49 protein-coding genes and 3 pseudogenes (2 of these 52 running past the window's edge) are annotated in these 57,671 nt (G+C 50.0%); 14 read left to right on the top strand and 38 right to left on the bottom strand.

Annotated features, from left to right (window positions below):
• Both Q9J32_RS02005 and lgt read left to right on the top strand, forming a co-directional pair.
• Nucleotides 1–959, top strand: the 3' portion of a protein-coding gene (locus Q9J32_RS02005; protein WP_301885404.1) for a M14 family metallopeptidase. The gene continues 172 nt to the left of window position 1, outside the view; 959 of the gene's 1,131 nt are visible here — the last part of the coding sequence; the start codon falls outside the window, past its left edge; the stop codon is at nucleotides 957–959.
• A 71-nt stretch (nucleotides 960–1,030) separates the two neighbouring features.
• Complete coding sequence (gene lgt, locus Q9J32_RS02000) at nucleotides 1,031–1,879, top strand: prolipoprotein diacylglyceryl transferase (RefSeq protein WP_301885405.1); 849 nt, start codon at nucleotides 1,031–1,033, stop codon at nucleotides 1,877–1,879.
• Between the two features lie 83 nt (nucleotides 1,880–1,962).
• On the opposite strand, the gene Q9J32_RS01995 is transcribed toward lgt, so the two are convergent.
• A complete protein-coding gene (locus Q9J32_RS01995; RefSeq protein ID WP_301885406.1) occupies nucleotides 1,963–2,625 on the bottom strand; it encodes a YecA family protein in 663 nt (220 codons plus the stop codon).
• Between the two features lie 94 nt (nucleotides 2,626–2,719).
• Entirely contained in the window at nucleotides 2,720–4,513 is a 1,794-nt protein-coding gene (locus tag Q9J32_RS01990; RefSeq protein WP_301885407.1) for a 2-isopropylmalate synthase, read from the bottom strand.
• 238 nt (nucleotides 4,514–4,751) lie between these two features.
• Here Q9J32_RS01990 and proB point away from each other — a divergent pair, with 238 nt between their 5' ends.
• Both proB and Q9J32_RS01980 read left to right on the top strand, forming a co-directional pair.
• Nucleotides 4,752–5,861: a glutamate 5-kinase gene (gene proB / locus Q9J32_RS01985; protein ID WP_301885408.1), complete on the top strand. Its 1,110-nt coding sequence runs from the start codon at nucleotides 4,752–4,754 to the stop codon at nucleotides 5,859–5,861.
• Nucleotides 5,862–5,873: 12 nt separating this feature from the next.
• On the top strand, nucleotides 5,874–7,136 hold the full coding sequence (locus tag Q9J32_RS01980; RefSeq protein WP_301885409.1) for a glutamate-5-semialdehyde dehydrogenase: 1,263 nt from the start codon (nucleotides 5,874–5,876) through the stop codon (nucleotides 7,134–7,136).
• A 222-nt stretch (nucleotides 7,137–7,358) separates the two neighbouring features.
• Here the strand turns inward: Q9J32_RS01980 and Q9J32_RS01975 are convergent, their stop codons facing one another.
• The gene (locus tag Q9J32_RS01975) at nucleotides 7,359–10,421 is read right to left on the bottom strand and encodes a DNA translocase FtsK (RefSeq protein ID WP_301885410.1); all 3,063 of its coding nucleotides are present in this window, start codon (nucleotides 10,419–10,421) and stop codon (nucleotides 7,359–7,361) included.
• A gap of 164 nt (nucleotides 10,422–10,585) precedes the next feature.
• Here Q9J32_RS01975 and Q9J32_RS01970 point away from each other — a divergent pair, with 164 nt between their 5' ends.
• Together Q9J32_RS01970 and Q9J32_RS01965 are read left to right on the top strand one after the other, a co-directional pair.
• A complete protein-coding gene (locus Q9J32_RS01970; protein WP_107819268.1) occupies nucleotides 10,586–11,266 on the top strand; it encodes an energy-coupling factor ABC transporter permease in 681 nt (226 codons plus the stop codon).
• A 28-nt stretch (nucleotides 11,267–11,294) separates the two neighbouring features.
• Nucleotides 11,295–11,654, top strand: a complete 360-nt coding sequence (locus Q9J32_RS01965; RefSeq protein ID WP_301885411.1) for a fluoride efflux transporter CrcB — start codon at nucleotides 11,295–11,297, stop codon at nucleotides 11,652–11,654.
• 504 nt (nucleotides 11,655–12,158) lie between these two features.
• On the opposite strand, the gene Q9J32_RS01960 is transcribed toward Q9J32_RS01965, so the two are convergent.
• Both Q9J32_RS01960 and folB read right to left on the bottom strand, forming a co-directional pair.
• Nucleotides 12,159–12,695 (bottom strand): NUDIX hydrolase, encoded by a 537-nt coding sequence (locus Q9J32_RS01960; RefSeq protein ID WP_301885412.1) that lies wholly within the window; start codon nucleotides 12,693–12,695, stop codon nucleotides 12,159–12,161.
• Between the two features lie 33 nt (nucleotides 12,696–12,728).
• Nucleotides 12,729–13,085 carry a dihydroneopterin aldolase gene (gene folB, locus Q9J32_RS01955; protein WP_002221051.1) on the bottom strand — a complete coding sequence of 119 codons (357 nt, stop codon included), beginning with the start codon at nucleotides 13,083–13,085 and terminating at the stop codon, nucleotides 12,729–12,731.
• Between the two features lie 55 nt (nucleotides 13,086–13,140).
• Here folB and plsY point away from each other — a divergent pair, with 55 nt between their 5' ends.
• The 3 genes from plsY (at nucleotide 13,141) to Q9J32_RS01940 (ending at nucleotide 16,000) form a co-directional block, all read left to right on the top strand.
• The gene (gene plsY, locus Q9J32_RS01950; RefSeq protein ID WP_301885413.1) at nucleotides 13,141–13,743 is read left to right on the top strand and encodes a glycerol-3-phosphate 1-O-acyltransferase PlsY; all 603 of its coding nucleotides are present in this window, start codon (nucleotides 13,141–13,143) and stop codon (nucleotides 13,741–13,743) included.
• Nucleotides 13,744–13,830: 87 nt separating this feature from the next.
• A complete protein-coding gene (locus Q9J32_RS01945) occupies nucleotides 13,831–14,676 on the top strand; it encodes a 23S rRNA (adenine(2030)-N(6))-methyltransferase RlmJ (RefSeq protein ID WP_301885414.1) in 846 nt (281 codons plus the stop codon).
• Nucleotides 14,677–15,025: 349 nt separating this feature from the next.
• Nucleotides 15,026–16,000, top strand: a complete 975-nt coding sequence (locus Q9J32_RS01940) for a class 1 fructose-bisphosphatase (protein WP_118820176.1) — start codon at nucleotides 15,026–15,028, stop codon at nucleotides 15,998–16,000.
• Nucleotides 16,001–16,158: 158 nt separating this feature from the next.
• On the opposite strand, the gene Q9J32_RS01935 is transcribed toward Q9J32_RS01940, so the two are convergent.
• Nucleotides 16,159–16,377, bottom strand: coding sequence for an HP1242/YdcH family protein (locus Q9J32_RS01935; protein ID WP_003754814.1), 219 nt, complete (start codon nucleotides 16,375–16,377; stop codon nucleotides 16,159–16,161).
• Between the two features lie 210 nt (nucleotides 16,378–16,587).
• On the opposite strand from Q9J32_RS01935, the gene glyA reads away from it, so the two are divergent.
• Complete coding sequence (gene glyA / locus Q9J32_RS01930; protein WP_301885415.1) at nucleotides 16,588–17,838, top strand: serine hydroxymethyltransferase; 1,251 nt, start codon at nucleotides 16,588–16,590, stop codon at nucleotides 17,836–17,838.
• Nucleotides 17,839–18,138: 300 nt separating this feature from the next.
• Here the strand turns inward: glyA and Q9J32_RS01925 are convergent, their stop codons facing one another.
• From Q9J32_RS01925 to Q9J32_RS01855, 15 genes and pseudogenes are all read right to left on the bottom strand, one after another.
• Entirely contained in the window at nucleotides 18,139–18,624 is a 486-nt protein-coding gene (locus Q9J32_RS01925; RefSeq protein ID WP_304666728.1) for an immunity 42 family protein, read from the bottom strand.
• Nucleotides 18,600–19,568 (bottom strand): annotated as a pseudogene (locus Q9J32_RS01920) (two-partner secretion domain-containing protein); the annotation flags it as partial. The gene Q9J32_RS01925 and the pseudogene Q9J32_RS01920, both read right to left, overlap by 25 nt.
• Before the next feature lie 253 nt (nucleotides 19,569–19,821).
• A complete protein-coding gene (locus tag Q9J32_RS01915) occupies nucleotides 19,822–20,772 on the bottom strand; it encodes an IS110 family RNA-guided transposase (protein WP_301885418.1) in 951 nt (316 codons plus the stop codon).
• A 636-nt stretch (nucleotides 20,773–21,408) separates the two neighbouring features.
• On the bottom strand, nucleotides 21,409–22,488 hold the full coding sequence (locus Q9J32_RS01910) for a zonular occludens toxin family protein (protein WP_301885419.1): 1,080 nt from the start codon (nucleotides 22,486–22,488) through the stop codon (nucleotides 21,409–21,411).
• 12 nt (nucleotides 22,489–22,500) lie between these two features.
• Nucleotides 22,501–22,782 (bottom strand): DUF2523 family protein, encoded by a 282-nt coding sequence (locus tag Q9J32_RS01905; RefSeq protein ID WP_118802023.1) that lies wholly within the window; start codon nucleotides 22,780–22,782, stop codon nucleotides 22,501–22,503.
• A gap of 1 nt (nucleotide 22,783) precedes the next feature.
• The gene (locus Q9J32_RS01900) at nucleotides 22,784–24,526 is read right to left on the bottom strand and encodes a virulence factor TspB C-terminal domain-related protein (RefSeq protein ID WP_301885420.1); all 1,743 of its coding nucleotides are present in this window, start codon (nucleotides 24,524–24,526) and stop codon (nucleotides 22,784–22,786) included.
• The gene (locus Q9J32_RS01895; RefSeq protein ID WP_301885421.1) at nucleotides 24,516–24,830 is read right to left on the bottom strand and encodes a hypothetical protein; all 315 of its coding nucleotides are present in this window, start codon (nucleotides 24,828–24,830) and stop codon (nucleotides 24,516–24,518) included. The genes Q9J32_RS01900 and Q9J32_RS01895 overlap by 11 nt, the downstream gene beginning before the upstream one ends.
• Nucleotides 24,831–24,839: 9 nt before the next feature.
• Nucleotides 24,840–25,064: a major capsid protein gene (locus Q9J32_RS01890; protein WP_301885422.1), complete on the bottom strand. Its 225-nt coding sequence runs from the start codon at nucleotides 25,062–25,064 to the stop codon at nucleotides 24,840–24,842.
• Nucleotides 25,065–25,159: 95 nt separating this feature from the next.
• Nucleotides 25,160–25,429 carry a hypothetical protein gene (locus Q9J32_RS01885; protein ID WP_301885423.1) on the bottom strand — a complete coding sequence of 90 codons (270 nt, stop codon included), beginning with the start codon at nucleotides 25,427–25,429 and terminating at the stop codon, nucleotides 25,160–25,162.
• A 5-nt stretch (nucleotides 25,430–25,434) separates the two neighbouring features.
• A complete protein-coding gene (locus tag Q9J32_RS01880; protein ID WP_301885424.1) occupies nucleotides 25,435–26,352 on the bottom strand; it encodes a rolling circle replication-associated protein in 918 nt (305 codons plus the stop codon).
• 371 nt (nucleotides 26,353–26,723) lie between these two features.
• Nucleotides 26,724–27,032 carry a hypothetical protein gene (locus tag Q9J32_RS01875; protein ID WP_002222091.1) on the bottom strand — a complete coding sequence of 103 codons (309 nt, stop codon included), beginning with the start codon at nucleotides 27,030–27,032 and terminating at the stop codon, nucleotides 26,724–26,726.
• A 453-nt stretch (nucleotides 27,033–27,485) separates the two neighbouring features.
• Nucleotides 27,486–27,809, bottom strand: a complete 324-nt coding sequence (locus Q9J32_RS01870) for a DUF6572 domain-containing protein (protein ID WP_002222093.1) — start codon at nucleotides 27,807–27,809, stop codon at nucleotides 27,486–27,488.
• 285 nt (nucleotides 27,810–28,094) lie between these two features.
• Nucleotides 28,095–28,390, bottom strand: a pseudogene (locus Q9J32_RS01865) (hypothetical protein); the annotation flags it as partial.
• A 159-nt stretch (nucleotides 28,391–28,549) separates the two neighbouring features.
• Nucleotides 28,550–29,578 carry an anthranilate phosphoribosyltransferase gene (gene trpD / locus Q9J32_RS01860; protein WP_301885426.1) on the bottom strand — a complete coding sequence of 343 codons (1,029 nt, stop codon included), beginning with the start codon at nucleotides 29,576–29,578 and terminating at the stop codon, nucleotides 28,550–28,552.
• A gap of 63 nt (nucleotides 29,579–29,641) precedes the next feature.
• Nucleotides 29,642–30,232 carry an aminodeoxychorismate/anthranilate synthase component II gene (locus tag Q9J32_RS01855; RefSeq protein WP_301885427.1) on the bottom strand — a complete coding sequence of 197 codons (591 nt, stop codon included), beginning with the start codon at nucleotides 30,230–30,232 and terminating at the stop codon, nucleotides 29,642–29,644.
• 424 nt (nucleotides 30,233–30,656) lie between these two features.
• Between Q9J32_RS01855 and znuD the strand changes: the two genes are divergently transcribed.
• Entirely contained in the window at nucleotides 30,657–32,945 is a 2,289-nt protein-coding gene (gene znuD / locus Q9J32_RS01850; RefSeq protein WP_301885428.1) for a TonB-dependent zinc receptor ZnuD, read from the top strand.
• 976 nt (nucleotides 32,946–33,921) lie between these two features.
• On the opposite strand, the gene Q9J32_RS01845 is transcribed toward znuD, so the two are convergent.
• Nucleotides 33,922–34,752 (bottom strand): phosphatidylserine decarboxylase, encoded by an 831-nt coding sequence (locus Q9J32_RS01845; protein WP_301885429.1) that lies wholly within the window; start codon nucleotides 34,750–34,752, stop codon nucleotides 33,922–33,924.
• A gap of 154 nt (nucleotides 34,753–34,906) precedes the next feature.
• On the opposite strand from Q9J32_RS01845, the gene uvrA reads away from it, so the two are divergent.
• From uvrA to Q9J32_RS01830, 3 genes are all read left to right on the top strand, one after another.
• Complete coding sequence (gene uvrA, locus Q9J32_RS01840; RefSeq protein ID WP_301885430.1) at nucleotides 34,907–37,762, top strand: excinuclease ABC subunit UvrA; 2,856 nt, start codon at nucleotides 34,907–34,909, stop codon at nucleotides 37,760–37,762.
• 1 nt (nucleotide 37,763) lies between these two features.
• The gene (locus Q9J32_RS01835; protein WP_301885431.1) at nucleotides 37,764–38,591 is read left to right on the top strand and encodes a putative phage abortive infection protein; all 828 of its coding nucleotides are present in this window, start codon (nucleotides 37,764–37,766) and stop codon (nucleotides 38,589–38,591) included.
• Nucleotides 38,592–38,956: 365 nt separating this feature from the next.
• Nucleotides 38,957–39,424, top strand: coding sequence for an REP-associated tyrosine transposase (locus Q9J32_RS01830; protein ID WP_373321656.1), 468 nt, complete (start codon nucleotides 38,957–38,959; stop codon nucleotides 39,422–39,424).
• On the opposite strand, the pseudogene Q9J32_RS01825 reads toward Q9J32_RS01830, so the two are convergent.
• The 16 genes and pseudogenes from Q9J32_RS01825 to metE form a co-directional block, all read right to left on the bottom strand.
• Nucleotides 39,425–39,562, bottom strand: a pseudogene (locus Q9J32_RS01825) (IS630 family transposase); the annotation flags it as partial.
• Between the two features lie 171 nt (nucleotides 39,563–39,733).
• A complete protein-coding gene (gene sucD, locus Q9J32_RS01820; RefSeq protein ID WP_002221113.1) occupies nucleotides 39,734–40,624 on the bottom strand; it encodes a succinate--CoA ligase subunit alpha in 891 nt (296 codons plus the stop codon).
• A 10-nt stretch (nucleotides 40,625–40,634) separates the two neighbouring features.
• Nucleotides 40,635–41,801, bottom strand: coding sequence for an ADP-forming succinate--CoA ligase subunit beta (sucC, locus tag Q9J32_RS01815; RefSeq protein WP_439652137.1), 1,167 nt, complete (start codon nucleotides 41,799–41,801; stop codon nucleotides 40,635–40,637).
• 71 nt (nucleotides 41,802–41,872) lie between these two features.
• The gene (locus tag Q9J32_RS01810) at nucleotides 41,873–42,160 is read right to left on the bottom strand and encodes a hypothetical protein (RefSeq protein WP_002242554.1); all 288 of its coding nucleotides are present in this window, start codon (nucleotides 42,158–42,160) and stop codon (nucleotides 41,873–41,875) included.
• 124 nt (nucleotides 42,161–42,284) lie between these two features.
• Nucleotides 42,285–43,718: a dihydrolipoyl dehydrogenase gene (gene lpdA, locus Q9J32_RS01805; protein ID WP_118820011.1), complete on the bottom strand. Its 1,434-nt coding sequence runs from the start codon at nucleotides 43,716–43,718 to the stop codon at nucleotides 42,285–42,287.
• Nucleotides 43,719–43,976: 258 nt separating this feature from the next.
• Complete coding sequence (gene odhB, locus Q9J32_RS01800; protein ID WP_002217383.1) at nucleotides 43,977–45,158, bottom strand: 2-oxoglutarate dehydrogenase complex dihydrolipoyllysine-residue succinyltransferase; 1,182 nt, start codon at nucleotides 45,156–45,158, stop codon at nucleotides 43,977–43,979.
• Nucleotides 45,159–45,257: 99 nt separating this feature from the next.
• On the bottom strand, nucleotides 45,258–48,086 hold the full coding sequence (locus Q9J32_RS01795) for a 2-oxoglutarate dehydrogenase E1 component (RefSeq protein ID WP_301885433.1): 2,829 nt from the start codon (nucleotides 48,084–48,086) through the stop codon (nucleotides 45,258–45,260).
• 204 nt (nucleotides 48,087–48,290) lie between these two features.
• A complete protein-coding gene (gltA, locus tag Q9J32_RS01790; protein ID WP_301667776.1) occupies nucleotides 48,291–49,574 on the bottom strand; it encodes a citrate synthase in 1,284 nt (427 codons plus the stop codon).
• A gap of 111 nt (nucleotides 49,575–49,685) precedes the next feature.
• Entirely contained in the window at nucleotides 49,686–49,934 is a 249-nt protein-coding gene (locus Q9J32_RS01785; RefSeq protein WP_301885434.1) for an FAD assembly factor SdhE, read from the bottom strand.
• A gap of 3 nt (nucleotides 49,935–49,937) precedes the next feature.
• Nucleotides 49,938–50,645, bottom strand: a complete 708-nt coding sequence (locus Q9J32_RS01780) for a succinate dehydrogenase iron-sulfur subunit (protein ID WP_003678833.1) — start codon at nucleotides 50,643–50,645, stop codon at nucleotides 49,938–49,940.
• A 124-nt stretch (nucleotides 50,646–50,769) separates the two neighbouring features.
• Entirely contained in the window at nucleotides 50,770–52,533 is a 1,764-nt protein-coding gene (gene sdhA / locus Q9J32_RS01775) for a succinate dehydrogenase flavoprotein subunit (RefSeq protein WP_301667778.1), read from the bottom strand.
• A gap of 2 nt (nucleotides 52,534–52,535) precedes the next feature.
• The gene (gene sdhD / locus Q9J32_RS01770; protein WP_002219397.1) at nucleotides 52,536–52,877 is read right to left on the bottom strand and encodes a succinate dehydrogenase, hydrophobic membrane anchor protein; all 342 of its coding nucleotides are present in this window, start codon (nucleotides 52,875–52,877) and stop codon (nucleotides 52,536–52,538) included.
• Complete coding sequence (gene sdhC, locus Q9J32_RS01765) at nucleotides 52,871–53,248, bottom strand: succinate dehydrogenase, cytochrome b556 subunit (RefSeq protein WP_118792680.1); 378 nt, start codon at nucleotides 53,246–53,248, stop codon at nucleotides 52,871–52,873. Before sdhC ends, sdhD begins: the two co-directional genes overlap by 7 nt.
• Nucleotides 53,249–53,532: 284 nt before the next feature.
• Nucleotides 53,533–54,936 carry a dihydrolipoyl dehydrogenase gene (locus Q9J32_RS01760; RefSeq protein ID WP_301885518.1) on the bottom strand — a complete coding sequence of 468 codons (1,404 nt, stop codon included), beginning with the start codon at nucleotides 54,934–54,936 and terminating at the stop codon, nucleotides 53,533–53,535.
• A gap of 248 nt (nucleotides 54,937–55,184) precedes the next feature.
• Nucleotides 55,185–55,922 (bottom strand): redoxin family protein, encoded by a 738-nt coding sequence (locus tag Q9J32_RS01755; RefSeq protein ID WP_002221128.1) that lies wholly within the window; start codon nucleotides 55,920–55,922, stop codon nucleotides 55,185–55,187.
• A gap of 276 nt (nucleotides 55,923–56,198) precedes the next feature.
• Nucleotides 56,199–57,671: the 3' portion of a 5-methyltetrahydropteroyltriglutamate--homocysteine S-methyltransferase gene (gene metE, locus Q9J32_RS01750; protein ID WP_301885435.1), read on the bottom strand. The gene runs 804 nt beyond the window's last position; 1,473 of the gene's 2,277 nt are visible here — the last part of the coding sequence; its start codon lies beyond the right edge, outside the window — the gene reads right to left on this strand; the stop codon is at nucleotides 56,199–56,201.

Raw genomic sequence — 57,671 nt, 5'->3', positions numbered from 1 at the left:
ACGCGGCAGAAGCCGCCTACCCGAAAGGTTGGGAAGGCTATCAGGCATGTGCCTCATACGACCGCCGCAACTGGTTCCGCGTACCGACTTCCTACGAAAACGGCGTACTGACCATCAACCATACCCCGCTATCCAATAGCGTGTACTACGCCTATTTCGAACCCTATTCCGAAGAGCAGCATCTGAACCTCCTCGGCGACGCGCAAGGCAGCGGCCTGTGCCGCATCGACGACTTGGGCAGCACCGTGCAAGGGCGCGACATCAATCTGCTGACCATCGGCAATCAGGTAGAAAGTGATTTGAAAATCTGGATTACCGCCCGCCAGCATCCGGGTGAAACGATGGCGGAATGGTTTGTCGAGGGGCTGCTCGGCAGACTGCTCGACCCGCAAGACCCGACAGCGCGCACCCTGCTCGACCGCGCCACGTTCTACATCGTGCCAAACATGAACCCCGACGGTTCGGCACTGGGCAACCTGCGTACCAACGCCGCCGGTGCGAACCTCAACCGTGAATGGGAAAACCCGACTTTGGAAAAAAGCCCCGAAGTGTTCTTCGTGCGCGAAAAAATGCTGGAAACCGGCGTGGATTTGTTTTTGGACATCCACGGCGATGAAGGTTTGCCCTTTGTCTTTGTTGCAGGAACTGAAGGTGTGCAGAACTACAATCCGCGCATTTCCGCGTTGGAAGCGCAGTTCAAAACCGCCCTTTTGAACGCCAGCCCTGATTTCCAAGACGAATACGGTTACGAAAAAGACGCGCCGGGCAAAGCGAATATGACCTTGGCGACCAACTGGGTCGGCAATCGTTTCAACTGCCTTGCCTACACGCTGGAAATGCCGTTCAAAGACAATGCCAACCTGCCCGACGACGACTTCGGCTGGAACGGCCAGCGTTCTTTGCGGCTTGGGGAAGCGGTGCTTTCCGCCATTTTGAACGTCGCCGGCGATTTCCGCTGACATTTCCCCTCCCCGAAAATGCCGTCTGAAGCCTTCCGCCTTTCAGACGGCATTTGAAATCAAGGAACATCATGATTACCCATCCCCAATTCGACCCCGTCCTCATCAGTATCGGCCCGCTTGCCGTCCGCTGGTATGCCTTAAGCTACATCCTCGGATTTATTCTTTTTACCTTTCTCGGCAGAAGGCGCATCGCGCAAGGCTTGTCCGTTTTTACCAAAGAATCGCTCGACGACTTCCTCACTTGGGGCATTTTGGGCGTGATTTTAGGCGGGCGTTTGGGTTACGTCCTGTTTTACAAGTTTTCCGACTACCTCGCCCATCCGCTTGATATTTTCAAGGTATGGGAAGGCGGAATGTCGTTTCACGGCGGCTTTTTGGGTGTAGTTATTGCCATGTGGTTGTTCAGCCGCAAGCACGGCATCGGCTTCCTCAAACTGACCGACACGGTCACCCCGCTCGTTCCCTTGGGACTTGCTTCGGGACGCATCGGCAACTTCATCAACGGAGAACTGTGGGGGCGCGTTACCGACATCAGCGCATTCTGGGCAATGGGTTTCCCGCAGGCGCATTACGAAGACCTCGAAGCCGCCGCGCACAATCCGCTTTGGGCAGAATGGCTGCAACAATACGGTATGCTGCCGCGTCATCCCTCGCAGCTTTATCAGTTTGCCCTTGAAGGCATCTGCCTGTTTATCGCCGTGTGGCTGTTCTCGAAAAAACCGCGCCCGGCCGGGCAGACCGCCGCGCTCTTCCTCGGCGGCTACGGCGTGTTCCGCTTCATTGCCGAATTTGCGCGCCAACCCGACGACTATCTCGGGCTGCTGACCTTTGGTCTGTCGATGGGGCAATGGCTGAGCGTCCCGATGATTGTTTTGGGTGCGGCAGGCTTCGTCTTCTTCGGCAGCAGGAAGCATTAAACCTTTCCGGCAAAATGCCGTCTGAAACGCAAACTGCTTTTCAGACGGCATTTTTACGTTTGGTTCAGATGGAAACAAACGCTTCAGTTCTTACCGCAACACGCCTTGTATTTTTTGCCGCTGCCGCACGGGCAGGGATCGTTCCTGCCGGTTTTTTCCCCTTCCCTGCGGACGGTTTGCGGTTTATTGATGACTACCTGCCAGTAGCGGTAGATATCCGCCAATGCATAAGGCAACTCGGATTCCAGCTCCGCCAGCTCGCCTTCTGTGAATTGCAGACGGATAGAGCCGTTTTCCTCTTCATCGTAAATACCGCCCAATGCCATGATGGGATAAAACAACTCTTCAAATTCTTCATCATCGGCGGCTTCAAACCAATCGGTCGGCACAATGTCCAAGCCGTAAAGATAAGCATTGCACCAAGTGTAAAAATCGCTGCCGCCCTCGCCGTCTTCATAAAGCCACAAATCGGGCAGCTTTTTATCCGACATCGCGGCGGTCGTGTCCATCGCCATTGCCAAAACCAGCCGTTCGATTTCGGAACGTTCGGCGGCGGTAAATTGCGATTCGTCGCCCAACACTTCCGGCAGCCAGTCGAACGGTGTCAGTTTGTCCGGCCCGCTCAACAACGCCATCATAAAGCCCTGCACTTCATCGCAGCGCATGGTATTGCCCTGCTCGCTTTTCGCATCCAACAGCTCGCTCAACCGCCGTTTGGACGCTTCGGTAAATTTTTGGGAATCCATTATTTGCCTTTTCAAATGGGTTTTGCACCCCGTTATCGCCGCAATGCCGTCTGAAGCCTTTTTTTGCTTCAGACGGCATCGTCTGTTTTCACGCTCAAATCGTACCGCTGCCCTGCGCCTTCGGTTTGGCGGCACTAAATTCCAGTTTGCTCAAGGCGGAAAGGTAGGCTTTGGCGGTGGCGACCAAAACGTCGGTATCCGCGCCCTGACCGTTGACGACGCGGTTGCCGCGCGCCAGACGGACGCTGGTTTCGCCTTGGCTTTCCGTGCCTTGCGTGACGGCGTTGACGGAATAAATCTGCAAAGCCGCGCCGCTTTGCGCCACGCTCTCAATCGCTTTGAAAATCGCATCGACGGGACCGGAACCGCTGGCCGAAGCGCGTTTTTCTTCGCCTTTGATGCTGAATACGATGTCAGCGCGCGGTTCTTCGCCGGTTTCGGTGCTGATTTTTTGGGAGATGAATTTGTAGCTTTCGGCGTTCATGCTGCCCATTTCGTCGGACACCAACGCGTGCAGGTCTTCATCGAAGATTTCACGTTTTTTGTCGGCAAGTTCTTTGAAGCGTGCAAATGCCGCGTTCAGTGCCTCTTCACTTTCCAACTCGATGCCCAAATCCGCCAGTTTGCTGCGGAACGCGCTGCGACCGGAGAGTTTGCCCAAAGTCAGGCGGTTGGTTGACCAGCCGACCGATTCGGCAGTCATGATTTCATAGGTTTCGGGGTGTTTCAATACGCCGTCCTGATGGATGCCTGATTCGTGTGCAAAGGCGTTTGCGCCGACCACCGCCTTGTTGGGCTGAATCGGATAGCCGGTAATGGTGGAGACCAATTTGGATACCGGCACGATTTGTGTGGTGTCGATGCCGGTTTCCAAGCCGAAAAGGTCATGGCGCACTTTCAACGCCATCACGATTTCTTCAAGGCTGGCATTACCTGCACGTTCGCCCAAACCGTTGATGGTGCATTCCACTTGGCGCACGCCTGCCTGAACGGCGGCCAGCGAGTTGGCAACCGCCATACCCAAGTCGTTGTGGCAGTGGGTCGACCAGACTACTTTGTCGCCGTTGGGTACGCTTTTAATGATGTTGCTGATACGCTCGTACCACACGGAAGGGATGGAGTAGCCGACAGTATCGGGAATGTTGATAGTAGTCGCACCTGCTTCGATAACCGCCGTAAAGATTTTGGCGAGGAAGTCCAAATCCGAACGCACGGCGTCTTCGGCGGAAAATTCCACATCGTCGGTGTATTCTTTGGCGATTTTCACTGCTTTGACCGCCGCATCGATGACCTGCTGCGGCTTCATTTTCAGTTTGTGCTCCATGTGGATGGGGCTGGTGGCGATGAAAGTATGGATGCGTTTTTTCGGAGCGGGGGAAACGGCTTCGCCTGCTTTACGCACATCGTTTTCAACGGCACGCGCCAACGAGCAGACCGTGGATTTGGTGATGATTTTGGCAATCGCATTGACCGATTCGAAATCGCCCGGGCTGGCGGCGGCGAAACCCGCCTCAATCACATCCACGCCCATTTTCTCCAACTGGCGGGCAATGCGGATTTTTTCCTCTTTGGTCATGGATGCACCGGGCGACTGCTCGCCGTCGCGCATGGTGGTGTCGAAAATAATTACGCGGTTGGTCTGTGTCATTTCTGTTCTCTCCAGAGATTCGTTTTTTTGTAAAAAAGCATTCAAATCCAGCGGCCTGCCTTGCGCTTCCGCCAGCGCGGTCAGCTTTTGCAGTTGCGCCAAAGGCAGCGACCCGCGCGTGCGCCATTTATAGATGGCAGCAGTTGTTGCGGCATTTTCGGGGTCGTGCTGTTTCAACGCTTCGGCAAGTGCATTCACGCCGCCGAAATAAGCGACCAGACGGTCTATATCTAATTGCATGGTAGTCCTTGTCTAAAATCAATCTGCCCGCAGCAGAAATATGGACAGGATTATACGCATTTTGGACAAAACGGCAATATCAATTTGAAAAAATCTCAATAACCCATCATAGATTTTATTAATTTTATACATTTTGTCTATTTTATTGCAGGCGCAGCGCAATTGTTGACAATTTCGGCAGAACAGGGCAAATTCGACAGCAACAAACCAAACGCTACAAACGCAAAGAACAGAAACAATGAAATACAAAAGAATCGTATTTAAAGTCGGCACATCTTCGATTACCCATTCGGACGGCAGCCTCTCGCGCGGCAAAATCCAAACCATCGCCCGCCAGCTTGCCGCATTGCATCATGCGGGACACGAGCTGGTCTTGGTGTCTTCCGGCGCGGTTGCGGCAGGGTTCGGTGTGCTGGGTTTCAAAAAACGTCCGGTCAAAATCGCCGACAAACAGGCTTCCGCCGCCGTCGGGCAGGGGCTTCTGATGGAAGAATATACGGCAAACCTGTCTTCAGACGGCATCGTGTCCGCGCAAATCCTGCTCAACCGTACCGACTTTGCCGACAAACGCCGCTACCAAAATGCCGGCGGCGCGCTTTCCGTGCTGCTGCAACGCCGCGCGATTCCTATTATCAATGAAAACGACACGGTTTCGGTTGAGGAGTTGAAAATCGGCGACAACGACACATTGAGTGCGCAAGTGGCGGCGATGATACAGGCAGACCTCTTGGTGCTGCTGACCGACATAGACGGGCTTTACACCGGCAACCCGGACAGCAATCCCGATGCCGTACGGCTGGACAGAATCGAACACATCAACCATGAAATCATCGAAATGGCAGGCGGCGCGGGCTCGTCAAACGGCACGGGCGGAATGCTGACCAAAATCAAAGCGGCGACGATTGCGACCGAGTCCGGCGTACCGGTGTATATCTGTTCCTCGCTCAAACCCGATGCACTTGCCGAAGCGGCAGATAATCAGGCGGAAGGCTCGTTTTTCGTCCCCCGTACCAAAGGTTTGCGGACGCAGAAGCAATGGCTGGCGTTCTATTCCGAAAGCCTGGGCGACGTTTATGTGGACGAAGGTGCGGAACACGCTTTGTCCGAACAGGGAAAAAGCCTGCTGATGTCGGGCATTGCCGGAATCGAAGGGCATTTCTCCCGTATGGACACCGTAACCGTGTACAGCAGCGCAAGCAAACAGCCTTTGGGCAAAGGGCGCGTCCTGTTCGGCTCTGCCGCCGCCGAAGACCTGCTCAAATCGCGCAAAGTGAAAGGCGTGTTCATCCATCGGGACGATTGGATTTCCATCACGCCCGAAATACGCCTGCTTCTGACCGAATTTTAGAAAAGGAAACCCATGTCAAACACACAAAAACAGCTTGCCCTTGCCAAAGCGGCAAAAAAATCCGCCAACACGGCGGATACGGCAGAAAAAAACCGCGCGCTGCTTGCTATGGCGGACAGCTTGGAAGCGGCGGCGGAAGATATTTTGGCGGCAAACCGTTTGGATTTGGAAGCGGCGGCAGGCAAAATTCCCGAAAGCATGACCGACCGCCTTTTGTTGGACGGCAAACGCATTTGCGCGATGGCGGACGGCATCAGGGCGGTTGCCGCGCTGCCCGACCCCGTGGGCGAAATACTGGAAACCTCGACTCTGCCCAACGGCTTGGAAATCGTCAAAAAGCGCGTGGCGATGGGCGTTATCGGCATTATTTACGAAAGCCGCCCGAACGTTACTTCCGATGCGGCGGCTTTGGCACTGAAAAGCGGCAGCGCGGTCGTACTCCGCAGCGGCAAAGATGCATTCCAATCCGCACGCGCCATCGTTGCCGCACTCAAAGCCGGTTTGGCGCAAACCCGCATCGACCCCGACGCGCTCCAGTTGATTGAAGACACAGGGCGTGAGGGCAGTTACGAAATGATGAGGGCGAAAGATTATCTAGACCTGCTGATTCCGCGCGGTGGGGCGGGGCTGATACGGGCGGTGGTTGAAAATGCCGTCGTGCCGGTCATTGAAACGGGAACGGGCATCGTCCACATTTATATCGACAAGGACGCGGATTGGGACAAGGCGCTCCGTATCGTGTACAACGCCAAAACCGGCCGCCCGTCCGTGTGCAACTCGATGGAAGTGCTGCTGGTGCATGAAGACATTGCTGCCGACTTCCTGCCCAAGCTCGAACGGCTGTTGGTTCGCGACCGTATAGAAGCCGGACTGCCGCCCGTCCGCTTCCGTTTAGATCCGCAGGCGGCGCGGCATATCGGCGGCGAAGCGGCGGGTGCAGACGATTTCGATACCGAGTTTTTAGACTACATCCTCGCCGTGAAAACCGTCGCTTCGGTCGAAGAGGCGGTTGGGCACATCGAAACGCACGGCACGCACCATTCAGACGGCATCGTTACCGAAAACCGCCACGCTGCGGACTATTTTACCTCGCACGTCGATTCTGCCGCCGTGTATGTCAACGCGTCCACGCGCTTTACCGACGGCGGCGAATTCGGCTTGGGTTGCGAAATGGGCATCTCCACGCAAAAACTCCACGCCCGGGGCCCGATGGGTTTGAAAGAGCTGACGAGTTACAAATACATCGTACAAGGCACGGGACAGGTTAGGGAATAATCCGAATTCAAACGTCTGTATAGTGGATTAACAAAAACCAGTACGGCGTTGCCTCGCCTTAGCTCAAAGAGAACGATTCTCTAAGATGCTGAAGCACCAAGTGAATCGGTTCCGTACTATTTGTACTGTCTGCGGCTTCGTCGCCTTGTCCTGATTCTTGTTAATCCACTATAAAAATGCCGTCTGAAACAGTCTTCAGACGGCATTTCCATTTGCAAAAAATCAAGCATTGTCCAAGGGGACGAGAATCGTACGGTTGCCGTTGTGTTCCGGTGCGGACACAATGCCTTCCGCCTCCATCTGGTCAATCAGACGCGCGGCACGGTTGTAGCCGATACGCAAGGCGCGCTGTACGCCCGAAATGCTGGCTTTGCGCGTTTTCAGGACAACAGATACGGCCTCGTCGTACATCGGATCGGCTTCGCCGTCGCCGCTGCGCCCGATGCCGGGCAGCTCTTCGCTGCCGCCTCCGCTCAAAATATCGTCAACATAGTCCGGCTCGCCAAACTGCTTCAAATATTCGACCACGCGGTGCACCTCTTCATCCGAGGCAAACGCGCTGTGAACGCGTTGCGGATAGGCCGTACCCGGCGGCAGGAACAGCATATCGCCCTGACCGAGCAGGTTTTCCGCGCCCATTTGGTCGAGAATCGTGCGGCTGTCGATTTTGCTGGACACTTGGAACGCGATGCGCGTCGGGATGTTGGCTTTAATCAGACCTGTGATGACATCGACGCTGGGGCGTTGTGTGGCAAGAATCAAATGGATGCCTGCTGCGCGGGCTTTCTGGGCGAGTCGGGCAATCAGTTCTTCGATTTTCTTGCCTGCCGTCATCATCAAATCGGCAAACTCGTCAACCACGACTACGATAAACGGCAGTTTTTCCAAAGGTTCGGGATCGTCGGGCGTGAGGCTGAACGGGTTGCCGATTTTTTCTCCCCTTGCTGCGGCTTCGACGATTTTTTGGTTGAAGCCCGCGAGATTGCGCACGCCCATAAAGCTCATCAGGCGGTAGCGTTTTTCCATTTCGTTAACACACCAGTTCAGCGCGTTTGCCGCCAGCTTCATATCGGTAACGACAGGGGCGAGCAGGTGCGGGATGCCTTCGTAAATGCTCAATTCCAGCATTTTCGGATCGATCATAATCATACGCACGTCTTCCGGCGCGGCTTTGAAAAGCATAGACAGAATCATCGCGTTGACACCCACCGATTTGCCCGAACCGGTCGTACCGGCAACCAGCAAATGCGGTGCTTTGCCCAAGTCGGTTACGACGGGCTGTCCGGTGATGTCCTGACCGAGCGCGAGCGTCAGCTTGGATTTGGATTCGGCAAACTCGGGCGAATTGAAGATTTCGCTCAGGCGTATCATTTGGCGTTTCGGGTTCGGAAGTTCCAAACCCATGCAGGTTTTGCCGGGGATGGTTTCGACAACGCGGATAGAAGCCACGCCGAGCGAACGCGCCAAATCTTTTTCCAGATTCAGAACCGAATTGCCGCGAACGCCGACATCCGGTTCGATTTCATAACGCGTAATCACGGGGCCGGAATAAGAATCGACAACCTTGACCTTGACTTTGAACTCCGCCAATTTCTCTTCGATGGTGATGCTGTTTTCCAACAGCTCTTCTTCGGTTTGCGTCGCCTCGGGATTGAACAGCGGAGGCAGAAGCAGGTCGGTTGTCGGCAGGTGTTCGGATGCCGCACCGGTTTCTTCCGATTGGAACGCCTCTTCATCCGCTTCCGTATCCGATGCCCGGCGGGACGGGCGTTCAGACGGCACATCTTCAAACGGACAAACCGCCCGACTGTCATGCCCGAACGCTCCGTCATCGGACAAATATTGCCCGCTTGACCGCTCTGCCACACCCTCACTGCCGTCATCCGCAATAGCGTCGGTTTCCTCTTGCCAACCTCCATTCAAAACATCATCGGCAAGATGGTCGGTTTCAGCAATGCGGCTGCGTTGTGCCTGCTCGAATCCTGCCGGCGGTTCATAGGTACGGTTGTAGATTTCCGATACGGGCGGCGGCGGCAGAATATCGATTTCGGGCGTGAAAACTTTCGGCATTTCGGGCGGCTCGACCACCCACGCATCCGGCGCGGCGGGCTCTTCAATATAGATATCGGCAGCTTCATCATAAACCGGTCCCCCGTATCCCACGGACAAAACAGTTTCCGTGAAAACATTTTCGGTTTCAGACGGCATTTCGACATCCCTTTTCCCGACAACCGTCTGACTTTCCGGAATCAGGCGTGAAATCCGCGCCTCCGCAGAAACCGTTGCTTTGTTCGGTTCTTTCAAATTGACGGAAACGCGGCGGCGGGCATCGCGGACGGCCGTGCCGTCTGAAACGGACTGCCCTTGGGAAACATCCGGGGATTTTGCCTCCGCCTGCCCTTTTCCCTGCCCTGCATGACGGCGGAACGGCGCATTCCGTGCATTTTCGGCTTTGACTGCAGAAAAGGCAGACGGATGCTGCTTCTCAAAATACGGCTCAAATCCGTAATCCGCAGACTCGGAAAACGCTTCTTTGTCCGCATCGAACATACGGGAATACGTGCGTTGAAGCACAGGGTCGTCCAAACCGATAATCTGCAGCCCTTCCATCGGGGTATCGGACACGCGGACTTTGGGGACCGCTGTTTCGTTTTTCTCAAATGTATCGATATAGCGTTTTTTCGTTTCCCTTAAAGCCGCGCCGTTTAAGGCACGCGTTGCTTCTTCCAAAGTGATTTCTTTAAAAACCGGACGGACGGGCGAAATTTCGCTTTCAGACGGCATCAACCCTTCAGCAATACTCCGGTCGAATGGGATGCGGCGGTTGTCGATTACGGCAGTTGCAATGTCTTCCGTATCGGCAGCCTCTTCCTCCACAGTTTCTGCTTCTGCTTCTGCCTCTGCTGCTTCCGTTTCCGCTTCTTCCGTCCCGTTTCCACTGTCTGAATACCCGTCGGATGCGGTCGAAACATCCTCACGGTTTGCAGAAGCAGGCGGAACGGGCCTGTCCGGTTCGGATTCGTGCGCCAGATAGTTTCGGCAGAAACGGACGATACTGACAAACAGCCAATACACTGCCGCTTTGACCGCATGAAAAATCATCAGGCCAAGCTCGAGAAAATTAGGCATCCTGTCTTGGATTTCAGGTAATTCCGCCTGTTGTCCCCCTTTATTTTCCTGCCATTCAGAAACTTCACGCACCCATTCCCGTTCGGACTGTGCTCGGATAAAAAACAAACCCGCAATAGCAAGCAACAAAATAATGATCAGAACTATCCAAAACATATGCAGTTTCCCGCAAAGCAAACGATTAAATGGGTATATTTTAACGTGTTTCCATTACAAACAAAACAACCTGACCGACAATTCGGTCAAAATCATTACAGCTTTCTGTTTGCCGCAGGCAGCACTATAATAGATAACCTCTTATTCATCTTTACGGTATTGGCATGATTTTCCAAACAGTCTGGTTTTCAGATATGCTGCTGGGAGCTTCATGGATTGCACTCATCCTCCTATTGGCAGCTTCCGGACCGTCCGCATACCGTTCGCTTGTCCGCTACCGTTCCGCCGTACCGCTCTGTATCGTTATTTTTTCTGCGGCATGGAGTTTGAACACCGCTGCCGGAGGCGGACAACTTGCCCAAATGAGCTATCACCTGCTCGCCGTCAACCTGGTCGCTCTGATGGTGGATACCTCTGCCGCCCTTTGGCTTGCCTCGATTCTAATGCTTCCATACTGCCTGCTGTTTGCCGGCTCTTCCGGTGCGTATCCTGCAAACGTATTGGTTCTGATTTTGCCCGCACTTGCCGTCAACCGCCTGTCGCGTGTGCTGGTCGACCGCCTGCCGCCCAATATTTTCATCTTTATTTTCGTCAACGGCTTTCTCGCTTCCGCCGCCGGCATTCTGCTGACCGGGCTGGTGCTGACCGGTATTTTGGATGCCGCAAACGCTTTTCCGTCCGAAATATTGTGGACGACCGCCCTGCCCGTCTTTATTCTGCTGGCGTGGGCGGAAGCCTTCCTCAGCGGCATTTCAACTGCCATATTTGTTGCACTGAAGCCCCATTGGATCAACACTTTCGACGACAACCGCTATCTGAAGTCCGACCGCGGCATATGGCGGTAACCTTCAGACGGCATAAGCAGGCAAAACCATGCTTTCCAACATCCTCCCCCTCTCCGTCGGTGCGGCACTCGGTGCGACTGCGCGTTGGCTGCTCAACCTCGCCGTTCCCGTATCAATACCTCCCGCCACGGGCAACCTGTTTGCCAACTGGACGGGCGCGCTGCTCATCGGAGTCTTTGCCGAAACCGTCAGCCATCCGCAATGGAAGCTGCTGCTGATTACCGGTTTTCTCGGCAGCCTGACCACACTTTCCGGATTTTCACTGGAAACCGTCTCCCTGCTCCAATCGAATCGTCCCGCTTCGGCACTTGCCAATATTTTCCTGCACACGGCAGGTTCGCTGCTGCTGACTTGGCTCGGGCTGAAGATAGGGACGGCAGTCAAATAATCACAAAAAATTTCTTCCTTTGGTTTTGACATAATCTATAAATTGGCTTCGCTTGTTTAAATACTGCCTGTGCCAATTACCGTTCTCAAATTCAAATTGAGCTTTTAGGTCTGTAACAAAGAAAAAGCCTTGAGAGGATAAACCTACCAAGGCTTTTTCTTAAAAAAAAACGCTCTATTGCTGCGTCTAAAAATGCAAAAAAAGTAACCATCATAACCCTTTTGCCAAAATCAATATCATCATCCGATGAATGAATTGACGGTATATAAGACAGAACCAATAAACTAATAAACCTGTAAGAAAAATCAGTAACAAAGATATTCATTATTAACTATTCTTAAAAATTATCATGTTCGTTTGGGTAATTATCATACCCTTTTCCCTCTTATTACTAAAGCACGAATGACTTTAAAGGATGCGCCCAAAGACAAGCCGAAAAGGCATATCCCATCCGCCAAACAAACTGCCCGCCGACTTACTCCGGCGGGCAGTTCCAACATCCTGTCAATCCTTCATCAGCCAGTATTGCAAACCGATTAATGTCTTGCCGTCTTTAATTTCATCGTTTGCCAATGCCTGACAGACTTCATCTTTCGACATCAGCACGGTTTCCGTAATCTCGTCTTCGTCATTGGCAAGCGTACTGCCCAAACGCACGCCTTCCGCCTCGAACAGATACATTTTTTCGTTGCAAAAACCGACCGCCGTATAAAAGCTGTACAGCAGGCGCACGCTGTCGGCAACATAAGGTGTTTCCTCCGCCAATTCTCTCAGCGCACACGCTGCCATATCCTCGCCTGCCACATCCAGCTTGCCCGCAGGAAGTTCCAATGTCGCCTGATTTGCCGCATAACGCCACTGCCGCACCAAAACGACCTTTTCCTCATCCGTTACCGCCAACACGCACGCCGCGCCCAGATGCCGGATGACGATGCGCTGCCCTTCGTTACCGTTGGGCAACCTGACCTTATCCTTGCTGATACTGACGAAACCGCCCTCGTAAATGGTTTCGCCGCCTAATTTTACTTCCCTCAAATCCACTTCATATCTCCTTTCCGTTTCCTATTCTGCCGTTCAATCTTCACGCTTGCCGCGCTCGATTTCCACACCAACCTCGCGCACGCCTTCCAAAATACCCGGCTTGACGATTTTCACGCGCACCCACACCGCGCCGAAATATCCCAAAACCAAATCAGCAATATATTCCGCCAACGCTTCCAAAAGCAGGAAATCCTGTTCTTTCAGATGTCGGCGCAGCGTTTCGCATACCTCGGCATAATGCACCGTATTGGCAATATCATCGTCCGAACCCGCTTTCTCGGGAACGCCGATATCCAAATCGACAATCAGGGTCTGCAACCGTTCGCGCTCCCAGCCGTACACGCCGATAAGCGTATCCGCCTTCATGCCGTGCAAAAAGATTTTATCCATAATCCGCCCCATTTTTTGCTAAAATAACCGCACCATTCTAAGTAAAGTACCGCAAATGTTCAACATACCGGCTGTTGCCGTTTCCTATCTGATCGGCTCACTTTCTTTTGCCGTCATCGTTTCCAAATATTACGGCATGGACGACCCGCGCACCTACGGATCGGGCAATCCCGGCGCGACCAATGTTTTACGCAGCGGCAAAAAAAAAGCGGCAGCACTGACGCTCTTGGGCGATGCCGCCAAAGGTTTGGTTGCCGTTCTCCTCGCGCGTATGCTTCAAGAACCGCTCGGTTTATCCGACAGCGCAATCGCTGCCGTCGCACTCGCCGCGCTGGTCGGGCATATGTGGCCGGTGTTTTTCGGATTTAAGGGCGGCAAAGGCGTGGCAACGGCATTGGGCGTGCTTCTGGCACTCTCTCCCGCAACTGCCTTGGTCTGCGCGTTGATTTGGCTTGTGATGGCATTCGGCTTCAAGGTGTCCTCCCTTGCCGCATTAACCGCCACAATCACCGCCCCCCTTGCCGCGCTGTTTTTTATGCCCCACCCTTCTTGGGTTTGGGCGACGCTCCTTATCGCCCTGCTGGTGTTGTTCCGCCACAAAAGCAATATCAGCAACCTGCTTAAAGGCAAAGAAGGCAAAATCGGCGAAAAACGCTGATTCGGCATTTGTTTTCCATTACGTCATGCCGTCTGAAACCATATTCCCGCGTTCAGACGGCATTTCCGCACAAACGGCTTTCATACCATGCTCAGTTACAGACACGCATTCCACGCCGGCAACCACGCCGATATGCTCAAACACTTTACCTTGTTTTTAGTGCTGCAATATTTCAACAAAAAAGACAAGCCCTACTGGTACATCGATACGCACGGCGGCGCAGGTTTGTACAATCTCGAAGGCAGCGAGGCGCAGAAAGTCGGCGAATACCGGCAAGGCATCGCCCTGCTCCGACAGGCGCAAGACCTGCCTGCCGAACTCTCTGACTTTGCCGCGCACATACAAAAAATCCTACCCTCGCCCGAACTTTACTGCGGTTCTCCGTGGCTGGCACAATCGCTGACCCGCGTCGGCGACAAATTGCGCCTGTTCGAGCTGCACCCCGCCGATTTTGTCCATCTGCAAAACAATATGGACGAAGCAGGATTGAGCAAACGCGGACAAGTGTTGCACGAAGACGGTTACAAAGGGCTGATTTCCCTGCTGCCGCCCCCACCGCGCCGCGCCGCCGTCCTCATCGACCCGCCTTACGAGGAAAAACAGGACTACCCGCGTGTAACGGAAACGCTGAAAGCCGCTTTAAAACGTTTTGAGTCCGGCTGTTATCTCATCTGGTATCCCTGCCTCAGCCGCGAAGAAAGCCGCAAGCTGCCGGAAGAATTGAAAAAACTCGTTCCCGACAACTACCTTCACGCTGAACTGCACGTCCACGCGCCGAAAGCCGACGGTTTCGGTATGCACGGCAGCGGAATGTTCGTCATCAATCCGCCCTATCTGTTGGCGGAACAATTGGCGGCAAACCTCCCCACCCTGACGCGGCTGCTGGCGCAAGACGAAGGCGCGCGCTACCTGTTGGACAGCAAAATCCGCTGACCCCGATGCCGTCTGAAACCCTTCAGACGGCATCTCCCGTCAAACAAACAAAACCGGACGATATACCGGCAGTCAGCACTTTTATAGTGGATTAACAAAAATCAGGACAAGGCGACGAAGCCGCAGACAGTACAAATAGTACGGCAAGGCGAGGCAACGCTGTACTGGTTTAAATTTAATCCACTATAAGAATAAATATCCCCTCATCCGCCTGCCGCGTTCCGACTTGCCCCGCGCCGTTTTTTTCCACTACAATCCCACACAATATTTGGCGGAACGCGCCAAAGGAATACGCCGCAATAACCTGCCGCCTTTCAAACGGCACAAACCTTTCCGAAACGAGCAAACTATGGACACACTGACCCGATTCCTCCCCGAACACCTGCAACAAAACCAGCTGCCCGAATCACTCGGCGGCGTTTTACTGTCTGTCGTTTCCGCCTGCACCGAAATCAACGCCAAAGTCCGCCTCGGCGCACTGGCCGGCGTATTGGGTATGGCGGGCACGGGCAATATTCAGGGCGAAGACCAGAAAAAATTAGACGTTATCGCCAACAACATTATGATTGACACACTCAAAGCCAACCCTGCCGTTGCCGGTTTGGCAAGCGAGGAAGAAGACACTTTCGTGAGTGCCGGTGAAAACGGACGCTATCTCGTCCTATTCGACCCTTTAGACGGATCGTCCAATATTGATGTCAACATTTCCGTCGGTACGATTTTCTCCATCCTTGAAAAACCCGAAGGCGCATTGGCAACCGAATCATTCCTTCAAACGGGCAGACAGCAGCTTGCCGCCGGTTACGTTCTTTACGGGCCTCAAACCCAGCTCGTATTCACACTTGGGCACGGCGTGTATATGTTCACGCTCAATGCCGAAAACGAATTTGTGCTGACCAAAGAAAACCCGAAAGTACCCGAAAGTACCAAAGAATTTGCCATCAATATGTCCAACCGCCGCCACTGGCTGCCCCCCATCCAACAATACATAGACGAGCTCTTGGCAGGCGAAACCGGCACGCGCGGCAAAAACTACAATATGCGCTGGGTAGCCAGTATGGTTGCCGAAATCCACCGCATCCTGATGCGCGGCGGCGTGTTCATGTATCCGCAAGACAAACGCGACCCGTCCAAACCCGGCAAACTGCGCCTGATGTACGAAGCCAACCCTATGAGCCTGATACTCGAACAGGCGGGCGCATCGGCAAGCAACGCATATCAGACCATGCTCGACATACAGCCCGAAAGCCTGCACCAGCGCGTCGCCGTCATTATGGGCAGCCGCGAAGAAGTGGATTACCTCGACCGCCTGCATTCAAAATAAACAGGCTGCCTGACCGATAAAGAAGGGCGGCAGCGCGCATCCGACGCTGCCGCCGATATTTCGTACACAGCCTTAAAAAGATAGAAAACCGCCTTTCCGAACGGAAAAAATGCCGTCTGAAAACATTTCAGACGGCATTTCAAAAACTCAAACCCGAATTATTTGCCCGCTGCTTTTTGCAGAATGGCGTACAACTCGTCTTTCAGTTTCAATTTGGCTTTTTTCAGCTCATCGATGTTTTCCGCGCCGCTGGTAACCGGATTGTTGACCAGACCGGTAATTTTATCGTCCAGCTCGTTGTGTTCGTCGAACAGACGGGCGAAGTGGGAATCTTCCTGTTTCAATTTGGAAATCAAATCACGGTATTCTGGGAACATATCGCTTTCCTCTCTTGGTTTACGGTTAAAAAGTCAAACTGAATCTTTACATTAATTATAACAAAGATAATATTTTTATCCAGTGTTTTGTTACACACGGCAACACCGCCCGCAGAAAACCGCCCCACCGTCCGACAAAATCGTTGACAATCCTCCGCTTTACGCATAAATTTTCAATAATTAACCCTGACCACACAAAGGAATCAAGAGATGTTTTCAAAAAGCGTAACCATCACCCAATATGATCCCGAACTGGCGGCCGCCATTGCCCAAGAAGACCAACGCCAGCAAGACCACGTCGAGCTGATTGCCTCTGAAAACTACGTCAGCTGCGCCGTGATGGAAGCGCAAGGTTCCCAGCTGACCAACAAATACGCCGAAGGCTACCCCGGCAAACGCTACTACGGTGGCTGCGAATACGTCGATATTGTCGAACAATTGGCAATCGACCGCGTCAAAAAACTGTTCGGCGCGCAATACGCCAACGTCCAACCCCACTCCGGTTCCCAAGCCAACCAAGCCGTATATGCTTCCGTTTTAAAACCGGGCGACACCATTTTGGGTATGTCTCTGGCGCACGGCGGACACCTGACCCACGGCGCGAGCGTTAATATTTCCGGCAAACTCTACAATGCCGTTACTTACGGCTTGGATGAAAACGAAGTCCTCGATTATGCCGAAGTCGAACGCTTGGCTCTTGAACACAAACCCAAAATGATTGTGGCCGGTGCGTCTGCCTACGCGTTGCAAATCGACTGGGCAAAATTCCGCGAAATCGCCGATAAAGTCGGCGCATATCTCTTTGTCGATATGGCGCACTACGCCGGACTGGTTGCCGGTGGCGAATATCCCAACCCTGTGCCGTTCTGCGACTTCGTAACCACCACCACCCACAAAACCCTGCGCGGTCCGCGCGGCGGCGTGATTCTGTGCCGCGACAACACGCACGAAAAAGCGTTAAACTCCGCCATCTTCCCGAGCCTGCAAGGCGGTCCGTTGATGCACGTTATCGCTGCCAAAGCCGTAGCGTTTAAAGAAGCATTGCAACCTGAGTTCAAACAATACGCAAAACAAGTGAAAATCAATGCTGCCGCCATGGCGGAAGAATTGGTTAAACGCGGTTTGCGCATCGTTTCCGGCCGTACTGAAAGCCACGTTTTCCTCGTTGACCTGCAACCGATGAAAATCACCGGCAAAGCCGCCGAAGCCGCTTTGGGCAAAGCGCACATCACTGTCAACAAAAACGCCATTCCGAACGATCCGGAAAAACCGTTTGTTACCTCCGGCATCCGCATCGGCTCCGCTGCGATGACCACGCGCGGATTCAACGAAGCCGACGCGCGCGTATTGGCGAACTTGGTTGCCGACGTATTGGCAAATCCCGACGACGAAGCGAATCTGGAAAACGTCCGCAAACAGATTACCGCCCTCTGCGACAAATACCCCGTTTACGGCGCGTAAACCTTTTTAAAAACCGATGCCGTCTGAAACTTTTCAGACGGCATTTACTTAAAATCCAAGCTATTAAAAGGAAGTGTCCGACAGTTTGGACGATTTCGTTTTTGTTTTCACCGTGTCCAAATGTCTTGCCTATGGCTTCGGAGGCATAGGGCGCAGCGGCATTGACTGCACTTTGTAACCCGCTGGCTCGGTAACGTTAAATAAAGGCCATCTGAAACGGGTTCACGGTTTTCAGACCGCTCTTAGCTCAAACCTTGAGAAGCGCATACATGCGTTCCGCACATATGCTACTTGTTGAGTTTAGGTTTCATATGGGCTATGGTTTGCTGATTGAACTGAAATAAATTTGAATAACTCAACTATTATATTCCTATAATACTGTAAAGAAATTTCCTTCAGCTTAAAAGACCCTTCATGCAGAGAGTAAAACAGCCTAAATTTATCCTCTACAATCTCACACATCATTCTTAAACCATAATCCCCCAGCTCCGAAAGATAACAATACATGATATTTTCTTCACTTTCCTCTTCTCTCTCAAAATCAATATTATGCAATGAAAGATTACTTCCAGGAAACTTTTTACATAACGCCTTATCTAAATTATTTTTTAAAGTCATTATTTCACTGTTTAACGTTAACACAGCCCCTTCCCCCGGATATGCTTTATCATCAATCCAAAATACAAGGGGACCCATGCAATAATCTCCATCTCTAATTAATATGTCTGTTTGTACGAAAAAATCTAGTTTATTTCCAAAAATCATTTTAAAACCTTTTCTTTCCAACCTAAATTTCTTAAATCAAACTTAACCTTATTGTTTAATTTTAATGGATTATTGGCATCACCTGTACTTCCATTCCAGTGCCATTGATTATTATGATCCCCTGAAAATCGATGAATATTTCCATATTCGTCTTTTGAAAATCGAACTGTTGGAGATGATGGTATTGGTTTAGACTTTATAAATAAGTCAAGTGAATTCTTCGGTTCTTTTCCGGCTTTTGGATTCCAACCTGAGCCACCTGGAGTGTGTTTTGAGTTCGATTTATAAGTAACAACTTTATTATCAAACTTAATTTCTACAGTTTCAGGTACAGGTACAGAAGACCTACCCACCTGCCCTTTAGATGCTCCCAAATCATTCTTTTGATGACTCTTCGACGCCAATGCCGTATCCGGAATCCTGCCCCCCTTCGCAACATTACCGTTTGCAGGGATACGGATATTCCCCGCACCCGCCAATAAGGGATCGCTGCCGGTAACGGTCGGCTTGATGTTTTTCAGGTTGCGGATGCCTGCAAGAATCGGGACTTTTATCCTCGGATTGGGGTTGACAAGGCTCGTCAGTCCTTCGGCAACGTTCAGTGCAAACTCTTCGTTTTTCCGCTCTTTCTGCCTGATTTTGGTGTCTTTCGTCCCGCTGTGCAGCCAGGTCAGGTTGCGGTATTCGGGTTTGTCCTGTCGGCGGTATTCCTCAAACAGCTTCGGATCGTTGTAGGCTTGCGGATTTCTTGTGCCGTAGTTGCGGTAGTCCCAAGTATAACCCAAGGCTTTGTCTTCGCCTTTCATTCCGATAAGGGATATGACGCTTTGGTCGGTATAGCCGTCTTGGGAACCTTTGTCCACCCAACGCAGTATCTGCCTGCGGATTCTCATTGCCGCTTCTTGGCTGCTGATTTTTCTGCCTTTGCGTTTTTCGACTTCGCGCTTGAGGGCTTCGACATATTTGCCGAACTACGATTGATTGGACAGTTTCAATTTATAAGGTGATGTAGGTTGCTTTTGTCTGATTGCTGTGACGATTTGTTAAAAGAAAGATAGTGTATTGCACAGTCAAATAAACTTACATTTCTTGACGTTGCAAGTATCCGCACCCCGACTTGTTCGGGGTGTTTGTTTTGTTTTGAATGGATTTGATGTTTTAATTTATGTTCTATTTTCAATAAATTGAAAATTTACCAGGATTTTGGCCGCGTTAAATCTATTTATATCTTTCCACTTGGAAATCTTGGCCGTTCTTCAACAGCGTAAACGCTATTACCGCCAGTTTCCGCATTATGGCGATTAATATCAGCTTTATATGTTTTCCCTTGTTTTTCAGACGGCCTACAAATTCAGGGAAGGCATTACAACGATATGCAACAAGTGCAGGCATATAAAGGCTTTTCCGTATTTCCGAACTTCCGATTTTTGATATTCTGCTTTTTCCGTTTACGCTTGTTCCTGATTGATATTTTCTAGGGTCTAGGCCTAGATAAACCGTGAACTGTTTTGCATTTTTAAAATCATGTCTTTTATAGGTTGATAGCAATACGGCTGTCGCTTGCTCGCCTATGCCTGTTATTGTTTTCAGCCTTTTGCGAAGGTTGTTGTAACTTGGATTGTCTTTGTAGAACTGGAGTAATTGCTTTTTGACTATCTGTATTTGTGCTGTCAGATTTGAAATAGTTGTTTGAATGTGGGATTTGATATAGTCGGGTGCTTCGTGTTGTTTGGCTTTTTCTATTGCGCGTTGCTGTTTCAGATAGTCTAAATATCGGGCGATTTCCTGTAATTGCTTCTGTTCTTTTGCCGGTGGTTTCCATGCTTTTAATTTGTGCTTTCGGTCTTGGCAATATTGGGCTATCAACTTTGCGTCTTGTGTATCTGTTTTTGATCGTTGTAGTTCTGCTATCGCATATCCTTTTATCTTTCGTGGATTCTCTACGGTAATTGTGTATCGTAAATAAAGATATTCGGCTAATGCTTCGTAATATGTGCCTGTTGCTTCGCACACGCAATGGAGCTTATCGGTTACTTTATGACTTTGTAGCCAATTTATTAATTGTTCAAATCCTCCTTTGTTGTTCTGAAACTTCTTTTGATGATTTTGACCGTCTGCAATCAAACAACAATCTATTGTGAGCTTTGAAACGTCTATTCCTAAGTACATGGTTTAACCTTATTAATTCGGGCTTTTTGCCCTAGATAGTGTTCAAACTTAAGATGTACGAAAGCCCACGCTTCTATCTTTCTTACAAGCTGTACGCTTTGGCCGTACTTTCGAAGTCGTGGGCTTTACTTGGTGTTTCGTCAAACGCCAAGCCCTCAATGGGCTGATTTACTCATTCAGGGCTTGAAGCTTATCGTTTGCTTGCCTTCGGCGACATTCGCCATGTGGCAGGGGTTGGCGCAAAAAACCGCACCAACCTTTCTTTAAAGCGTTTTTGGGTGGGTTAGCGTCAAGGGGTATCCAAAAAGATTTATAAAGACGATAAAGCTGTCTTTACAAATCTTTCTGGACATCCTCCCCTTGACTTGTGGGAAAGTGGGCGGGGGAATTAGAGGTTTTGGGTTAGTAGAAATATTCCAAGCGTTACAATTAATAAAAGGACTATTTTAAAAGGCCATCGCATGCCAATTAAGCCTTTCCAACCTTTACGTTCATATGTCGTCGCTACAACAATACCCAGAAAGAATGATAATAAACAATTCATATCCCTACTTTTGCACCTTGATTACTTAACTTTTTTTCATTATACCCGTCATACATAAGATTTTGCGGACTCTCTCCGCCCATCGTCAGCACTTAGCCGCCGCTCTCTTTCGGCTCTGCCGCTGCCGTCGGTGTCGGTGTGGCCGCCGCTGCTTTATACGGATTGTATATGCCGTTCTCTACGAACTCAAAACATTGGGTTTTACTGAAACCTTTTATCGCTGTTCCTTGGTCTGTGTAGCATGTACAGCGGTTTGCGTTTTTGACGCAAGCGACTGGATAGGGCATGGTTTTTACTGCTTTGTTGTATTGGTCATATATCGGGGCGGTGTGGGGTTGCCCGTCTATGGCGGGCTTGTAATCGTCTTCAGTCAGGTGTTTCCGATGCTGCGGCGGCTCGGGCGTTGTCTGCGCTTCGGGGTATTGCCCCGTCCCGTGCGTCCCGTTTTGGGCTTGCGCCCCCACCGTGCCGTCCGTTTCGGGGCTTGCCGCTGGCGCGGCAACTTCCTGCTGCGCCGTGGGGTTCGGTGTGATTTTTTTGAAGTCTCCCCAAAAGTCATAAAAGCCCCAAAGGCCACCGATTATCATCAAAAGTATGACAGGAATCAGGTAAAAGACTTTGCTGCGGCCTGTTTTGATTTTGGTGTGTTCTTCGGCTGATTTGTATAGGCCGTACACGCTTTTATCCAGCTTGTACACGCTTTTGAGTGCGTCTCTTACGTCTGCCCTGCTTTCTGGGTTCTTCGCGCCGCCCGTACTCCATTCTAGTTTACGCCTTACGCCTAGTTCGGTCTTGCTTACGTGGGTGTGATGCTCTATCAGGCTTCTTAGGTTGGCATCAATTAATCGGGGGTGTTGGGTTATGAAGAAGAAATCTAGGCCGCGATGGCGATGGGTTTCTAGTTCTGAAACGTAGTCGGGTACTTTCGAGCCACTCGGGCGCGGCCTAAAGATGCGCTGACATTCGTCAACAACGATGATTGCGCCTGTCGGCGCCCACTTCGGCCACGTTTGGATGCTTTCTCCCTCGGGGATTGGTTCGTGTGGGATTTGTAAATCTGGAATCCCGTCTATAAACAAGGGGCGGTTTTTGAGGTCGGGACGTTTGGCTAACATTGAAACAACGTTCAAGGTTTTGCCCGAACCGGGTACGCCTGTGAACAGATATAACATGGCTTAATCTCTCTATTTTTTTGATATGCCTGCGGCAAGCTTCGTCAGGCTTTTTGTTGAAATGACAAAGGCAAATGCGCCGATTATCCAGTTAAGCACTACGCCCAAACCTGCGATATAGGCAATTTGTAAGGCTTCTTTCGGTATGCTGTTCAGGTTTTCGGCAATGGCCGCAACTATACGGCTCTGTACTTCGTTTAGGCCTACGTAGGTTACAAATGACAGACCAAACGCGGCGATTAGTCTGCCTGCTACGGTCATCAGTACCGCGGTTATGATGTTCCCAATATTCATTTTAGTCTTTCAGTGATGAATAAACGAAAAAGGAGCAGGATACGATTGTGATAAGTATCAAAATCGGTCTTAGTTTTCGGGCAAAATCGCATAGGGGGTCATATGAAAATTCATGTTGTCCGAACATGCCGAAATCTACGCTTCTAGGTTCGGGGCATACGCCGTCAACTGAAAATATATCGGCTGGTTTAAAGTCTAAATCTACGGTTTGGGTGGGTATGTTGGGGTCTTCATAGGCTGTGTTTTCCTGCGGTGGTTGGTCTTCTTTGGGCTTGTTTGGCACGGTCGGATCATCGGGTGTGATAGGTGTGCTTGGGTTGTTTGGTATCAACGGGATTCGCGTTGGGGCTTGTGGGCTGTTCGGCACGAGGTCGGAACGGGGAATAACGCTTGTTGTTACGCTGCCGTCTTTGTTTATCGTGATTTGGGTCTGCTGTGGTGTATTTGAGCCTGACGGAGTATAAGGGTCAGTAATAGCCGTTGCCGGTGTGAACTCGGTCGATGTTGTCGAATCGGGTACGACGTTGCCCATTTTGGCGAGCTGGTTCATTAGTTCGTTATGGTTGGTTTGTTGGTTCTCAAGCATGCTCTTGAGAATGTCTAAAATTTCCTGTTGGGTTAGTTGGAAATCTTTGGGATTCGGGTCAGGTACTATTTTTATGCCACTGGAATTTGTTGGGTAAGCTTTTACCACTAAGGAAATATCATAATAACCACTATAAACACCGTTCGATATATGTCTTGGAGTATCTTTGTGCTTAAATTTGTAACTTGTTTTAAAACCCTCAATATTAAGATCTACGCTTTCGCCCCAGTCTTTTTGACTATACGAAAATCCATAAATATAACGACCCCCATCATTTTCTAAATACGCAGTCACCCATTTAACCTCTGGTTCAAGTAATTCACCGCCGTTTCCGTTTGCTGCGTATCTGTAACCTGTTTCTTGAAAACTAATTAGAAAGGGTTTTAAGACTTTGCCGTTTTCATTTTTGGGCTTGAGTTTCTCTTTTTCGAATTTTTCAGCTCTCGCTACTTCTCCGGCTACTTTTGCGGCTTTGGCTGCTACGGCGTAGCCTACTGCTCCTCTGAAGTCTCCTGATTTTTGTGCTTGCTCTTGGGCTTGTTGCTGTTGGGCGGCTATTTGTCCTAATTGTTCACCGCTAGAACTGCTTCTAATACCTGTTTTATCTAAAAAATTATTAATCCCGCTACCAAGTCCAGTTATATCCAACGCTTCTAGACCTGATAACAATGCGCCAACTGTATTTCTAGCTGCGTCGCCCCAGCTTCCTTCTTTAATATCTCTATATGCCCAAGCGGCATAATCAGAACCAATAGCACCGCCTGCCGCTGACAAACCTGCTAACGTGCCACCAATAGCAGCTTCAACACGTCCGATATTAACGCGCTGCGTTACTTGGGTGTTCACGTTCGCTTTGTTGCCGTACGCGTCCGTTACGGTTACACGCTGGTTCTGCGTCCCCGTGATTTGGCCGCCTCCGCTGCTTACTGTCGGTTTGCCTGTTGGGTTTGTTTGTACTTTCCAAACGCCTGTCTCTCTGTTGTATCCCATTTGCTCGAGTTTTTGGGCTGATGGAAAGCCTACGTTTTGGTGGTGTGCAGGTGGGGGTAGTTGCGCGTCTGCGTTTACTTGAGCATGAGGAACGACAACGCCCAGCAGCAGAACAGGTAGGGGGCGGCGGCAATTAAAAATAAAATTTCGGGGAGCATTATTCTTCATCTCTTTCTTTCAGTATGTTCAAGGTTGAAAGCACTACGCGGATAATCCAAACGACGGCAAACGCGCCCAACAGGGCTATTCCTACTTCCCTGCCTGCGTTTGTGTATTCGTTTGGGTCGCATTGGGGAAATGTGGGTTTTACGGGGTATTCATGCCCCTGCTGTTTGTATGTCCAAGTCCTGCCGTTAAAAACGGGGTGATGTAACACCCCGTCTTTATCTATCGTCGGTACGACTTGGGTCATCACGATGTTCACTGCTTCGTCTTCTGTGAAATAGCATATTCTGCCTACTTGATAACCCATGTCGTTTCCTTAGGCTTTGGATACTGCGCGTTTAATTACGCCGATGGTTACGATTGCAACGGCTACGCCAAGAATCACGCCGCCCAGGGCTGCAATGCCTGTTTTCAGGCTGCCGATTTCGTTTTGTGCTGCTTCCAACGGTGTGCCATCAGCCCAAGCGGGAGCAGACATTACGGCTACTGCTACGGTTGCAGCGGCTTTACTCGCTGCGGTTTTCAGTTTCATGATATTCATGATTTTTTTCCTTTAAGTGAGTTAAAAAAATGTTGTGGCCGTTTTTAGGGGTCTGATTCAGGGGAAACGGCCAACCCCTGAATTTTGCTTGTGCGTTAACGTTCGTCAGAGTAATAGACGTTGTCTTTAAAGGCGCGCAGGTGGATTTCCAGCGTTACGACTTGATCGCGCTTGAAATGCTGGTATTTTTCAGGGTTCTTTGTACGCACTTCGCAAAGCTGCGTGCCATCTTCACTGCGGACGAGCAGGCCTAGATAGTGGACTTTGACGTATGTGCCGTCTGCGTTTTTGCGCTCTTTGACAAATTCGCGGTCAAATGACGCGATTACAAAAAAGCCTTGTTTCGGGGTTTGGTTTTCACTCATGTTGGTTACTCCATGTTTAAGATGATTTCGCGGTTTTTAAATGCCCATTTCGGGCTTAGGACAAAGGCCAAGACAGTGTTGTAATTATCTTGGGTAATTCTGGGTAGGGCTGCGCGGTATTTCCACTCTGCTACGCGGTTCAGGTAGCTTTCTACCCGCTCAACCCATTTTTTTAACTTGCGTCTCCACTCTTTCGAGCCTTTGGACACAAAAGCAAAATTGCTGTTTGCTACTTTCCATACGCATTTTTTGTCCATGCTAGTACGAACAAGCCGATAGCCCTTGTCTTCAGGCAGGCGGCTGTTGATGTGTTTACTGATGTACTTGGACACATACCGCGCCAAGCCTTTGATGTTGGTTTTTACGGGCAGCAGTTCAGTACGGCCAAAGCCGTATTTGTGGACGTTTTCGCGGAGCAATGCCCACAGTTTGCGCAATGCTGGATTGGCAGAGCTGTAGCGACCTGCGGCGATTTCGCGGAAATTCAGGCCACGCCGTATATCGACACGGGTATTTACGATTAGATGGAAATGAATACGACCTTTTTTTGTACGCTCATAAACAGCGATGTACTCGGGGAAGTGGCGTTTGAGAAAGTTAGTCCTCAAGCTGTGGAAACGGCGTTGCGCTTCTTTCGGGTCGATTACGTCATCGGCAAAGGTCAGGGTTAAAAAGCCGACTTTGTTCAGGCCAAAGGCTTCAATGAACACTTTAACGTTCATTTCTAGAGCAGTAGTGGATTTTTTGTAAGAAGTAGAAAACTCGTTCAGCGTGTTCGCTTTACGGTTTTCATGCTGACTTTGCAACTGCTTGATTTCGCCGCTGTTTGCGGTCTCAATGCAATTGTTACTATTAAGACAAGGAAGCGCGGCACGCTTCGCGTTCGCTTGCTGCTGAAACTCAATTTGTTGCTGTAAAAACATTTTAGATCCCTCTCAAATGTCGGTTAATCGAATTTATCAAGGGGTTTTAAATGTATTTTACACTCCCTTAACGGAAGCGAAATATATAAGCGAAATATATAAGGCCGTCTGAAACGTATTCTTGTTGTTTCAGACGGCCTTTTAGCTCAAACTTTGAGAACTACATATGTGCATTCCGCACATCCTACGTATTGAGTTTAGGTTTCATATGAGCTACGGCTTGCTATGCCGTCTTTTTTTCCAGGTGTGGTCGCGGCTTTGGTTTTCGGCAAGGTAGGCGTTTACTTGGTCAGATGGCGGATTTTTTATTCGTCGTAGATGATGGAGACGCTGATACCGGAGTAAGCGTAGATTGGATCTTGACCTCAAATCTACACTTGTTTTACATAAAATTTCGTGTCTCTATTTGAAAAATCTAAATAACAACATTCTACTTTACCTATTGAATTGATTATAGTTGAAACAGGAATATTAAGAAGCCTAATACCCAAATCATCAATTTCAAAATCATTAATTCCACTCTTATAAAGATAGCTTATTATTTCATCATTAATTTTTCCAAGCCAATTAAAAGAAATATCTTCTAAAAAAAACTTATTTGGTTCAAATATCTCTATCGCTTCAAGCTGATTTTTATCATCATAAAAACAATGGATATTCAATTCGGGAAAAACATCCATAGGAACCCGAGAGTATGATGACTTATAAATTTCTTGTACATCAGAACTAAATATTGCACGAACTTGTTTTCGATTCAGATTTGATGAGATAATGTTTACACAATTTTCTATTTTTTTTGAACTAAAATAAAAAATTTTCATAATTTTTTGCCTAAACAATATTACCATTTTCGTAAGATACATAGAACAAACCATGTCTTATCCATTTTGTTCCATCGGCAGACAGATAACGACTATATCTAAATTTTATTTTTACTCTCATAAAAAATTTCTGCAATATTCAATATATTTACTTTCTTAACCATAGCGTAAATTCCTCAGGCTTATATATTTCAGTATAAGTATGACTTAAGGGATATGACGCCGCGTGTTACGATTTGCTTCTTTTGATTTCAGGGTTTATATAAGTTATGGCTTGCCTGTGCTCGAAGTGATAAAGAGAGTATTTACTTTTCAACTATAAAAATATGAGATAGTTCCATGAGAAAACCGTAATTTAAGTTTTAATAAAGCACCTTCTAGGCGATATAAAAATTTTCTATAATTTTCATTTGGTTTATATTTATATATAAGCTGTATTTCAATAGTCTCATAGCTACTTTCTCCAAAATCTTCAAAAATTTGACCTGATTCAATATATTGAATATATGAATTTATTTTTTCTTGCAACAAAAACAAATGCTCGTTATCCCATTTTAAATGATCAGAAATAGTTAATATGAGTATTCCGTTTTCAATAGAGGCTGAATCAATTACATTCTCTTCCAAAATAGACATTATCCTTTCCTTTCAATGATAACTTTAGTAGGCTTAATTTTGGTCCCCTTTGGATAGCCTGGTTTCCCCTTGCCGACCACTGTTGCTCCCGTTCTTTCAATTTCAGGAAAAGCTTTTTTCTGATTTTTGGTAAGTGGCGCAGTTATTGAAGCCTTATATCGGGCGGTAACTTCCAGCACAAAAAAGCGGAGTAGTTCTTTCTATATTTTTTCTTTAATTTTCAGTACATTATCTTCATATTTCAAGGGTAACATATCTGCTGTTCTAGTACAGTCTCAAAATATATTATAGATTCAATTGAGAAATAACAGATTCAACTGTACCTTTCTTATACCTGATTTCTTTAAAGTTTTTCCCATTTTCCATTTTAATATTCCCATTTTTATCTCTTTGATACTGCTCAGGCACTTCTGCAAAATAACTGCTATGCGGATAGCAAAACCCCTTACATGTACCTTGTGTAGTGCCATTATTCCTAACAAGAAAAATGGCGGTATCCACATTGTCGATCTATTACCAATAAAATCCTTGTTATGCACAATCGAATAGGCTCCGCTGTTATAAGTTTTACCATCTTCACCCGTACTCTACCACACGTTGCAACTGCAATCTTTACTCCTTTACAGCCCCAAAAGTTTTTATATAAATAAATTGCCCTCTCCATTCTTTTAACCCTGAAACACAAATGCCGTCTGAAGCCTTTCAGACGGCATTTGTTGCTCTATATTCATTCTGCCAGCTTAGGCGAATTGCCGCGTAAACCCGACAAATTCCTCTTTTTTCGCCTTCGCCCTACCTGAATCAATCGCTTCCCGTGCGGCAGATATGCCGTCTGAAAGCGAAGCAGCGACATTTCCGGCATATAGGGCGGCGGCGGTGTTGAGCAATACGATATCGCGCGCAGCCCCTTCTTTCCCGTCCAACACCTCGTTCATTTTCAACAAAGATTCCTGAGTATTGGCAACTTTGATTTCATCCAAATTGCGGCGGGTTTCGATATCGAAATCTTCGGGGAGGATGTCGTATTCGCTGATTTTTCCGTCTTTGAGTTCGGCAACGCGCGTTTTGCCCGTCAGTGTAATTTCATCCAAACCGCCCTCCCCGCAAACAACCAAAACGTGTTTTGAACCGAGTTGTTGCAAGACCCGCGACAAAATGCCGCACAAATCGGTATGGAACACGCCCAAAAGCTGGTTCGGCGCACCCGCAGGATTGGTTAACGGACCCAATATATTGAAAATACTTCGGAAACCGAGCGAACGGCGCACCGGGGCGACATAGCGCATGGCACTGTGGTGATTGGGCGCGAACATAAACCCGATGCCGGTCTGCCTGATACTTTGGGCAATCTGTTCGGGAGTCAGGTTGAGGTTTGCGCCCATCTGCTCCACCACGTCCGCCGCGCCGCTGGAAGATGAAACAGAACGCCCGCCGTGTTTGGCAACCTTCGCGCCTGCCGCTGCGGCAATAAACATCGAAGTCGTCGAAATATTAAAGGTTTTCGCGCCATCCCCGCCCGTACCGACGATATCGACCAGCCCCTCCGCATTCTCCAGCGGCACTTTTGCCGCAAACTCGCGCATCACGGCGGCGGCGGCGGTAATTTCGGAAACGGTTTCAACCTTGATACGCAATCCTGTCAAAATCGCCGCAATTTGTTCGGGCGGCACTTTTCCACTCATAATCTGACGCATCAAGTCGGTCATTTCATCGTAAAACAACTCATTATTGCTGATTAATCGTTCGATAGCCTGTTGCGGTGTAATCATTTTTTGTCCTCCGTTCAATATTCGGACGAAAATGCCGTCTGAAGGGCTTCAGACGGCATCACGTCAGATTTTTTGCGGTTTGAAGTTTTGAAATTCAACTAAAAAATTGTTTAACATATCATGTCCGTGTTCGGTCAAAAGGGCTTCGGGGTGGAACTGCACGCCCTCGACGGCATATTCCTTATGGCGCACGCCCATAATCTCGCCGTCTTCCGTCCAAGCCGTTACTTCCAAACATTCGGGCATCGTGCCGCGTTCGATAACGAGGCTGTGATAACGCGTACAGGTAACCGGATTGGGCAAACCCTTAAACATCCCCTTGCCAGAATGGGACACGGGCGACACCTTGCCGTGCATCAGCGTTTTGGCGCGGACTATCCTGCCGCCGAACGCCTCGCCTATCGTCTGATGCCCGAGGCACACACCCATAATCGGCAGCCTGCCGGCGAAATGGCGCATCGCCGCCACGGAAATCCCCGCTTCTTTGGGCGAACACGGACCGGGTCCGATAACGAGATATTGCGGATTCAAGGCTTCGATTTCCTCCAACGTAATATCATCGTTGCAGCGCACGGCAACTTCCTGCCCCAATTCAGCGAAATACTGGACGATGTTGTAAGTAAAACTGTCGTAATTGTCGATAAACAAAAGCATTTTGTGATTAACCTATTGATTTATAATTTTGTTTATTATTAACTGCATTTCCGATATCCCCATCCATACCCCTTATATCTTAGCGTGCCCGATGCGCCCTCGTGAATCTGGCGCAGAGCCTCGCGTTCTGACAAGTACGCCATTTTGCCACCTTTTCGACCGTTCGGGAAAGCACCGATTTTATGCCCTCATAAATTTTGGTTATCCCGCAGCCGAACATAATAGGCAAACACAGCAGAATCTGCATCAACATCAACCGCGCCCCCCCCGAATGACGGCGGATACAAATGGACACCGCCCGATGCCGCAACCGCGTCATTTGAAAAACTTTTGCCTATGCCCTCTGAGTGTTCTCAAAATCTTATGATATAAAAAATGCAATGTTATATAATAACAAAATTTTGAAACGCGACGAGAAACCAAAATGGCACAAATTACACTCAAACCCATTGTTTTATCAATTCTTTTAATCAGCACGCCCCCCCCCGCCCTAGCACATGAAACCGAGCAATCGGTGGACTTGGAAACGGTCAGCGTTGTCGGCAAAAGCCGTCCGCGCGCGACTTCGGGACTGTTACACACTTCAACCGCCTCCGATAAAATCATCTCCGGCGATACTTTGCGCCAAAAAGCCGTCAACTTGGGCGACGCTTTGGACGGCGTACCGGGCATCCACGCTTCGCAATACGGCGGCGGTGCGTCTGCGCCTGTGATACGCGGGCAGACGGGCAGGCGGATTAAAGTGTTGAACCATCACGGCGAAACAGGCGATATGGCGGACTTTTCGCCCGATCACGCCATTATGGTAGATACCGCCTTGTCACAACAGGTTGAAATCCTGCGCGGGCCGGTAACGCTCTTGTACAGCTCGGGCAATGTGGCCGGTTTGGTTGATGTTGCCGATGGCAAAATTCCCGAAAAAATACCTGAAAACGGCGTATCGGGCGAAGCTGGATTGCGTTTGAGCAGCGGCAATCTGGAAAAACTCACGTCCGGCGGCATCAATATCGGTTTGGGCAACAACTTCGTGCTGCATACCGAAGGCTTGTACCGTAAATCGGGCGACTACGCCGTACCGCGCTATCAAAAAGAAGAAGGCCGTCTGAAACGACTGCCCGACAGCCATGCCGATTCCAAAACAGGCACTATCGGGCTGTCTTGGGTAGGCGAAAAAGGTTTTATCGGCGTAGCGTACAGCGACCGTCGCGACCAATACGGCCTGCCTGCCCACAGCCACGAATACGATGATTGCCACGCCGACATCATCTGGCAAAAGAGCTTGATTAACAAACGCTATTTGCAGCTTTATCCGCACTTGTTGACCGAAGAAGACATCGATTACGACAATCCGGGCTTGAGCTGCGGTTCTCACGACGGCGACGGTGCACACGCACACACCCACAACGGCAGACCGTGGATAGACCTGCGCAACAAACGCTACGAACTCCGCGCCGAATGGAAGCAGCCTCTCCCCGGTTTTGAAGCCCTGCGCGTACACCTGAACCGCAACGACTACCGCCACGACGAAAAAGCAGGCGATGCGGTCGAAAACTTCTTCAACAACAAAACGCAAAACGCCCGTATCGAGTTGCGCCACCAACCCATAGGCCGTCTGAAAGGCAGCTGGGGCGTGCAATATTTACAACAAAAATCCAGTGCTTTATCTGCCATATCCGAAGCGGTTAAACAACCGATGCTGCTTGACAATAAAGTGCAACATTACAGCTTTTTCGGCGTAGAACAGGCAGAATGGGACAACTTCACGCTTGAAGGCGGCGTACGCGTGGAAAAACAAAAAGCTTCCATCCAGTACGACAAAGCATTGATTGATCGGGAAAACTACTACAAGCAGCCCCTGCCCGACCTCGGCGCACACCGCCAAACCGCCCGCTCGTTCGCACTTTCGGGCAACTGGTATTTCACGCCGCAACACAAACTCAGCCTGACCGCCTCCCATCAGGAACGCCTGCCGTCAACGCAAGAGCTGTACGCACACGGCAAACACGTTGCCACCAACACTTTTGAAGTCGGCAACAAACACCTGAACAAAGAGCGTTCCAACAACATCGAACTCGCGTTGGGCTACGAAGGCGACCGCTGGCAATACAATCTGGCACTCTACCGCAACCGCTTCGGCAACTACATTTACGCCCAAACCTTAAACGATGGACGCGGCCCCAAATCCATCGAAGACGACAGCGAAATGAAGCTCGTGCGCTACAACCAATCCGGCGCCGACTTCTACGGTGCAGAAGGCGAAATCTACTTCAAGCCCACGCCGCGCTACCGCATCGGCGTTTCCGGCGACTATGTACGAGGCCGTCTGAAAAACCTGCCATCCCTACCCGGCAGGGAAGATGCTTACGGCAAGCGTCCTTTCATCACACAAGCCGACCAGAACGCACCTCGCGTTCCGGCTGCGCGCCTCGGCTTCCACCTGAAAGCCGCGCTGACCGACCGCATCGATGCCAACTTGGACTACTACCGCGTGTTCGCCCAAAACAAACTCGCCCGCTACGAAACGCACACGCCCGGACACCATATGCTCAACCTCGGCGCAAACTACCGCCGCAATACGCGCTATGGCGAGTGGAATTGGTACGTCAAAGCCGACAACCTGCTCAACCAATCCGTTTACGCCCACAGCAGCTTCCTCTCTGATACGCCGCAAATGGGCCGCAGCTTTACCGGCGGCGTGAACGTGAAGTTTTAAAATCGGACAGGCAAACAAAAAAAGGTTTTCAGACGGCATTCTGAAAACCTTTTTTTAATCAATTTGTTAGGAAATATGGCAAAGACAAAGAACAAACCACTATGCCATCATTCCCATTTTCTTTGTTTCATCATTCTTGCTTTCACGCCGTCATTCTCGCAAAAGCAGAAAAATCAAAAGCAAAAACCCAAGATCCCATCATTCCCGCGCAGGCGAGAATCCAATTCATTCGGTTTCAGCCGTTTCCGATAAATCGCCTTAGCATTTGGGTTCTAGATTCCCACTTTCGTGGGAATGACGGCGTAAAGGTTTCTGTTTTTTAAGTGTTAGGTAACTAATAAGTCGTCATTCCCGCGCAGGCGGGAATCCAATTCGTTCGGTTTCAGCCGTTTCCGATAAATCACTGTAACGTTAAGTTCCCGGATTCCCACTTTTCGTGGGAATGGCAGTGTAAAGGTTTCTGTTTTTTAAGTTTTAGGTAACTAATGAGTCGTCATTCCCGCGCAGGCGGGAATCCAATTCGTTCGGTTTCTGTTATTTCTGATAAATCACTGTAACGTTAAGTTCCCGGATTCCCACTTTCGTGGGAATGACGACGTAAAGGTTTCCGTTTTTTAAGTTTTAGGTAACTAATGAGTTGTCATTCCCGCGCAGGCGGGAATCCAATTCGTTCGGTTTCTGTTATTTCTGATAAATCACCGTAACGTTAAGTTCCCGGATTCCCACTTTCGTGGGAATGACGGCGTAAAGGTTTCTGTTTTTTAAGTTTTAGGTAACTAATGAGTCGTCATTCCCGCGCAGGCGGGAATCCAATTCGTTCGGTTTCAGCCGTTTCCGATAAATCACTGTAACGTTAAATTTCCAGATTCCCATTTTCGTGAACATAACGGTGTGAACATTAGCAAAAATTCAAAAAACCAAACTTCCTCATTCGTGTGAATGATGGTACTGATATTTTCTATTTCAGTTCGCAAAATTAATCTTTCAACACATCTTGCACAGCCGCCGGAATCTTAGCCGCCGCTGCTTCGATTTGCTGTTGCTCGGTAGATTGGTTTGCCACTGTCTCAACCGGAGCAGCTTGAGAAGCCGGAGTTGCTTGTGAAACTGGCGCGGCTTGTGGAGCTGCGGCTTTAGGCTCAGATTCAGTTTGCGGCGCAGTCAGCGGCAAACGCGCTAATACAGTGCTGACGCCGTTTACTTTATCGCCAATCGCCACTTGCGCCTGCGCGTCAACCGGAAGATACATATCCACGCGCGAACCGAAGCGGATAAAGCCGTAGCGTTCGCCACGGGACAGTTTCTCGCCCACTTTGGTGTAACACAAAATACGGCGGGCAACCAAGCCTGCGACTTGAACAAAAGTAATTTCACGACCAGAAGCCGTAGTCGCCAACACCGCATTACGTTCGTTTTCCGTGCTGGCTTTGTCCAAATCCGCATTCACGAATTTGCCTTTGTTATAGACCACTTCCGTAACCGTACAATCGGCAGGCGATTTTTGCGAATGCACGTTGAACACGTTCATAAAAATACTGATTTTCAAAGCATCGACATCACGATACGGATCGCGTGCGCGTTCGACCACCACGATACGGCCGTCAACCGGACTCAACACCGCTTCAGGGTTTTGCGGAATCTCACGCGCAGGATCGCGGAAAAACTGCAATGCAAATACGGTAAACACCCAAAACGGCAAAGACCACCAGCCGCAGCACATCGACACCAGCAGGCTCAAAGCCAAACCGCCGCCGATAATCGGCCAGCCCTCACGGGCGATAATCGGGTGGGGGTAAAGACGGTTCATTTGTCATCCTTTTATTCAAGCGGGTTAAAATTGCCGCCATTATAACGGAATCCGCCGCATTCCGCCGACAAATGCCGTCTGAACGCGGCTTCAGACGGCATCCGAGAAAGTGCTACAATATCGGTTTTCCTTTATTTTTCAGGCGGCATCCATTATGTGCAACCATCATCCCCGACATTCACACGACAACGACACCATCCGCATACGCGGCGCGCGCACGCATAATTTGAAAAACATCGATTTGGATATTCCGCGCCACAAGCTCGTGGTCATAACAGGATTGTCGGGCAGCGGCAAATCGTCGCTGGCATTTGATACTTTATATGCCGAAGGGCAGCGGCGTTATGTCGAGAGCCTTTCCGCCTATGCCCGTCAATTTTTACAGATGATGGACAAACCCGATGTCGATTTGATCGAAGGCCTCTCGCCCGCGATTTCCATCGAGCAGAAATCCACCAGCCACAATCCGCGTTCCACCGTCGGCACGGTAACGGAAATCCACGACTACCTGCGCCTTTTGTACGCACGCGTCGGCACGCCGTATTGCCCCGAACACAAGCTGCCGCTGTCGAGCCAAACCGTGTCGCAGATGGTCGATGCCGTATTAAAACTGCCGGAAGACACACGCGTGATGATTCTGGCGCCGGCAGTGCGCGAGCGTAAGGGCGAGTTTGTCGATTTCTTTGCCGACTTGCAGGCGCAGGGTTTTGCGCGGGTGCGCGTGGACGGCGAAGTCTATCAGTTGGACGAAGTGCCGAAGCTGGAAAAAAACATCAAACACAATATCGACGTGGTTATCGATCGCGTGAAAGTAAAAGCCGACATCAAGCAACGGCTGGCAGAAAGCTTTGAAACCGCGCTGCGCCACGGCAACGAGCGCGCGCTGGCGATGGAAATGGACAGCGGCGAAGAACATTGGTTCTCCGCGCGTTTTGCCTGCCCCGTGTGTTCGTACAGCCTGCCCGAATTGGAGCCGCGCCTCTTTTCGTTCAACAACCCGATGGGCTCCTGCCCGACTTGCGACGGCTTGGGCAACACCAATTTCTTCGATCCCGAAAAAGTGGTTGCCCATCCCGAATTGTCGTTAGCTTCGGGCGCGATTGACGGCTGGGACAAGCGCAACCAGTTCTATTTCCAAATGATTCAGTCGCTGGCGCGGCATTACGGTTTCGATGTGCAGGCTGCTTGGGAAACGCTACCTGAAAAAGTGAAAAAAGTCATCTTGCACGGCTCGGGCAAAGAAGTCATTGATTTCACTTACCTGTCCGAACGCGGCACCACCTTCAACCGCAGCCACGCCTTCGAAGGTATCATCCCCAATCTCGAACGCCGCTACCGCGAAACCGACAGCGAAACCGTGCGCGAAAAACTGCGCGAATACCAAAACCACCGCGCCTGCCCGAGCTGCGGCGGCGCACGTTTGCGCAAAGAAGCGCGCTACGTTTACGTCAGCGGCGAACCCTTGCACGAAGTTTCCGCCTGGCCGCTGACCAAAACCCACCAATTTTTCGAAACGCTGGATTTGGACGGCAACAAAAAACAAATCGCCGAGAAAATCCTCAAAGAAATCACCGAGCGGCTCGGCTTCCTGATTAACGTCGGGCTGGATTACCTGAATCTCTCCCGCTCCGCCGAAACCCTCTCCGGCGGCGAAGCCCAGCGCATCCGCCTCGCCAGCCAAATCGGCAGCGGCCTGACCGGCGTGATGTACGTTTTGGACGAACCCTCCATCGGCCTGCACCAGCGCGACAACGACCGCCTGCTCGCCACCCTCAAACGCCTGCGCGATTTGGGCAACAGCGTGATTGTGGTCGAACACGACGAAGACGCCATCCGCGAAGCCGATTTCGTCGTCGATATGGGCCCCGGCGCGGGCGAACACGGCGGCAACGTACTGATTGCCGACACGCCCGAAAACGTCGCCAAATGCGAAAAATCCGTTACCGGACAATATCTCAGCGGCAAAAAATCCATTGCCGTGCCGTCTGAACGCACGCCCGTCAATCCCGACCGAATGCTCGTCCTCAAAGGCGTGCGCGGCAACAACCTCAAAAACGTTACCCTCGAATTGCCGCTCGGTTTGATTACCTGCATCACCGGCGTATCCGGCAGCGGCAAATCCACCCTGATTAACGACACTCTCGCCAAAATCACCGCCCGCGAACTCAACCGCGCCCAAGAAGAACCCGCCCCATACGACGACATCTGCGGCCTCGAACACCTCGACAAAGTCATCAACGTCGACCAATCCCCCATCGGCCGCACCCCGCGCTCCAACCCCGCCACCTACACCGGCCTGTTTACCCCCATCCGCGAACTCTTCGCCGGCGTACCCCTCTCGCGCGAACGCGGCTACAACGTCGGCAGATTCTCCTTCAACGTCAAAGGCGGCCGCTGCGAAGCCTGCCAAGGCGACGGCGTGATTAAAGTCGAAATGCACTTCCTGCCTGACGTTTACGTCCCCTGCGAAGTCTGCCACGGCAAACGCTACAACCGCGAAACGCTCGAAATCCAATACAAAGGCAAAAACATCAGCCAAGTCCTCGACATGACCGTCGAAGAAGCCCGCGAATTTTTCGACGCCGTCCCCACCGTATCACGCAAACTACAAACCCTCATGGATGTCGGCCTCGGCTATATCCGCCTCGGCCAGTCCGCCACCACCCTCTCCGGCGGCGAAGCCCAACGCGTCAAACTTGCCCTCGAACTCTCCAAACGCGACACCGGCAGAACGCTCTACATCCTCGACGAACCGACCACCGGCCTGCACTTCGCCGACATCGCCCTGCTGCTGGAAGTCATAGGTCGTCTGAAAGGCAAAGGCAACTCGATTGTGATTATCGAGCATAATCTGGACGTGATTAAAACCGCAGATTGGATTGTGGACTTAGGGCCGGAAGGGGGAGATGGTGGTGGGAGAATTATTGCGGAAGGTAGCCCCGAAGAAGTGGCGAAGGTTAAGGGGAGTTATACTGGGAAGTATTTGAAAAATATGATTTTGGATAAATGAAATGAATAAATTTATTTCGACTATTTTGTTAGTTATCATTTTTGCTCTGATTGGCATATTGTGGTGGAATTACCCAGAAATTCTAAACTGGAAAATTCAGCTATCTACTAAAATAGAGACCCCAAGCAAAGAAATGTTAGGTTTGCACGGAGATTCTTATGGAAGTTTAAATGCTATCTTCTCAGGGCTTGCAATGTGCGGTGCTTTTATCGCAATTTATATTGGCAATAGAGAGAGAAAAGCTAGGCAAACCGAAGAGCATCTGTTTAAACATCTTGAAACAGTCAACAACATCATTGATGGGCTTCAATTACTTAAAGGAAAAGTATCCTATAAAATTGAGGGACATAAACGAGATTTATACATACAAGAAGGTGTGTCTGGTCGGCTTGTATTTATTATATTAAGAAATCACTTTAAGCTTGAAAGAATTCCCTCGCATTCTAAAGGAAATATAGGAAAGTATGAGAATTTTTATGAAGAATATTTACACAGAGTTCTCGGGCATTATTTTAGAGGCATATACCATGCAGTAAAGTATATAGATAAAAGTAAATTAAGTAAGGAGCAGAAAACTTTTTATATACACATGCTACGTGCACAAATCTCAAGTGATGAATTGTTTTTTCTGTTTTATAGTGGGCTATCTAAATGGGGAAAAGATAAATTTGCTCCACTGATAGAGAAATACCATCTTTTTGAACATCTTCACGATGAAATAACATCAACTGATTTAATTCGCTATAAAAAAACAGCTTATGGTAATAACTTAAACTTACTTGAGGAATATGAAAAGCAAGAAAAAAATCAACAAAAAAGCAAGCCGTAGCCTACATACCCAATCCACGCGCGTGCGTGGCTGCGCCACACACCTTACCTGTGAATTACGCGGAACTTCAAAATCAACGCGTAGCAAGCCGTAGCCTGCATACCCCTCCCCCTCCGCGTGCGTGGCTGTGCCGTACACCCTACCTGTGAATTGCACGGAACTTCAAAGCCAACGTGTAGGGTGTGTGCGGTACGCACGCACGCGGTTGCTTGATTGACGGTTTGCCGTTTCAACTTTTAACTTTGTTGAAGCTGACGCTTTCAGACGGCCTCCGATATCGTCTGAAAGCGTCAGCTTCAACAAAGTTAAAACCTTAAACAACAAACCGTTCCTTCTCCAACACCCAAACCACAAACAAAAATCCTATGGCGCGTTATCGCAGAAACTTCATTGCCGGCGGCACATTCTTTTTCACCGTCAAACTCGCCAACCCAAAATCGCGCCTGCTTGTCGAACATATCGACTTATTGCGTGCGGCTTATATGGATGTGCAAAAACAATATCCCTTTGAAACCGTCACCGTATGCGTACTGCCGAACTACATTCACGCCATTTGGACGTTGCCGCCCGACGATGCGGATTATTCCCTGCGCTGGCGGCTGATTAAAACCAAATTCTCCGCACATTTCCCTCGTGCCGAAAACCTGTCTGCCAGCAAGAAAACCTGTCTGCCAGCAAACAGCGGCAGCACGAACGCGGTATTTGGCAACGGCGTTTTTACGAACACACCGTGCGCGACGAAACAGATTTGCAGCGTTGCGCGGACTACATCCATTCCAATCCTATCAAACAAAAAATGTCGCGTGCTAAAACAGAATCCTGCAAAAATATAATCAATTAAAATCAAAATAGGACAGTAGTGCATCGTCAAATCGGGCGTAATCAGACAAAACGGTTTGCAGATACCGCTTAATATTCGCCCACACTTTCTCAATCGGGTTGAGCTCAGGTGAATAAGGTGCAAGAGGCAATTTACGGGTTTACTCCTGTTTGACCGATAAATATTCTGACTGCCTCAAAGGGCAAAAAATAATGTGGGTATGTTGAGGCTGCCTCTTTTTGAAATGACAAACAAAATGCCGTCTGAAACCCGATTTCCGGTTTCAGACGGCATTTGATGTTCAATCAGTTGTCAAACCTGATTATGCCAAACCTTTTGCTTTCAACACTTCCAGCATCGTCGTGCCCAACTCGGCAGGGCTGCGTGTGTAGGCGATGCCGGCTTTTTCGAAAGCGGCGAATTTTTCCTCGGCAGTACCTTTGCCGCCGGAGATAATCGCACCGGCGTGGCCCATGCGTTTGCCTTTAGGAGCGGTAACACCGGCAATGTAACCGACAACAGGTTTGGTTACGTTGGATTGGATGTATTCGGCTGCTTCTTCTTCCGCAGTACCGCCGATTTCACCGATCATGATAATGGCGTCGGTATCCGGGTCTTCTTGGAAGAGTTTCAGTGCGTCGATTTGGTTCATACCGGGAATCGGGTCGCCGCCGATACCGATACAGGTTGATTGACCCAAGCCCAGTTTGGTGGTTTGTGCCACAGCTTCGTAAGTCAATGTACCGGAACGGGAAATAATACCGATGCGGCCCGGAGTGTGGATGTGGCCCGGCATAATGCCGATTTTGCACTCACCCGGAGTAATCACGCCCGGGCAGTTTGGGCCGACCAAACGTGTGCCGTTGCCGTTGGTCTCCAAGTAGCGTTTGGCTTTGAGCATGTCCAGAGTCGGTACGCCTTCGGTAATCACAACGACCAAGCCTACGCCTGAATCAACAGCTTCAACGATAGAGTCTAAAACAAACGGAGCGGGAACGTAAATCACGGATGCGTCAGCACCGGTTTCTTTAACGGCTTCTTTCATGGTGTTGAATACAGGCAGGTTCAGGTGGGTTTGACCGCCTTTGCCCGGGGTAACGCCGCCGACAACTTTAGTGCCGTAAGCCAGAGCTTGTTCGGAGTGGAAAGTACCGTTTTTACCGGTGAAACCTTGAACCAATACTTTGGTGTCTTTATTAATCAATACGCTCATTCTTTTCTCCTTAGGCGTTTACGGCTGCAACAATTTTTTCGGCTGCGTCATTCAGGCCGTCTGCAGAAGTCAGTTTCAGACCTGATTCGTTCAGGATTTTCGCGCCGAGTTCGGCGTTGTTACCTTCCAAACGAACAACGACAGGAACGTTGACGTTGATTTCTTTAACGGCTGCCACGATGGCTTCCGCAATCATGTCGCAACGTACGATACCGCCGAAGATATTGATCAATACGCCTTTAACGGATTTGTCTTCCAGAATCAGTTTGAACGCTTCAACCACGCGGTCTTTGGTTGCGCCGCCGCCAACGTCCAAGAAGTTGGCAGGTTGGCCGCCTTTGAGTTTGATGATGTCCATAGTAGCCATCGCCAAACCGGCACCATTAACCATACAGCCGATGTTGCCTTCCAAGGCAACATAGTTCAGGTCGAATTCGGAAGCTTTCAGCTCACGTTCGTTTTCTTGGGATTTGTCGCGTAATTCGGTGATTTTTGGCAGTCGGTAGAGGGCGTTGCTGTCGATACCGATTTTGCCGTCCACGCAGGCGAGCGCGCCGTTTTCGCGAACTGCCAATGGGTTTACTTCAAACAGTGCGAAGTCGTTTTCGATAAACGCTTTGTACGCGCCGGTCATCAGTTTGACGAACTCGTTGATTTGTTTGTCTTTCAAGCCCAGTTGGAAGGCAACTTCGCGAGCTTGGCAAGGTTGCAGGCCGACCAGCGGATCAACGGTTACTTTGAAGATTTTTTCAGGAGTTTCGGCAGCAACTTTTTCGATTTCCACGCCGCCTTCGGTAGAAGCCATGAATGTAACGCGGCGGGTAGAACGGTCAACCACTGCGCCCAAGTACAGCTCGGTTTGAACCGGATACATGTCTTCGCAAACCAAAACGCTGTTGACAGGTTGGCCGTTGGCATCGGTTTGGTAAGTTACCAAGTTGGTGCCAATCAGGCTTTCAGCCACTTCTTTAGCTTCTTCGCGGCTTTTAACGACTTTTACGCCGCCCGCTTTACCGCGGCCGCCGGCGTGTACTTGTGCTTTGACAACAGCGAATTTGCCGCCCAATTTGTCGTAAGCTGCAGCGGCTTCTTCGCCGTTGTGTGCCAAAATACCGCCTTGTACGGGCAAACCGTAGCCAGCCAGCAGTTCTTTAGCCTGATACTCGTGTAAATTCATGGATTTCTCCTTAAGGTGAGTGGGTTTTAGGAATCGCCCTGCGGCCAATCCCATATTTTCAGACGGCCCTACTATTTACTGAAGGGCAACCACATCCGCGCCAGCAGATACATGGTTGCGCCACCTCCTCCGAGAATAAAAAAGACAATGCCTTTTTTACGCGAATTCGGGCAGAGCAGATAAACGGCAAGGCTGAAACTGATAAATAACAATGCCACGCGCCAAACCAATTCTTTATCTTTGAAACGGTTGAGCGTATAAGTTTCGGTCATCATCACATACATCTGCCACAATGCGGCCATACACATGCTGATGATGCCCGCCGGTATAAAGAAAATACCGACTATTTCTTTGTTCATAATGAATGTAAGTGCTGTGTGTTTGCCTGACGGAATTATAAATCAGAAAACGGAGCTCTCGGAACATTCAATTTGTCGAAGGCCTTAAGGCCGTCTGAAAAGTTTCAGACGGCCTTAATGTCTATCAACCGTGCAAAGCGCGTTTGTCGGCCGCCAAGGCAGCTTCGTGAACCACTTCGGACAAGGTTGGGTGGGCATGGATAATGCGGGCGATGTCTTCGCTGCTGGCGAAGAATTCGAGCGCAGTCACGCCTTCGGTAACCAATTCGCTGACAACCGGGCCGATCATGTGTACGCCCAAGATGCGGTCGGTTTTGGCATCTGCCAATACTTTAACCGTACCTTTGGCTTTGCCCATTGCCAATGCGCGACCGTTTGCGCCGAAACCTGAAGTACCTTTTTTGTACTCCACGCCTTCGGCTTTGAGCTGCTCTTCGGTTTTACCCACCCAAGCGATTTCAGGGTCGGTGTAAATCACAAACGGTACGTTGTTGAAGTCGATATGCGGTTTTTGACCGGCAATGCGCTCGGCAACGGCAACGCCTTCATCGCTGGCTTTGTGTGCCAACATCGGGCCGCGGACCACGTCGCCGATTGCCCATACGTTAGGCAGGTTGGTACGGCATTCGCCGTCCACTTTGATAAAGCCGCGTTCGTCTTTTTCCAAGCCGACGGCTTCGGCGTTCAGGCCTTTAGTGTTTGGAATACGGCCGATGGCAACGATGAGTTTGTCGAAAACTTCGGTTTTGGCTTCGCCGGCAGCAGTTTCGTAAGCAACGGAAACGCCCTTGCCTTCAGATTTGATGTCGCCGATTTTCACGCCCAGTTCGATGTTCAAGCCTTGCTCTTTGGTGAAGTATTTGAAGGCTTCTTTGGCGATTTGTTGGTCGGCGGCAGCCAGGAAGGTCGGCGCAGCTTCAAGAATGGTAACTTCTGCACCCACGCGGTTCCATACGGAACCCATTTCCAAACCAATCACGCCGGAACCGATCACGCCGAGTTTGGCAGGTACTTCGGTCAGGTTCAATGCGCCTTCATTGTCCAATACGTTCACGTTGTCGATAGCGACTTGTGGCAGCGGACGCGGCACGGAACCTGTGGCTACGATGACGTGTTTGGCTTCGATAACGGTTTTCTCGCCTTTGTTATCGACTTCGATTTGGTAAGCATCGCCATTTTTACCGGCAAAAGAAGCAGTACCGAACAGGCTGGTTACTTTGTTTTTTTGGAACAGGAATTTCACGCCGCCGGTCAGCTTGGTTACAATGGCATCTTTGCGCTCAATCATTTTGGCCGCGTCGAATTTTACGTCGCCGACAGTGATACCGTGTTCGGCAAAATCGTGTTGCGCAGCGTGGAAATGTTCGCTGGATTGCAACAGGGCTTTGGAAGGGATACAGCCTACGTTCAAGCAAGTACCGCCCAATGCAGGGGCATTGCCCGCTTTGTTAACGCCTGCGTCAACGCAAGCAGTTTTGAAACCCAGTTGCGCAGCACGGATGGCGGCAACGTATCCGCCCGGGCCTGCACCAATCACTACTACATCATATTGAGACATCGTGTCATCCTTTGCTTTTGCAGTATCTCAAAATAAAAACGATACTTTTTGTTTCTTTTTTATTTTGAATGACTGCGTTTTGATGGTTTTAAGAAAAGGCCGTCTGAAAGTCCATATCTGCCGATTCATTCGAATCAAATGTTTCAGACGGCCTCAATCGTTCGTTGAGCCTATTGTAGCACGATACTACATTACGCTACATCTAAATAAAAATTCAGACGGCCTTTTCATTAACAAATAAAAGGCCGTCTGAAACGATTACAGATCCAACAACAGGCGTGCTGGGTCTTCCAACGCGTCTTTAATGGCTACCAAAGTCAATACAGCTTCGCGGCCGTCGATGATACGGTGGTCGTAAGACAGAGCCAGATACATCATTGGACGGACAACAACTTGGCCGTTTTCAACCACAGCGCGCTCTTTAGTGGCGTGCATACCCAAAATCGCAGATTGAGGCGGGTTGATGATCGGGGTGGACATCATAGAACCGAAAGTACCGCCGTTGGTAATACTGAATGTACCGCCGGTCAAATCTTCGATAGCGATTTTGCCGTCTTTGGCTTTTTTCGCGTAATCAACAATTGCTTGTTCGATGTCGGCAATGCTCATTTGGTCGGCATCGCGCAAGATAGGCACAACCAAACCGCGTGGGCTGCCAATCGCGATACCGATGTCGAAGTAGCCGTGGTACACGATGTCTTTGCCGTCAACAGAAGCATTCACAACCGGGTATTTTTTCAGGGCGGCAACCGCGGCTTTAACGAAGAAGGACATGAAGCCCAGTTTCACGCCGTGTTCTTTCTCGAATTTTTCTTTGTACTTCGCACGCAAGTCCATGATTGGTTTCATATTGACTTCGTTGAATGTAGTCAGAATGGCGTTTTCTTGTTGAGAAGCCAAGAGGCGTTCTGCAACACGGGCACGCAGGCGGCTCATCGGTACGCGTTCTTCAGGACGTGCGCCGGCAGGAAGCGCAACGGCAGGAGCAGCGGCTGCGGCAGGTTTGGCAGCGGCATTTTGTACGTCTTCTTTCAATACGCGACCGTCACGACCGGAACCTTGCAATGCGTTCACGTCAACACCGGTCTCGGCAGCCAGTTTAGCGGCAGCAGGCATAGCGGCGTTGTTTTGTGCAGCAGCAGGAGCGGCAGCTGGGGCAGCTTCTGCAGGCGCGGCGGCAGGTGCTTCAGCAGCGGCAGTGGCAGCTGTATCGATACGGGCCAAAACTTGGTCAGCAACAACGGTTTCACCGTCTTGCGCTACGATTTCAACCAATACGCCGGCTTGTGGAGAAGGTACTTCCAAAACCACTTTGTCAGTTTCGATATCGATCAGGATTTCGTCACGGGCAACTGCTTCGCCAACTTTTTTCTTCCATTCCAAGAGCGTGCCTTCAGATACGCTTTCAGACAGCATAGGTACTTTTACATCAATAATCATTTTGTGTCTCCAATGGCCCTTTCAGACGGCCTGTTGTGTGTTTTTAATTCTGCATATGGGCATTCCGCCTGAACAATTTCAAACGGAATGCCGCCAGGCTTACAACGCCAAAGCGTCTTCAACCAATTGTTTCAATTGAGCAATGTGTTTGCTTGAGTAGCCCACTGCAGGCGATGCGCTGCTTGGACGACCGGCATAAGACAGTTTTTGCTCTTCGCTGATAACGCCTTCGATGCGGTGGCGGATTTGGTAGAACGCGCCTTGGTTTTTCGGCTCTTCTTGCGCCCAAACCACAGATTTTGCGTTCGGATATTTCGCCAGTTCAGCTTTAACTTCGTCGTATGGGAACGGATACAGCTGCTCAACGCGGACAATCGCAACATCATCTTCCAGTTTACGCTCGGTACGGCCTGCTTCCAAGTCATAGTAAACCTGGCCGGCACACAATACCACGCGTTTCACGCTGTCGTTGCTTGCGCGTTCGGCAGTATCGCCGATAACCGGACGGAAAGTCGAACCTTCGGTGAAGTTTTCCAGCGGGCTCATTGCACCTTTGAAGCGCAACAGGCGTTTGGACATGAAAATCACCAGCGGTTTGCGGTATGAACCCAAGACTTGGCGTTGCAAGAGGTGGAACATTTGCGACGCTTCAGACGGCATGATGACTTGCATATTGTTCTCAGAACACAGTTGCAACCAACGTTCTACGCGTGCAGAAGAGTGCTCGGGGCCTTGACCGTCGTAGCCGTGCGGCAGGATGGTGGTCAGACCGCACAAACGACCCCATTTGGTTTCGCCTGAAGAGAGGAATTGGTCAATAGTTACTTGCGCGCCGTTGGCGAAGTCACCGAATTGCGCTTCCCAAATGGTCAGCTTGTCAGGAGCGGAGCAGGCAAAGCCGTACTCGAACGCCATCACGGCTTCTTCGTTCAAGATAGAGTCGATAACCAGGAACTCGCCCAAGCCCTCGCCCATGTTGCGCAGAGGAACATAAGTACCGTCGTCCCATTTTTCGCGTTTTTGATCGTGCAGAACGGCATGACGGTGTGAGAATGTACCGCGGCCGGAGTCCTCACCGGAGATACGCACGCCATGACCTTTGGTCAGCAGGCTTGCGTATGCGAGGGTTTCGGCCATACCCCAGTCGATAGGCTGTTTGCCGGATGCCATGGCTTTACGCGCTTCGATCACACGTTTTGCAGTCGGATGCAGGGCAAAGCCTTCCGGTACGGCGGTGAATTTCTCGGCAAGACGCTCGATGTCGGCAGCAGGCAAACCGGTTTCGATTTTTTCGCGCCAATCTTTGCCTTGGTATTTGCTCCAGTCGATTTGTGTGCGTTGGAAGTTGCTCAACGTTGTTTGCTCGACATGTTCGCCTTTGTCCAAAGCATCACGGTAGGCTTGGATGTAAGCGTCGGCCTCAGCCTGGGTGACCACACCTTCGGCAATCAATTGCTCGGTGTACAAAGCACGCGCACCCGGGTGTTGCGATACTTTTTTGTACATCATCGGTTGGGTCAAGGTCGGATCATCGCCCTCGTTGTGGCCCCATTTACGGTAGCAGACAACGTCGATCACGATGTCTTTATGGAATTTTTTGCGGTAATCCAAAGCGGCTTGGATGGCAAAGCAAACGCGTTCGGGATCATCGCCGTTCACATGGATAACCGGGGCGGAAACCATTTTCGCGATATCGGTACAGTGTACGGTTGAACGGGTATCGCGGATATCGGAAGTGGTAAAGCCGATTTGATTGTTGATGACGATATGAACCGTACCGCCGGTGGTATAACCGCGCGTTTTAGACAGGTTGAATGTTGCTTGGTTAACACCCAAACCGATAAATGCGGAGTCACCGTGAATCAATACCGGCAAGACTTTATCGCGGCCGTTTTCGCCCAAACGTTTTTGTTTGGCGCGCGCAGAACCTTCCACCACCGGATTAACGATTTCCAAGTGTGACGGGTTGAACGCCAAAGAAACGTGCATCGGACCATGCGGAGTAGCGATGTCAGAGCTGAAGCCCATGTGGTATTTCACGTCGCCGCTGGGCAATTTGATTTCGGCACGACCTTCAAATTCGGCAAACAGATCGGCCGGTTTTTTGCCCAAGATGTTAACCAAAACATTCAGACGGCCACGGTGCGCCATACCGATGATGACTTCTTCCACGCCGTCTTTACCGGCGTTTTGAATCAGGTAGTTCAAACCGGCAATCGCGCTTTCGCCGCCTTCGACACCAAAGCGTTTTTGACCGACATATTTGGTATGCAGATAACGCTCCAAAGTTTCGGCAGCGGTCATCTCTTTCAAGATACGGCGTTTTTGATCCGCATTGTAATGCGGTGTGGACAATACGCTTTCAAAATAGTTGCGTACCCAACGACGCTCTTCGGTATTGGGAATATAAATATATTCCAATGCGATGTGGCCGCAGTAGGTTTGTTTGAGGTTGCTGATGATTTGGGACAAGGGCAGCTTGCCGCGATTGGCAAAATCGCCCTCTCCCATATTGAATTGAAGCGCCATATCGGCATCAGACAGACCGTGGAATTTCGGATCAAGGGCTTCAATGTCGCGCGGGGGGATACGTTTGAGCGGATCGAGCCGTGCCGCACCCACGCCTTGGATACGATAGGCGGAAATCAGCCGTAAAACGCTGACTTGCTTTTTCAGCATTGCCTCATCCGCACCGCCCGCAACGGCAGATGCAATTTTCTTTTTCGCCAAAGTAACAAATGATTCGCGAATCGGTGTGTGTGCGACATCGACAGCAACCGTCCCCGGCTGTTTGCTCAAATCGGTGAAATACTGCTTCCATTTTTCATCAACCGCATCGGGGTTTTCCAAAAAAGCCTCGTACAATTCCTCAATGTAGGGTGCGTTCGAACCGAACAGGTAAGAGAAATTGAGTTTTTCGTCCATCATGGCGTGCGCTCTTTTCTTTAAAATATAAACAAAGGGTAGAAATCCGCGTCCTGACGGCGGAACTGATGCCGTCTGAAAAGACATTTTATTCTACCCTATTTTAAACCGGATTGCTTGCATTGATTTCATCCGACTACAATCAGACGGATTCGGGAAACAATCCGGTTCTCTGATATTGCCTGTTTGACAATATATTAATGTATGTTACCTCTCGCCTGCCGGCACATAATCGCGGCGTTCCGAACCGGTATAAAGCTGGCGCGGACGGCCGATTTTCAGCGAAGGATCGCTAATCATCTCGTGCCAGTGCGAAATCCAGCCCACGCTGCGCGACAGGGCGAAGATGACGGTAAACATTTCGGTCGGGATACCCAGCGCGGACAGGACGATGCCGGAATAGAAATCGACATTGGGATACAGTTTGCGTTCGATAAAGAACGGGTCTTTCAGCGCAATCTGTTCCAATTCCATCGCCAGTTTGAATTTCGGACTGTCTTCCAGACCTAATTCTTTCAAAACTTCATAGCAGGTTTCGCGCATAATGCTGGCACGCGGATCCATATTGCGGTATACGCGGTGTCCGAAGCCCATCAGGCGGTATTTGCGCTGTTTCACGCCTTCCATATATTCGGCAACATTGGACACATCGCCGATTTCGTCCAGCATTTTCAACACGGCTTCGTTCGCGCCGCCGTGCGAAGCACCCCACAGGCAGGCGATACCGGCAGCAATACAGGCAAACGGGTTCGCACCCGAAGATCCAGCCAGACGGACGGTTGACGTTGAGGCGTTTTGCTCATGGTCGGCATGCAAAATAAAGATGCGGTCGAGTGCGCGTGCCAAAACGGGATTGGGTTTGTAGTCTTCACACGGCGTGGCGAACATCATATGAAGGAAGTTTTCGGAATAAGAAAGATTATTCTTCGGATAATTGAACGGCAGACCGTTTGAATAGCGGTAGCACATTGCCGCAATGGTCGGGATTTTGGAAATCAGGCGGTAAATCGCGATTTTGCGGTGTTCGGGATTGGTAATGTCCAAGCTGTCTTGGTAGAACGCAGACAGCGCGCCGACCACGCCGACCATCATCGCCATCGGATGCGCATCGCGGCGGAAACCCCGGAAGAACCAAGTCAGCTGTTCATGCACCATCGTGTGGCGGCTGACGGTATTGTCAAATTCTGCCTTTTGCTCGGGAGTCGGCAGTTCGCCGTAAATCAACAGGTAGCAGACTTCCAAATAATCGGACTTTTCGGCCAGCTGCTCGATGGGGTATCCGCGATAATAAAGCAAGCCTTGATCGCCGTCGATGTAAGTAATTTTAGACTCACAGCTTGCGGTTGAAACAAATCCGGGATCAAATGAAAACAAACCTGTATTTTTTGTCAGCCCCCGAATGTCAACCACATCATGCCCGATGCTGGCTTCCAATACCGGCAGATCCAAGCCTGCCTGACCCGGTACGTTGAGTTTGATTGATTTGGACATATTATCGCTCCTTTGCAAGTTGTAACCCACGTTGCTGCATCCGCAGCACGTTCTTTGCCTTCAGACGGCCTTTGCATTTTGAAATCTGCCCGCAGGCAGATTTCGGATGCCTCATACCCGTCTGATTTTTTCAAGCATCGGGATAAGATGCCCTTTGTCCGTTGCCGAATGCCCGTTAATCAAGGCAAGCAATTCTTGATCTTGAAATTCAAGGATTTCGGAAAACTCGGACAGCTCTTTATCGCTCAAATGCTCGAATTCTTTTTCCATAAACCTGCCGAAGATTAAGTCTAATTCCAACAATCCCCGGCGGGTTTGAAAACGGATTTTCCGTTTGGCAATATCGTCAAAAACCATCATTTCTTAAACGGCCCGCTTCAACATAATCTCTTTAATCTTGCCGATGGCACGGGTTGGATTCAAGTGTTTGGGGCATACGTCCACACAGTTCATAATGGTGTGGCAGCGGAACAAACGGTACGGATCGTTCAAATTGTCCAAACGCTCATTGGTGATGGTATCTCGGCTGTCCGCAATGAAGCGGTAGGCATTCAGCAAGCCGGACGGACCGACGAATTTGTCGGGATTCCACCAGAACGACGGGCAGGCGGTCGAACAGCAGGCGCACAAAATACATTCGTACAAGCCGTCCAACTCTTTGCGCTCTTCCTGAGTTTGCAGACGCTCTTTGTCCGCATCAATCGGATTGTCGTTAACGACATAAGGTTTGATGGAATGGTATTGTTTGAAGAACTGGGTCATATCCACAATTAGGTCGCGGATGACAGGCAGACCAGGCAACGGGCGGATTTTGACAGGCTGTTTCAGGCTGCGTAAATCGGTCAGACACGCCAAGCCGTTTTTGCCATTGATGTTCATACCGTCAGAACCGCAAATCCCTTCGCGGCAGGAACGGCGGAAAGACAATGTATCGTCTTGTGCTTTCAGGCGCACCAAAGCGTCCAAAAGTTTCACGTCGGTCGGTTCCAATTCCAACTCGTAACGCTGCATATAAGGCTTGGCATCAACATCCGGATTGTAACGGTAAATTTCAAAACTCATTTTTTCCATGAGAAGTGTTCCTTTTCTCATAAACCGCCTGATGGTTATATGTTATGGGTTCAAGCGGTTCAGTATGGTGGTGTATTTGATTTTCAGACGACCTCTTGTGATACGGAGGTCGTCTGAAAACGCATCAGTAAACGCGCTTGGCCGGTTTGATGTATTCTACGCTCAGAGGCTTGGTGTGTACCGGTTTGTAGGACAAGGTGTTGGTATCTGAATGATACAGCGTGTGTTTCATCCAGTTTTCGTCATCGCGCTCAGGATGGTCGTCTGAAGCGTGCGCGCCGCGTGATTCTTTACGTGCTTCGGCAGACACCAAAGTCGCTTTCGCCACTTCAATCAGGTTGTCCAATTCCAAAGCCTCGATACGCGCGGTATTCCACACTTTGCTCTTGTCCTTGATTTCGGTACGTTTCACGCGCTCGGCAATCTCCATCACCTGTTTCACACCTTCCGCCAAAATAGCATCGGTACGGAACACGCCGGCGTGCAGTTGGACGGAGCGTTGCAGTTCGCGGCGCAGCGCATCGACGTTTTCGCCGCCGGTTTGGTTATCCAAGCGTTCGATACGTTGGCGAGTCAGTTCGCCGGCATTTGCAGGCAGGGGTTTCCAGCAGTTTTGTTCTTTGATGAATTTAATCATACTGTCGCCGGCAGCTTTACCGAATACTACCAAGTCCAGCAGGGAGTTTGTACCCAAACGGTTCGCACCGTGTACGGAAGCACAAGCGCACTCACCTGCGGCATACAGACCTTTTACAGGCACTTCGTACTCGTCGCCTTGAGGAACGACAACTTCGCCATGATAATTGGTCGGAATGCCGCCCATCATGTAGTGGGTAGTCGGCACGACAGGAATCGGGTCTTTAATCGGGTCGATACCGGCAAACTGGATGGAAATCTCGCGGATACCCGGCAGTTTTTCCATAATTTTTTCGGCACCGATATGGTCGATTTTCAGCAATACATGGTCTTTATTTTTACCGCAGCCGCGACCTTCGTAGATTTCCATCGCCATCGCACGGGAAACCACGTCGCGCGAAGCCAAGTCTTTTACGGTCGGCGCATAGCGTTCCATAAAGCGTTCGCCGTCGGCATTCAACAGAATACCGCCCTCACCGCGTACGCCTTCGGTAATCAACACGCCTGCACCTGCCACACCGGTCGGGTGGAATTGCCAGAATTCCATATCTTCCAACGGGATACCTGCACGGGCACAAATGCCCAAACCGTCACCAGTATTCATATAAGCATTGGTAGAAGAAGCATAAATACGGCCGCCGCCACCGGTAGCAAACATCACAGCTTTAGCGTGGAAAATATAAACTTCACCAGTTTCCATTTCCATAGCGGTTACACCGACGACATCACCATTCTCATCACGAATCAAATCTTGCGCTGTCCATTCCACAAAGAATTGCGTATTGGCACGGACGTTTTGTTGATACAGGGTATGCAGCATCGCATGACCGGTACGGTCGGCAACCGCACAGGCACGTTCTACCGCGCGTTTACCGTGTTCGGCAGTATGTCCGCCGAAAGGGCGTTGGTAAATTTTGCCGCTTTCCACGCGGTCAAAAGGCATACCCATGTGTTCCAACTCAATCACCGCTTCGGGCGCTGCGCGACACATAAACTCAATCGCATCTTGGTCGCCTAGCCAGTCGGAACCTTTCACGGTATCGTACATATGCCAGTCCCAACGGTCTTCCTGCACATTACCCAGCGAAGCGGAAATACCGCCCTGCGCCGCTACGGTATGCGAACGGGTCGGGAACACTTTAGACAAAACGGCACAATTCAGACCGGATTTGGACAATTGGAGGGCTGCGCGTAAACCTGCACCACCACCGCCGACAATCACGGCATCAAACTTGCGAACAGGAAAACCCATACTTACCCCCAAATCACTTTAACTGAATACACGAGGCAGCCGACCAGCCAGACGATGGTGGCAACCTGCAAAAACAAACGCACGCCGAAGGGTTTGATATAGTCCATCCACAAATCGCGGATACCCACCCAAGCGTGCAAAAATACGGCGATGAAGCTCACTTGGGTAAATACTTTTACCCAAGTTTGACTAAAAAATGCCTGCCATGCCGAATATTCTTTAGGCAGGGAAAATAGAACCACTAAAAGTGCAACAGTATAAATCAACATAATAACCGCAGTCGCACGTTGCATCGCCCAATCGCGCAAACCGTAATGGGCACCGGTCAATTTACGTTCTACCATAACAACGCTCCCAAAACGACAGTCAGCACCAAAGCTGCGGTAAAGACAAATTTAGCGGTGTTCCGTGCAGTATTCAGCTCAAGGCCTTTGTGCGCATCCAAAAATAAAAAGCGGATACCGGCGAGAGAATGGTGCAGATAAGCCCACAATACACCGATTAAAACCAGCTTGACCAAAGGATGGGAAACAATAGCACGGTAAGTTTCAAATGCAGATTCTTGACTTAGGGTGCCGGACAGGAAATACAGCAGGAAAGGCAGCATAATAAACAGCCCGACCCCGCTGATGCGGTGAAGGATGGAAACTATCCCGGGTATCGGCAGACGGATGTTCGGCAAATCCAGATAAACAGGACGCGGTTTGACAGACATAGTCAATTCCTCTGTAGTTATATATCGACTCAAAAACCGTAAACCCATTGCTACACTGGGTTACATAAACGTTAATTTACCTGTTTTATCCCATTTTGAACAGTGTATTTTAAAAACAAACTGATAGATTTTGACAAACACGCGTGAAAACAGCAGATTAAAAGAAAGATTTTTAGTTTTGCCCCCCCTTCCCGACACGGTATCAGCATCCGACCTCCAACCCCATCCTCAAAAATAAAATGCCGTCTGAAAAAATTTCAGACGGCATTGTTTTGCCATATCGCTCAGGCTTTCAATTTCGCATCAGCATCACGCAACGCAGTACGCAGACCTTCCTCGATAACAGGATGGTAGAACGGCATATCCAGCATTTGCGGAACGGTCATCTTCATTTGATGCGCCCATGCCAACAAATGTGCCAAATGTTCGGCGGCAGGGCCTACAATTTCCGCACCGATGAAGCGGCCGGTTGCTTTTTCGGCATACAGGCGCATATGGCCTTTATTTACCAGCATCACGCGGCTGCGGCCTTGGTTTTTAAACGATACTTCGCCAATGACAAATTCGTCGGGTTGGTATTGCGCGGCAACCTGCGCGTATTTCAAACCGACAAAGCCGATTTGCGGACTGGTGAACACCACGCCGATGGTGCTGCGGCGCAAACCGCTGCCGATATTCGGATAGCGGCCCGCGTTGTCGCCGGCAATCTTGCCTTGATCGGCGGCTTCGTGCAGCAGGGGCAGTTGATTGGATGCGTCGCCCGCGATGAAGATATGCGGAATACTGGTTTGCATGGTTAGCGGATCGGCAACGGGTACGCCGCGCGCATCTTTTTCGATATTGATGTTTTCCAAACCGATATTGTCAACGTTCGGACGGCGGCCTACGGCTGCCAGCATATATTCGGCAACAAATACGCCTTTTTCGCCATCCTGCTCCCAATGGACTTCTACATTGCCGTCTGTATCGAGTTTGACCTCGGTTTTAGCATCCAAATGCAGTTTCAATTCTTCGCCGAACACGGCTTTCGCCTCGTCTGAAACGACGGGGTCGGAAATGCCGCCGATGATGCCGCCCAAACCGAAAATTTCAACTTTCACGCCCAAACGGTGCAATGCCTGACCCAGTTCCAAACCGATAACACCCGGTCCGAACACGGCAACGCTCTTAGGCAGCGTATCCCATGAGAAAACGTCATCGTTGATAATCAAACGGTCGCCCAAAGACTGCCACTGCGGCAGGATAACGGGACGCGAGCCGGTAGCAATCACGAAACTTTTTGCCGTGATTTGGGTATGGTCGTCGATTTGGACGGTATGCTCGTCGATAAATTTAGCCGAACCCATGATGCGTTTGTCGGCAGGCCATTCTTCCACATCGGCAACGACAAAGCCGACAAAACGATCGCGCTCGGATTTAACGCGCTGCATCACTTCTTCGCCGTTGACGACGATACTGTCTTTATCCAAATGCACGCCGAACGGGTCGGTATGCAATGCGTGATGGCGCGCCTCTGCGGCGGCAATCAAGAGTTTGGAAGGCATACAGCCCACGCGCGCGCAGGTCGTGCCGAACACATTGTTTTCAATCAGGTAAACATTGTCCGAATGTAAACGGGCATTGCGAAACGCGCCCATGCCGGCAGTACCGCCGCCGATTACGACGACATCTGCTTGAATTTTTTTCATAATCTTTGTCCTTCCGTTTTCGTCTGAAACACTGCCGACACGGAATATATCGGCTTCAGACGGCATTTAAATATTTTCCCAATCAAAAACATTATTCAGATAAATAAAAACAAAATTTCGATTGAGTGCAACAATATCCAAATCCTCTTATAAATATAGAGTTATTCGGAGCGGTAGTGTAGAACCGCCCGAATAACTCTATCCGGTATATCAGACAGTTTAATCAAACTGCCTTAAGCAAACAGCTATCAGTTTTTAGCCAAGTAAGCTTCCAAATCTTCGCTGCCGCCGATGTATTTACCGCCGATGAAAACTTGAGGAGCAGTCATTTTGCCGGTAATGGCGCGTACAGAAGTAACGGTCGCATCTTTGCCCAATACGATTTCTTCGTAAGACAAACCTTTGTCTTGCAAAGCTTGTTTGGCTTTGGCGCAGAATTGGCAGCCGGGTTTGGTAAAGATGGCAACAGACTCTTGAGCCTTCCAATCGGGAGCAACGAATTTCAGCATAGTATCTGCATCGGATACTTTGAACGGATCGCCCGGTTCTTCAGGTTCGATGAACATTTTTTCAACCACGCCGTCGTTAACCAGCATGGAGTAACGCCAAGAGCGTTTACCGAAGCCCAAGTCTTCTTTACCAACCAACATACCCATACCTTCGGTAAATTCACCGTTGCCGTCAGGAATCATGTAGATGTTGTCTGATTCTTCTTCGGCAGCCCAAGCGTTCATTACGAAAGTATCGTTTACAGATACGCAGTAGATTGCGTCAACGCCGTTTTCTTTGAACGCGCCGAACAATTCGTTGTAACGCGGCAGATGTGAAGAAGAACAAGTCGGAGTAAATGCGCCGGGCAGAGAGAATACGACTACTTTTTTGCCTTTGAACAAATCATCGGTAGACACATCTTTCCAAGTGTCGCCGACGCGGGTGCGGAATACTACGGAAGGTACTTTTTGACCGGTACGATCTTGCAAAGCCATTTTGAGCTCCTTAATAGATAGGTTTAAGAAATGATTGTGAATCGCTGGGCATTCTACCCCGAATAAGTCGATTTGTATAATTTATAGTTCAAATAATATTAATTATTCAAAACTATTAATCACCAACCTCGACCAACTTTTTACAGTATATAAAGCCATGCCTAAAAAAAACAAGTCTTATTTGAGAAAAATTCTTAGAAACTCCCCTACGCTCATTTGAAAACAGAAATGCCGTCTGAAAAGTATTCAGACGGCATCTGATCACGTTATCCCTGCTTATTTAGCCAGTTCGGCACGCAGTTTGTGGGTTACGTTCATCATCACTTGGAGTTGTTCCAGAGTTTCTTTCCAGCCACGGGTTTTCAGGCCGCAGTCAGGATTCACCCACAGACACTCAACCGGTACAACCTCGATGGCTTTGCGCAACAGATGTTCCACTTCAGCTTCAGTCGGTACGCGCGGGCTGTGGATGTCGTAAACGCCCGGGCCGATGTCGTTCGGGTATTTGAATTCGCCGAACGCGGTCAAGAGTTCCATGTCGGAACGTGAAGTTTCGATGGTGATAACGTCGGCGTCCATAGCGGCGATGGCGGGCAGGATGTCGTTGAACTCAGAGTAGCACATATGGGTGTGGATTTGAGTGCTGTCTTCGCAACCAGTAGAGGACAGGCGGAAGGATTCGCCAGCCCAGTTCAGGTAGGCATCCCAATCGGCGCGTTTCAAAGGCAGACCTTCGCGGATGGCAGGTTCGTCGATTTGGATGACTTTGATGCCTGCTTTTTCCAGATCCAATACTTCGTCGTTCAGAGCCAGTGCGATTTGTTTACACACGGTAGAGCGAGGAATATCGTTGCGGACGAAAGACCATTGCAGAATGGTTACAGGGCCGGTCAACATACCTTTCATCGGGCGTTTGGTCAGGCTTTGTGCGTAAGTAGACCAGGCAACAGTCATGGCTTCAGGACGGCTTACGTCACCGAAGATGATAGGTGGTTTAACGCAGCGAGAACCGTAGCTTTGTACCCAGCCGTATTGGGTGAATGCAAAACCGCTCAACAATTCGCCGAAGTATTCGACCATGTCGTTACGCTCTGCTTCGCCGTGTACCAGTACGTCCAAGTCCAGTTTTTCTTGCTCTTCAACCACCAAGGCGATTTCTTTTTTCATCGCGGCTTCGTAATCGGCGGCAGACAGTTCGCCTTTTTTGAAGGCTGCGCGTGCTTGGCGGATTTCGGTAGTTTGCGGGAAAGAACCGATGTTGGTCGTCGGCAGCAGAGGCAGGTTCAACCATGCTTGTTGCGCTTTGATACGGTCGGCAAACGGTGATTTGCGTTGGTCTGCGTTGGCAGGCAGGTCGGCAAGGCGTTTGGCAACGTCTGCACGGTGGATTTCGCTGCTGTTGGCACGGGAGTCGGCGGCAGCTTGGCTGGCGGCCAGTTCTTCGGCAACAGAATCACGGCCTTCGTTCAATGCGGCTTTCAGAACGCGCAATTCTTGGGTTTTTTGCAGGGTGAATGCCAACCAAGAGTACAGGTCGGGTTTGTTGGCTTTCAGTTTTTCTTCAACTGACAAGTCAAACGGAGTGTGCAACAGCGAGCAAGAGCTGGAAATCCACAAACGCTCGCCCAGTTTGGCTTTCAGAGGCTCGACAGTTTCCAAAACTTTGTTCAGGTTGGCGCGCCAGATGTTGCGGCCGTCAATCACGCCGGCAGACAGAACTTTGTCGTAGTCGACGAACGCGTCCAGTTG

The organism is Neisseria uirgultaei (genome assembly GCF_962719845.1).
Classification (GTDB): domain Bacteria; phylum Pseudomonadota; class Gammaproteobacteria; order Burkholderiales; family Neisseriaceae; genus Neisseria; species Neisseria bergeri.
The sequence above is the reverse complement of the archived record's forward strand: the minus strand, read 5'-3'. Positions and strand labels throughout refer to the sequence as shown.

Excerpts from the sequence above, each read along its gene's own strand:
- lgt (WP_301885405.1), top strand. The coding sequence starts at position 1,031 with ATGATTACCCATCCCCAATTCGACCCCGTCCTCATCAGTATCGGCCCG.
- Q9J32_RS01995 (WP_301885406.1), bottom strand. The coding sequence starts at position 2,625 with ATGGATTCCCAAAAATTTACCGAAGCGTCCAAACGGCGGTTGAGCGAG.
- Q9J32_RS01990 (WP_301885407.1), bottom strand. The coding sequence starts at position 4,513 with ATGCAATTAGATATAGACCGTCTGGTCGCTTATTTCGGCGGCGTGAAT.
- proB (WP_301885408.1), top strand. The coding sequence starts at position 4,752 with ATGAAATACAAAAGAATCGTATTTAAAGTCGGCACATCTTCGATTACC.
- Q9J32_RS01980 (WP_301885409.1), top strand. The coding sequence starts at position 5,874 with ATGTCAAACACACAAAAACAGCTTGCCCTTGCCAAAGCGGCAAAAAAA.
- Q9J32_RS01975 (WP_301885410.1), bottom strand. The coding sequence starts at position 10,421 with ATGTTTTGGATAGTTCTGATCATTATTTTGTTGCTTGCTATTGCGGGT.
- Q9J32_RS01970 (WP_107819268.1), top strand. The coding sequence starts at position 10,586 with ATGATTTTCCAAACAGTCTGGTTTTCAGATATGCTGCTGGGAGCTTCA.
- Q9J32_RS01965 (WP_301885411.1), top strand. The coding sequence starts at position 11,295 with ATGCTTTCCAACATCCTCCCCCTCTCCGTCGGTGCGGCACTCGGTGCG.
- folB (WP_002221051.1), bottom strand. The coding sequence starts at position 13,085 with ATGGATAAAATCTTTTTGCACGGCATGAAGGCGGATACGCTTATCGGC.
- plsY (WP_301885413.1), top strand. The coding sequence starts at position 13,141 with ATGTTCAACATACCGGCTGTTGCCGTTTCCTATCTGATCGGCTCACTT.
- Q9J32_RS01945 (WP_301885414.1), top strand. The coding sequence starts at position 13,831 with ATGCTCAGTTACAGACACGCATTCCACGCCGGCAACCACGCCGATATG.
- Q9J32_RS01940 (WP_118820176.1), top strand. The coding sequence starts at position 15,026 with ATGGACACACTGACCCGATTCCTCCCCGAACACCTGCAACAAAACCAG.
- Q9J32_RS01935 (WP_003754814.1), bottom strand. The coding sequence starts at position 16,377 with ATGTTCCCAGAATACCGTGATTTGATTTCCAAATTGAAACAGGAAGAT.
- glyA (WP_301885415.1), top strand. The coding sequence starts at position 16,588 with ATGTTTTCAAAAAGCGTAACCATCACCCAATATGATCCCGAACTGGCG.
- Q9J32_RS01915 (WP_301885418.1), bottom strand. The coding sequence starts at position 20,772 with ATGTACTTAGGAATAGACGTTTCAAAGCTCACAATAGATTGTTGTTTG.
- Q9J32_RS01910 (WP_301885419.1), bottom strand. The coding sequence starts at position 22,488 with ATGTTATATCTGTTCACAGGCGTACCCGGTTCGGGCAAAACCTTGAAC.
- Q9J32_RS01905 (WP_118802023.1), bottom strand. The coding sequence starts at position 22,782 with ATGAATATTGGGAACATCATAACCGCGGTACTGATGACCGTAGCAGGC.
- Q9J32_RS01900 (WP_301885420.1), bottom strand. The coding sequence starts at position 24,526 with ATGAAGAATAATGCTCCCCGAAATTTTATTTTTAATTGCCGCCGCCCC.
- Q9J32_RS01895 (WP_301885421.1), bottom strand. The coding sequence starts at position 24,830 with ATGGGTTATCAAGTAGGCAGAATATGCTATTTCACAGAAGACGAAGCA.
- Q9J32_RS01890 (WP_301885422.1), bottom strand. The coding sequence starts at position 25,064 with ATGAATATCATGAAACTGAAAACCGCAGCGAGTAAAGCCGCTGCAACC.
- Q9J32_RS01885 (WP_301885423.1), bottom strand. The coding sequence starts at position 25,429 with ATGAGTGAAAACCAAACCCCGAAACAAGGCTTTTTTGTAATCGCGTCA.
- Q9J32_RS01880 (WP_301885424.1), bottom strand. The coding sequence starts at position 26,352 with ATGTTTTTACAGCAACAAATTGAGTTTCAGCAGCAAGCGAACGCGAAG.
- Q9J32_RS01875 (WP_002222091.1), bottom strand. The coding sequence starts at position 27,032 with ATGGATGTTTTTCCCGAATTGAATATCCATTGTTTTTATGATGATAAA.
- Q9J32_RS01870 (WP_002222093.1), bottom strand. The coding sequence starts at position 27,809 with ATGTCTATTTTGGAAGAGAATGTAATTGATTCAGCCTCTATTGAAAAC.
- trpD (WP_301885426.1), bottom strand. The coding sequence starts at position 29,578 with ATGATTACACCGCAACAGGCTATCGAACGATTAATCAGCAATAATGAG.
- Q9J32_RS01855 (WP_301885427.1), bottom strand. The coding sequence starts at position 30,232 with ATGCTTTTGTTTATCGACAATTACGACAGTTTTACTTACAACATCGTC.
- znuD (WP_301885428.1), top strand. The coding sequence starts at position 30,657 with ATGGCACAAATTACACTCAAACCCATTGTTTTATCAATTCTTTTAATC.
- Q9J32_RS01845 (WP_301885429.1), bottom strand. The coding sequence starts at position 34,752 with ATGAACCGTCTTTACCCCCACCCGATTATCGCCCGTGAGGGCTGGCCG.
- uvrA (WP_301885430.1), top strand. The coding sequence starts at position 34,907 with ATGTGCAACCATCATCCCCGACATTCACACGACAACGACACCATCCGC.
- Q9J32_RS01835 (WP_301885431.1), top strand. The coding sequence starts at position 37,764 with ATGAATAAATTTATTTCGACTATTTTGTTAGTTATCATTTTTGCTCTG.
- Q9J32_RS01830 (WP_373321656.1), top strand. The coding sequence starts at position 38,957 with ATGGCGCGTTATCGCAGAAACTTCATTGCCGGCGGCACATTCTTTTTC.
- sucD (WP_002221113.1), bottom strand. The coding sequence starts at position 40,624 with ATGAGCGTATTGATTAATAAAGACACCAAAGTATTGGTTCAAGGTTTC.
- sucC (WP_439652137.1), bottom strand. The coding sequence starts at position 41,801 with ATGAATTTACACGAGTATCAGGCTAAAGAACTGCTGGCTGGCTACGGT.
- Q9J32_RS01810 (WP_002242554.1), bottom strand. The coding sequence starts at position 42,160 with ATGAACAAAGAAATAGTCGGTATTTTCTTTATACCGGCGGGCATCATC.
- lpdA (WP_118820011.1), bottom strand. The coding sequence starts at position 43,718 with ATGTCTCAATATGATGTAGTAGTGATTGGTGCAGGCCCGGGCGGATAC.
- odhB (WP_002217383.1), bottom strand. The coding sequence starts at position 45,158 with ATGATTATTGATGTAAAAGTACCTATGCTGTCTGAAAGCGTATCTGAA.
- Q9J32_RS01795 (WP_301885433.1), bottom strand. The coding sequence starts at position 48,086 with ATGATGGACGAAAAACTCAATTTCTCTTACCTGTTCGGTTCGAACGCA.
- gltA (WP_301667776.1), bottom strand. The coding sequence starts at position 49,574 with ATGTCCAAATCAATCAAACTCAACGTACCGGGTCAGGCAGGCTTGGAT.
- Q9J32_RS01785 (WP_301885434.1), bottom strand. The coding sequence starts at position 49,934 with ATGATGGTTTTTGACGATATTGCCAAACGGAAAATCCGTTTTCAAACC.
- Q9J32_RS01780 (WP_003678833.1), bottom strand. The coding sequence starts at position 50,645 with ATGGAAAAAATGAGTTTTGAAATTTACCGTTACAATCCGGATGTTGAT.
- sdhA (WP_301667778.1), bottom strand. The coding sequence starts at position 52,533 with ATGGGTTTTCCTGTTCGCAAGTTTGATGCCGTGATTGTCGGCGGTGGT.
- sdhD (WP_002219397.1), bottom strand. The coding sequence starts at position 52,877 with ATGGTAGAACGTAAATTGACCGGTGCCCATTACGGTTTGCGCGATTGG.
- sdhC (WP_118792680.1), bottom strand. The coding sequence starts at position 53,248 with ATGTCTGTCAAACCGCGTCCTGTTTATCTGGATTTGCCGAACATCCGT.
- Q9J32_RS01760 (WP_301885518.1), bottom strand. The coding sequence starts at position 54,936 with ATGAAAAAAATTCAAGCAGATGTCGTCGTAATCGGCGGCGGTACTGCC.
- Q9J32_RS01755 (WP_002221128.1), bottom strand. The coding sequence starts at position 55,922 with ATGGCTTTGCAAGATCGTACCGGTCAAAAAGTACCTTCCGTAGTATTC.